The organism is Erythrobacter sp., from assembly GCF_036351135.1.
GTDB lineage: Bacteria > Pseudomonadota > Alphaproteobacteria > Sphingomonadales > Sphingomonadaceae > Erythrobacter.
This window is the reverse complement of the sequence record NZ_JAZBON010000030.1, coordinates 1-57329: the sequence shown is the minus strand read 5'-3', so window position 1 is coordinate 57329 and position 57329 is coordinate 1. Positions and strand designations below refer to the sequence as shown.

Below are 57329 nucleotides of genomic sequence, written 5' to 3'. Positions count from 1 at the left end.
GATGCCCGCGATCCGGCAGGCGATGCCCCCGTAAATGATGGGCTTTTGCGTATATGCGACCACCGCGTCGGGTCTCTCCGTTCGAAGCAACGAGACAAGCGCATGAATTGTGCCGATATCCGCGAACACGTTGATGCCCGTCCGTGCCATGGACACCGTTCGAAAGCGCACGCCGATCTCGGCAAGCTTTGCCCGCACGCGCGGATCGTCATCGGGTGCGACCGCAACGACTTCGTGGCCGGCGAGCCGCATTTCTTCGAGCAGTCTGCCGCGAAAATTGACAAGGGAAAAGGCCAAGCTGGAAAGTACGACAACTTTCAAACCTTGTCCCTCCTCACGCTCTGCCCGCTCTTACCGGTAATCCCCGGGCAAGTTCCGCGTTTCGTCTTGCCCGCATATGGGACGCAATGAAAATTGTATTTGGTCGATCAGGCAAAAGTCGGACCGGTTCAAACTTGGAGAAGAACGGGCCGGTGCGCCGGGTTAGGGGGGCACCCTTCTGAGAGCGCGAACCCTATCCCTTTGGTGAAATTGCGATGTCCCGATGGAGCGCGAAGCTCTCGGCACAGGCCCTTATGGCTGATGCTACGATGCGCAAGTGCGCCAAGTGTGGCGAGCCGATATCCAGACGATGCTGGGTCCATGGTTTCGGCTTTGCAAGGGGGAAAGCTCCGGAATGGTGCAATCGAACACAGGCGATGGTGATTTGACTGCGGACCGCGCGGGCGAGGCAGGTCGGGGAAATTCGAATGCCGGCGAAGAGATCGGCCCCGAAACACCCGGCATCGCGGCTCGGGGCAGTATGGCGGGAAGCATGTCCGGTCGCCTCACCAGGCTATCGCGCTTCATGGCTGCCCGCTTCGGTTTCGCTTCGGCATTCGCGTGGCGAAAGGTCCTTCGCCTCACAGGCGTGATGATCCTTGATTTCGCTGCGATCGCTGGCTCGATCCTGTGGCTGCTGCCATTTCTGCGAGACGACATTGCGGGGCAAACGAGCTTCATCACCGTGCCGTTATTCGCCGTCGGCGCCAGCGTGATCGGCGTGTTCGTCCTCTTGATGACCGGACTTTACAAGCGCAATTGGCGGTTCACTTCGATTACCGATTGTTTCGTCCTGGGATTGAATATCGGCGCCGTCATCGCCCTGATCTGGACGGCGATCTGGGTGACGTTCGAGCCAACCGACGCCGCCGAATTCTGGTCGCTCTGCGTCCTTCACTTCTGCCTGTCTCTGCTAATCATGCAGGTGATGCGCCTGGCGCGGCGGGCGCTCGCGCATATGCCCCACGTCCTTCTTTCGCGCGATAAGGCGGCGGCCAGCTTGGCCGATCGCGAGAAGGTGGTGCTGGTCGGACGCGCCGACTGGGTCGAATCGGTCATCAGGATCGCGCGGGCCGATCACAATTCGCCGATTGCAGTGGTCGGAATCCTGCTGCCGGAGGCGGACGGTCCCATCCTGCAACTTCGCGGCGTTCCCGTGCTTGGTTTTCCCGAAAATCTCCTTTCGGCAGTGGTCGCGCTGGAGGAACGCGATCGGCGGCCTGACACTGTCATCTTTTGCGACGACGCGGTCAATCTCAGCCCCCGCGACGTTGCCTCCATCACTCGCCGAGCCCGCGATCTCGGGATCGATATCAAACGGGTCGGCGATGATTGGGGGCATTTGCTGGGACATTCGAACAGCTCGAAGGCCGATCGCCTGACCCCTGCGGAGCTGCTCGGCAGGAGAGAATTCGAGCTGCGCGACGCCGCAATCTCGAAGCAGGTTGCGGGCGAGACGATCCTCGTCACAGGGGCGGGCGGCACCATCGGCTCCGAACTGGCCCGGCAGCTTGCGGCGTTCGCTCCGGGCAGGCTCGTCCTGCTCGATCACTGCGAGTTCAACCTGTACACGATCGAGCGCCAGGTGCGCGAGGCATTTCCCAATCTGTCGATCGCGATCTCGCTGTGCGATGTTAGGAATTTCGCAGAAGTGAGGCGCGTCTTCGAACGTCACGAGCCGCAGATCGTCTTTCACGCCGCAGCGATCAAACACGTGCCCATCGCCGAGGCCAACCCGTGCGCCGGGGCGCACACCAACATCATCGGGACGAAGAATATCGCCGATGCCGTGTGCGAATTCGGCGCGCGGGCGATGGTGCAGGTCAGCACGGACAAGGCGGTGAACCCGGTCGGCATCATGGGCGCGAGCAAGCGCGTCGGAGAATTGTACGCGCAGTCGCTCGATCTATGCGGGATCGACGATCCGGATGCACCGCGGTTCATGACCACCCGGTTCGGCAATGTGTTGGGGTCGTCGGGTTCGGTCGTGCCGCTCTTCAAAAGCCAAATTCTCGCCGGCGGGCCGCTGACGGTGACCCACCCGGAAATCAAGCGCTTCTTCATGACCGTTCGCGAAGCCGTGCAGCTGATCCTTCAAAGCAGCTCGCGCGCCCTGCAGGACGGCACGCCGCGTGGGCGAATCATGGTTTTGGACATGGGCGAGCCGGTCAAAATCGTCGAGCTGGCCAAGCGTATGATCCAACTTCACGGGCTCGAACCCGACGTCGATATCGACATCAAGTTCACCGGTCTACGGCCCGGCGAAAAGCTGTTCGAGGAATTGTTCGACGGATGCGAGCGCCAGCAGGAATCCTCGATACCCGGCATCTTCGAGGCGCAGTCGCATCCCGTGCCGTTGCCGCTGATCAACCGCGCGATCGAGCAGATCGGGCGCGAGATCGAGAAGGGGAACGACGACGAGGTCTGCCGCATTACGCATCACCTCACCACGCTCCCGAGCAGTTCGCCCACCCTCGCGGGCTTCGTCGCCAATTCGAGAACCTTCTGGGGACGCAAGTTCCTATCGGTCGAGGAGGGCTGAACCGATGGGACAGATCGATAGCGCCGAGACCCTTGCCCGGGTCAGGGAAGTCCGGCCCCTCGCGGCCACCAAGTCGCTATGGCCCCGGCACGATGACGACGAGATCGAAGCGGCGGCGAAAGTGCTTCGGTCCGGTAAGGTGAACGCGCTTGTGCACGGACGGGAAAACCGCGCCTTCGAGGCGGAGTTCGCTCACTATATCGGCGTACCCCACGCTATAGCTGTCAGCAACGGTACCGTGGCGATAGAGCTGGCCCTGCGTGCGCTCGGCATCGGCCCGGGTGACGAAGTGATCGTGCCTGCGCGCAGTTTCTTCGCCACCACGAGCGCGGTCGTCGCGGTGGGCGCCAGGCCGGTCTTCGCCGATGTCGAGCTCGACACGCAGAATATCGATCCGGTGTCTGTCGAAAGGCTCGCGGGAAACGCCACGCGCGGCATAATCTGCGTCCATCTAGCCGGGCAGCCATGCGACATGGACCGACTTTGCAAGATCGCATCGGACCGCAATCTGCACCTGATCGAGGATTGCGCACAGGCACATGGGGCGTCCTGGAACGGGCGCACGGTCGGCTCGTTCGGCGATGCCGCCGCCTTCTCGTTCTGCACCGACAAGATCATGTCGACCGGCGGCGAAGGCGGCATGGTGACGATTAAGGAGGAAGCGGTCTGGCGCGCCGCCTGGGCCTACAAGGATCATGGCAAGGATCCGCTGCGCCTGCGAGAGCCTTCCGGCGCGCAGGCAGGTGAATTTCGTTATCTGCATGACGGGTTCGGCAGCAATTTCCGGATGACGGAGATGCAGGCCGCGATCGGTCGCAAGCAGTTGTCCAAGCTCGACGAATGGCTGGCGCAACGACGCAGCAACGCCGAAGCCTTTCTCGCGGAAGCCTGCAACAGCCCGGTCGTCCTGCCTCTGGTGCTCCCGGACGGTGCGAACCACGCATATTACAAGGTCTATGTACGTCTCGACCTTTCCCGCCTTCCGGCAGACATGTCTCGTTCGGACGTCGTCACCGCCCTGATGTTCGAAGGCATCATGTGCGGCAGCGGCTCCTGCCCGGACATGAGCAAGGAGGCCGCGTTCGAGAATATGGACCTCAAGCAGGACGCAGACCTGCCCAACGCCCGTCGGCTTGGCTGCGAAACGATGATGTTTCAGGTCGATCACACCCTTACGCCTGATCAAACCGCTTATTTCGGGCGTCGTCTCGCCGAGATAGCCGACGCGTACGCAGTGCCGTAACAACAGGCAGCAGCAGGCGGCGATGGTTAGGAAAAGGTAGCGTTCGGCCAGTCCGGCGACCGGCGGACCTTCATCGGACCTGGATCGCGGTGCGTCGACGGTTCGAAGTGGAACAGAATGCGAAGGAGGGAATGCCCATCATGAGGCTCAAAGGAAAAGTGGCTGCTTTGACGGCAGCAATCTGCCTCGCCGCGACGGGCGGTTGCACCACCGGGATTGAAGATCTCCCACCGCTCGAGAACGTGGGAGTGGCCGAGATCAGACTTGCCCCGGGCGACAGGATCGCGATCGCCGTACAGGAAGTCGAACCGATGTCGGGCGAGTATATCGTCGACGAAACCGGCGTGATTTCGCTGCCGCTCATCAATCAGCTCCGGGTCTCGGGTCAATCCTATGTCGAAGTGCAAAACGCCATTGCCGCGCAATTGATTGCGGCAGATGTCGTAAAGGCTCCCAATGTGACGGTTCAGCCGCTCGAGCTTCGACCGATCTACATTCTTGGCGAAGTCCGCCAGCCGGGCGAATATGCCTTTCGTCAGGGCATGACCGTGTTTGCAGCGGTATCGATGGCGGGGGGCTACACATACCGCGCCAAGACCGGCGAAGTTGCCGTCACCAGGATGGTCGGCGATCGCTCAATGACGGCGGTCGCGAGCGAAGACAGCGTGGTTATGCCCGGCGATCGCATCCGTGTGTATGAGCGCTGGTTCTGATGCGCGTGAAAGATGTTCGCCGGTCCATCCTCGCCGGTACGGCCTGCGGTATGCTGGCGCTTTCGCCGGTCGGTGCCGATGCCCAGACCACCATCGCGCCGTTGGTCGCCGGCGACGATCCGGAATACCGTATCGATCCCCTGACCATCGGTGCCGTTCGCCTCTCCCCCCAAGTCCTCGCCACGGCGACTTACGACGACAATGTAATCGCGAGCCCGGACGGTTCGGAAGTGGAAGACCTCGAATTCATCGTGCGACCGGAGATGGCGGCGCGCATCGGAGATGACACCCTGTTGTTCGAACTGGAGGGCTTCGGCGAGTTTTCGCGCTTTGCCGACTTTATCACGGAAGATTCCGATACCTACGGCGTGAGGGGGGTGGCCGCCTACAGCCCCAATGTCGGCACCCGTCTTACAGGCGATGTGGGATATGCACGCCAGAAGGAAAATCGCGGTGATCCCGAAGCGCGCGATCTTGCAGGTCCCGGCCCCCGGTTGTTCGACAATATTTATGCAAACGCGGATTTCAGCCGCACCGGGGGCCGCGTTCTACTGGCGTTGGAAGGGGCATTCAGCGATATCGACGCGATCTCGCCGCTGGACGACGATCGTGATTTCAAAACTTATGCCGGCAGCGCGACGATCGGATATCGCGTGAGCGGACCGGTTTATGCGACGTTGACGGGCTTTACGAATTATCGCGACTTCCGCCTCGAGCGGACCCTGCTCGAACCCGATCGCGATGCGACGACCTATGGCGCGCAGCTCGGCCTCAGCTTCGCCGAGAGCGAACGTCTGCGCGGCCGGGCTCGGTTCGGGTTCTTCCGCTTCGACCCATCCGATCCAGGCCTCGATCCGCGCACCGGATTTTCCGCCAATGTGTCGCTCATATACCTCCCCACTCGCCGCACCGCCCTGATCCTGGAAGCATTTAACGGCGATGTCGCAACCTTCCGCAGCGGAGCTCAGGCGCGTACGGATACGAGCGTTTCGCTGACCGGTCAGGTCGAGATGAGGCACAATTTCTATGGCCGCGCCGGAGTGAGCTATACGCGAAATCGCTTTATCGGGACCGGCATCGAAGAGCGGATCCTTCGTGCAGATGCCGCGCTCGAATATCTCGTCAACCGGCGACTGTCCTTTATCGCGCAGGCGCTGGTCGCCGATCGCAGCAGCGACGATCCGACACAGGTGTTCGACCGGCTTTCGGTGAGTGTCGGCGCGCGGCTGCGTCTCTAGACGAGCGCTGGCTGACGGCCGAGCAATTCGTCATAGACCCGCATGACCGATACGGCGTGCCGCTTTCTCCCGAACCGCTGGCGCGCCGAGATCCGCGCGCGCTTCACCATTTCCTGCGCCGCGCGCGGCTCTGCCACAAGACGTTCGACCCCGTCGGCCAGCGCCGCCGCGCTTTTCGGTTCGACCAGCACCCCGGTATCGCCGGCAAGCGCCTCGCCATTTCCACCGGATCGTGTCGCGATGACGGGGGTGCCGACCAGCATGGCTTCGACCAAGGTGCGACCGAGCGGTTCTCCCACCGCCGGCACGATGAGCTGATCGCAGCCCGCGATCCATTCATGGCCGGGTGAGCGAAAACCCATCAGCCTGACCGCATCCTGCATTTCCCTGTGCGCGATATGGTCGCGCAGCCGGCGATCCATTTCGGGGACATTGGCCTTCCCGAACATCAAGCCAAAAATCGGGCGATCTAGGCGCGAACGAAGCTCGGCAATCATGTCGACGAACAAGAGCGGTCGCTTGCGCGGCACGAAATTGCCGAAGATGCCGAGAAGCAGCGCCTCGTCGGGGACTCCTGCGCTTTCCAGGATTTTGCGCCGGGCGGCGGTCCGGTCGACTTCGATATCCGTGTCGAACGGACTGAACACCACCTCGGCCTTGTTCGCAGCGCTCCAGAACCGCGCCTTGGGAAGGGAAAAGGTGGAGACGGTCAGCACCTTGCTGGCGACAAGTGGCGCCAGCAGATTGAGCCCTAGTGCATCGGGATCGGCGCGGTGATGCCAGACCAACCGAGCCCCTGCGAGACGAGCGGCCAACGACCAGGTCGCATGGGTTCGCCCGTCGTTCGAATGAACGATATCGACGTCGTGCCGACGCAAGAAGCGCGCCCGCTTGCTCAGTCCGGCAAGGGCGCTGACGAACTTCGAGGGATTGAACTTCTCGCCGGGAACGAAGGGAACGGTCGCGCCGGCGGGATCGGTAAGAAGCTCGAAGTCTGCGAAATGCTCGGCGATTTTCCCGCCGGGAACTTCGGGCACGACGAGCACGCGGTATCGCTCCGGATCGAGATCGCTCAGCAGTCCGCGGACGGAGAAGTGGCTTCCTCCAATGGCGTCGCCGGCAAACGGATAGCAGACCGTGACCCGCTGCCTGAGCGTCAGGGCTTCATCCGGTCGCCTGCCCGGCAGAGCAAAACCCGCAGCGTTCATCCCGGTCGCCTACGGTGCAATTCGACCAACCATCGCATTAGGTTACCTCTTCGACGATTTTTCGATCGCTGCTGCGCCCGCGCGAGGGCTGATGAGGCGGTGACCTCAGATAGCCGTATCTTAGCAGCAGCGGCGCGGTCAGCGCGCCGAACATCGATTGAGCGGCACGCGGCATGTTCGCCGTCCATCCGATGTCCTTGCTAATGACGATCTCCTCGTCCATCCGGCGGCGATTGCCGGCGATCTGATGTTGCGGCTTGATTACATCCGCACCATGGCGAGGCGCGGTGTAATCGATACCGACAAGCTGCATGATGGATTTGACCGTCGCTGCCGGATCGACGACGAAATCTTCGTAGCGAACCCGCATGCTGCGCTTTCGCGGGAGCCGCAGACGCACGATTTCCGCCCCAAGATTAACCGTGAACCATCGAAATGCAGTCTGCCACAGGGACTTCGGCCGTGTTTCCTTCTGAAGCCCCGCCTCGACGGAACGCTTGTAGGGTTTCATCATCGACCAGCAGACGCCGCGTCCGTCGCGCACGACGTGGACGACATAAAGCTCGATGTTCCCGATCGACATGAGCACCGAAGCGCGTCCCGGCAGTTTGGAGGAATCGACGATGGTCGAGGCGCCGGAAGTTTCTGCGATCTTTCCGAAGAGGTCGGAGGTTTCCTCGCGATAGGCGCGTGCGTTGCGGCTCAGCCCGAAGCGCCAGAACCATCGCCGCGGATCGACGAGCCATTCCGAACGGGCCAACCGCCTGCCGTAACCCTCCATCGCCCCTGCCGGCCTGTCCTTCAGCCACGACCGGACCATCGGGCCCCAGAAGGCGCAGGCATCGGCTCGCTGGTGGCAGGCACAGAACTCGCGGTTCTTCCAGACATGACGGGGGAGAGCGGTGACTTCGCCGGCGGCAAACACACCAGGCTGTTGGCCGAGCGCTATGTCCAGCAGGGTCGTTCCACTCCGACCATAGCCCGCAATGTATATGACCTTCAATTTCCTTTGCGGCACTGCAACACTCCGCTTCGCGCAAGGTCGAAATCTCCCATCGGGGGCCGTGTCCGGCAAGGTCTCATTGGTATATCCGCACCGCCCATTCCTGTGAGGTTCGCATAGCCCGAATGCGCTGCGTGCTGGACGGATAGCCGATTGTGGGATGGTATTGCTGCTGGCACACATCGGATCATGAGCGAACCGCGGCCTTTGCTGATGGGATCCGATCGCGATTTTCCCGGCCGGTCGATGCTGGACACTCGCGAGCGAAGCGATCGCTTGTTCGAGACGATCCCGATGGCCGAAGCGGCCTTCCCTGCGAGCCCGCTCCATCGTCTCTTAAGGATTACTCTTTTCCTCGCGGCCTTCCTCTGCGGCTGGTCGCTGCTGCGCTTCGGCGATCTCAATTTCACATTGAACGACACCCTGCTCGCAACCGTCATGATCGCGATGTTCTACCGCGGCGAGGTCGACAAGGAGCCGTTCGGCGAGCTGACAGTCTACTGGATACTCGGGTTGGGATTGATGCTTCTGGGCCTGCTGATCGGCAGCCTCGCCAATGGCAGCGTCGATCGCTGGCTCGTGGTCGGGGCTCAATATCTCTTCGCGTTCCTGCTCTTACCGATGATACTGATGGGGCAACGGGCGTCGCTCACCCGCATGCTTCCCGCCCTCTTCGTCCTTGGCATCGCGATATCCCAGCTCATCGGCATAACGGCCAGCCTGTTGTTCGACTATTCCGACACGAAGGACTTGCTGGGGCCCGGTTTTTTGACCGGAAATGGTCGGCTAGGTGCGATGACGGGCGAACCGAACCCGAACGGAGCGATGATCGCCTATGCGATTCCCATGCTCCTATACTGTGTCCGCGAGCGGATCATTCCGTTGGGCATCGGCCTTCTGTGCGGGATACTCCTGATTTGGGGCCTGCTGGCGAGCGGTTCGTTTACCGGGTTTTCCGCGGCCGTGATCGCACTCGGCATCTACCTCGCGGTCTCGGGTATCGGCTTGTTCGTTCGCGCAGCGTTTCTGGCTGGGATCGTCTCGGCCCTGTTTCTTGCCTCCGGCCTTCCTCTTCCGGTGGCTTTCGAAAACCGAGTAGCTGGCGCATTGACGAGCGGCGACCTCGACAGTGCGGGGACTTTCACCGGTCGTTCGGCATTGGTTGAAGAGGCGTGGGCCATGGCCGATGACAACATTTTCGTCGGGCTGGGGGTCGATCAATTTCGCGAGGTCAGCCTGCACGGTGCGCCCGTTCACGAATTCCATCTTCTGATCTGGAACGAGGGCGGTATCCTCGCTTTCACAGGCGCCGTCATACTGCTGCTGACGATGGTCGTCGCCGCATTCGTGGCGGTATCGCGAAGTCGCAGCGAAGGCGCGATGATCCTTGCCGTCGTCGTGGTGTTCAACATCTACACACTATCGGTCCCGCACATGTATTCGCGCATGTGGATATTGCCGGTCCTGATCGCTCTTGCCGTCACATTCGCACGGCGCCCGATATCCGATCAACGCTGGCGCCGGCCAGCGTATGCGTCGTGACCCTCGACGATCTGGCGACAGCTGCACCGCTGCGCGGCAATCGCGGCGTCATCATGTCGAGGCTCGGCAGCATCGCTCATCTCATGACCGGCAGTTTCGCGGTTGCAGCGGTGATGGCCCTGAGCACGGTTGTCGCTGCAAGAGCGCTTGGCCCCGAAGCCTACGGAATTCTCGCCATCGTGCTGACCATCGGCAGGATCTGCGAGCGCCTCATCCGCTTCGAAAGCTGGCAACCGCTTATCCGGTTCGGCACGCAGAGGGATATCGAAGAAAATCCCGAGGCGATGGCGCAGCTGTTCCTCCTCGGCCTCATCCTCGATATCTGCTGCGCTCTTCTCGCCGCAGCGGTGATGCTGGTTGGAGGCTTCTTCGTCCTGCCGCTGGTCGGCCTCGAACAAACCGATTTCTATCTTCTCGCCATCTTCGCGCCGGCCATCGCTCTCAATATCAGCGGCGTTCCCACCGCAGCGTTGCGGCTCGCGAACCAATTCAGGGCGCTGGCCTATTTTCAGCTGTTTTCCGCGGTTCTACGGCTCATGATGGCGGGCGCAGCCTGGGCCTTAGGCGCACCGCTGGAAATCTTTCTAGCCGCCTGGACGATTGCGCAGGTGTTCAATACCGGCGTGTTCGCGGTGCTCGCCGCCCGGGCGCTCAAGACTCTGGGCGTTGCCAATCCGTTGCAGGCGGGCACCAAGGGACTGCTTTTGCGCTTTCCGGGTTTCATGGGGTTCGCCTGGTCCACCAATGCGTCGAGCGCGCTACGCACGCTAACCCATGAGATGGATACGCTTCTCGTCGGCGCCTTTGCGGGCCCCGCGGCGGCCGGTTTCTACCACATCGCCAAGCGTTTCGCGAAAGTCGCCCAGCAGGTCGCCGCGCATGTCCAGGCGGTCATCTATCCGGATCTGTCGCGAATGTGGGCCCGAGACCGGTTTCAAGACGTCCGCTCGGTTAAGGCCAAGGTCCAGTTTGCATTGGGTGCGATCGGGCTGAGCATCATCATGGTCGTTGCTTTCCTGGGTCCCAAAGGGGTCGAATGGCTGTTCGGAAGCGGCTTCGAACTCGTATATCCGCTTCTCCTCAGCCAGCTGGTTGCCGTCCTGCTGATCATGATAGGCGCGCCTGCCCGTTCGACCCTGCTTGCGATGAACCATCCCCAACTGGTGCTCAAGATCGCCGTAGTGGCCACCGGGGCGTTCTTCGCCACTGCCTTGGTACTGATCCCGGATGTGGGAGCGATCGGTGCAAATTACGCCCATATCGCTTTCGCTGCGATTACCGTCGTCTGTCTCGAGCTTGCTTTCCGCCTGTCCTACAGGTGCGGCACAATGGGCGAGGCGGGATCGGCGTGAAAGAGGCTCAGCCGACCACGAGCATGCCGCGAGACGCCGCGCCCTGCGTCAAGCCGGGTCTACGGGCGGGAAGTGTAGCGGGCGCGCGGCAGAAAGACACGCTCATTCACGTAATTACCGATTTCACGTCGGCCGAAGGGGCGCAAACGATGCTTGCCCGGCTCCTTCGTTCATCCACGTGTCGGCGTGTCGTCGTTATCTCCCTGATCGGGGTGTCCTCGCAGATGCGCAGGCTCGTCGACAATCCGAAGGTCGAATTTAACGAACTCGACATGCATTCGGCATTCGCCATCCCAGCGGCACTTTCCAGATTGATCGCGATTGTCCGGGCCGAGCAACCGCGCGCGATGCTGTGCTGGATGTATCACGCGATGGCTGCGGGAGCGATTGCCGGGCGGCTTACAGCTACACCCTTCTACTGGACGGTCCGGCAGGCGCTGGAAGACCCGGCAGCGTTCACGCGAGGCACACGAATGGCGCTATCCGCCTGCCGTCTGATGGCGCGCTCGCCCGCCGGCATCATCTACAATTCGGCCCGCTCGAAAACCCAGCATGAGCGCTGTGGCTACGCCAACTCCAATTCGGTCGTCATCCCCAACGGGTTCGAGCTGCCCTCCCGTGCGCGGCAAATGTCCGCCGGTCCGGCGCGCATCTTCGGCATCGCCGGTCGCTTCCATCCGCAAAAGGACTATCCGGTCTTTTTCAAGGCTGCGGCGCTTGCCACGCGCGAACGGCCGGAGTTGCGCTTTCACGTGGCAGGCAAGGGCATGACGCCGGACAATCCGGAGGTTCGGGGGTTGATGGCTGCCGCGGGTGTGGGAGCGGACCGGGTCGAACTGATGGGACAACTTGACGACATGGCGCGGTTCTACCGCGAGATCGATGTGCTCGTCCTGTCTTCGCGCACCGAGGGGTTCCCGAATGTCGTCGCCGAGGCGATGAGCTATGGCAAGCCGGTCGTCGCGACGGATGTCGGCGACGCTGCGGATATCGTCGGAGAAACCGGAGTGGTTTGCGCCCCAGGGGATGCGACGGCGTTGGCCAAAGGGATCGTCGATTTCGCCAATGCCTCCCCGCGAACGTATCGCGGCAAGGCCGAAGCCGCGCGGCGGCGGATCGAAGAGAATTACTCGCTGCCGCGTATTTTCGACGCCTATCATCGCTTCCTGGACGCGTGACTGCATGTGCGGGATCGCCGGTTTCGTCAGCTATCGTCCGCCGGGCAAGGCGTCGTCACATAGGGCTCTGGGTCCGATGGTGGACAGTCTGGTCCATCGCGGCCCGGACGCGCAGGGTGCCTGGGTGGACGAGGATGGGCGCGTGGCTCTGGGTCACAGGCGGCTGGCGGTCATCGATGTCTCCGAAGCCGGAGCGCAGCCCATGCACTCTGCAAGCGGGCGTTACACCATTGTCTTCAATGGGGAAATCTACGGTTTCCTCGATGCTCGCAAGCGGCTCGAACAGGTCGGCGTTTGTTTTAGAGGGCATTCCGACACCGAAGTTCTGCTCGCCCTGATCGAACGCGGCGGGATCGGGCAGGCGATCGCGCAATTTGCCGGCATGTTTGCCATAGCCATCTTCGATCGACAAACGCGCGAGATCACTTTCGTTCGCGACCGGCTGGGCAAGAAGCCGCTCTATATCGGTCTTGCAAAGGACACGCTCGTCTTCGGTTCGGAACTCAAGGCGCTGCTCGCCAATCCGCATTTCGATACGCCTCCGCTCGATCTCGAAGCGCTCGGCCTCTACATGCGTTACGGTTACGTCCCCTCGCCGCGCTCCATATTCGAGGGCGTCGTTAAGCTTCCGCCCGGTTCTTCGCTCACCCTGCCGGTGGACCAGCCGCCCGCTTCCACGGCGGAGTTGCTGAAACGCGTGCATTCCTATTGGAGCGCCTACGACATCGTCGCCAATGGTATCGAAACCCGCATCGAAGACGAAACCGAAGCGCTGGAGCAATTCGAGCGAACGCTGGAAACGGCAATCGAGGAGCGGCTCGTCGCGGACGTTCCGCTGGGCGTGTTCCTGTCCGGGGGGATCGATTCCTCGCTGATCGCAGCGAAAACGGCGGCGCTCACCCGCCAAAAGCCCCGAACGCTCACAATCCGTTTTGGCGAAGAGCGTTTCAACGAAGCGGATTTCGCCGCCGAAATTGCACGCCACCTCGGCACCGAGCATCTCGAACTGACGCTGACCCCTCAGGCGGCGCTCGATGCGGTGCAGGAACTTCCACGCGTTTTCGACGAGCCGCTAGCCGACCCTTCGCAGCTGCCGACACTGCTGGTCTCGCGCTTGGCGCGCGAGCACGTGACGGTCGTCCTTTCCGGCGATGGAGGCGACGAAATCCTGGGGGGATACTCGCGCTACGCGATGATGTTGCAAATGGAGAAGCTCGCCCGGAAGGTCCCGTCCTTTCTACCGGAACTGGTCAGCGCAGTGCCGACCGGTCTGTTCGATCGCGGGTTGGGGTTCGCAGGGCAACTTCTGCCGAAGAGGATGCGCGAAGAGCTCACCGCCGATCGGATTGGCAAGCTCGCTGAGGTCCTGCGGCAGGGGACCTTTCGCGATCGGTACCGCGAATTCATCTCGCAATGGCACCCAGGGGAACTGTTCTTGATGGCGCGCAGGAATACGCCGTGCGCCTATGGCAGTGCCGTCGTTCCGGAGGGTCTCGATCACCTGGCGACGCTCATGTATCTCGATACGATCGCGTACATGCCGGACGATGTGCTGGTAAAGGTCGACCGCGCATCCATGGCGGAAAGTCTCGAGGTCCGATCGCCGCTGCTCGATCATCGGGTCTTCGCGATGGCGTGGCGAATGCCCGACGCTTTACGGGTCTCGAGCGAGGGCGCCGGCAAGATCGCGCTCCGCCGTATCCTCGAAAAGCACGTACCTCGCGAGCTATTCGATCGCCCGAAGCAGGGGTTTTCCGTCCCGTTGAACGACTGGCTCAGGGGCCCCCTTCGCCAATTCGCGGGCGACATGTTGTCGCCGGATCGGATCGCGAGAGGGGGACTGTTCGATCACCGTCTGATCGAACGACGCTGGTCGGAACATCTGTCCGGCAAACGCAATTGGGGGCAGCATTTGTGGACGCTCATAATGTTCGAGGTCTGGAAGGATCGCTGGGGCATCGAGGCTGCCGCTGCGAACATCCACCAAAAGGGTTAGTCGAAAGAGAGGCCTATTGCCCTCAATAGCCTTTGAAGCACCCTGCCGCTCTCCCCTAAACTTCGACGGTTGAGAATTGTGAGACGCAGACCGGCTGCGCCGCTGACAAGGGAGAGAACGGTGAATGAAGTCGCCCTCAATCAGCCGGGAGAGGGCTTTCCGACGCAGCGCCGCACCTATCTTACGCCGCAACCGGCCCCTACACCCGCCGACGATCCGTCCGAACGCTTCGGCCTGCATGATTTGATCCGCACGTTCGAGCGGCACCGGACGCTCGTGCTTTCGATAATCGCCGCCGTGACGCTTGGCACGTTGCTGTGGCAATTGCTCTCGCCCAACCTCTATCGCTCGACCGTGAACATTCAGGTCGAGCTCATCGATGCGACCGGCACCAACCAGGCGGACGTGCTCGCGCGAAACACGCAGCGTATCGCCAATGAGAGCAAGCTCTACCGTTCACGCGGTGCCGCGCAGAAGGTGGTGCAGAACCTGGGACTTTTAGACGATCCCGTTTTCTTGCGCGAGATGGGCGGCTCGCCACCGAAGGACGAGGGCCGCCGCATGGGAGCGGCCATATCGACCCTGCTAGGAATGACGAGCGTTCAGTCGGAGGATGGCTCGGACTTGATCGAACTCTCCGCCGTAGCGCGATCGCCCCAACTTGCCGCGCGGATCGCGAATTCGTTTCCCGAGGCGGTGCGCGACAGCAAGCGTGCGCGCAGCTCGGAGCGTCGACAGCAACTGCTCGACGAACTTGGTGCCGAGCGCGATCAGCGTATGACCCGTGCGGTGGCGGCAGCCGAAGAACTCGCAGACTTTCGGGTGAACAATCGGATGCTCGTCGGCGCCGGCGGGGCCGAGGATCTGGCTCAGATCAATCGGATTGCCGGGGAAGCCGCTTCGGCCGCGGCCATGGGTTCAGGCTCGGCCGCACGCAGCGCCGGGGTTGCCCGCGCAGCGACGATCAGCTCGACGGCGGGCGCGACCTCGGCCGCAGTACAGCAATTGCAGCGGCAGGAAGCGCAGTTGAGCGCCGAGCTTGGACGGCTTTCGCAAACCTACGGCTCGGGTTATCCCGAACTCGCGCGGGTGCAGACCGAGTTGCAGACCGTTCGCGCCGACCTCGCCCGCGCTGAGCGGGCAGCACAGCAGGCCGCGCAGGCGCAGTCCGATGCGGAATCGGCACGAATGCGCGAAATGGCACGCGCCGAAGCTTCGCGAGATGCCGCGCGCGCCGGCCAGTTGCAGGCGGTCGTCTCGTCGCTAACGTCGCGCGCCTACGAGAACGCCGCGAATACGCCGCTTCTCGAGCAACTCGAGAGAGAGGCAACGACCTCGGCGGCTGCAGTCGCGGAAATCGCCGACCAGATCACTAGCGTGCAATCGGAGAAACTGGTCGAGGGCGTGTCTTCCAACATCATCTCCCCCGCCATTCCCAGCGGCGAACGCATCTCGCCTTCGCCGATCAAGGTCACCGCGGTGGCGTTGATTGGTGCGAGCATTCTGGCGATGATGCTGGCCTTCACGATCGACGTGCTCGACGATCGTCTGCGCACCGTGGCCCAGATCAGGAAATATTTCGGCCTGCGGGTCTTCGGTATGCTGCCCTCGCTGGAAAGCGGCATTTCCCCCGAGCTGCGCCAGCAACCCGTCTTCACCCAGCCGCAATCGTTGTTCTCGGAGGTCGCGCGTTCCATTTATGCCGAGATACGTTCCCTGACGCCGCTCGATCGGTCGCAAAGCGTTCTGGTAACCTCGCCTTTGCCCGGCGACGGAAAGTCGGTGGTCGCCCTAACCGTTGCCGCCGCCGCGGTCGCCATGGGCAAGCGTGCAGTGATCCTAGATCTCGATCTGCGGCGTTCGGGGATATTGCAGGACATCCAGTCCAATATCGAGGCGCCCGAGCTCATGGATGTGGTCCGCGGAAAAGTCGACCTGCACGCCTTGGCGGCGCCGGACGCCGAAGCGGAAGACACCGGCAGCGACCTCATCATCTCCGACGATATCGACGATATGGTAAGCCGCTTCATGTTGCTCAGCGCCTCTCAACCTGTAGCGGAGCCCGCCGCCATTCTCGGTTCGTCGCGCTTCAGCCAGCTCGTGCTCGAGCTGAAGTCGCGCTTCGATCTCGTGATCGTCAACGCTCCTGCGGTTCTCGCCGTGCGCGATGCCCGCTCGATGTGCGATTACACCGACGATACTCTGCTCGTCGCCAAATGGGGCACGACCACGACCGAGCAGCTGCGCGCTACCGTCGAGATGTTAGGCAGCGGCAATGTTGCCGGCTGCATCTACAACCAGGTCGACTACGCCGAGCATGCGCGGCGCAAGTATGGAGATTCCATCCAGTTCTACTATGATACGGCCGACTATTTCAGCGGTAACGTGCCGGGTAAGCTCTCGGTGCGCGAGCGGATCGCGAGAATGTTCGGCGCTGTGCCGCCCTTTGCGAAAAGCGATGCAGCGAATTAGCGGTAGCACCGGGCGATTGCGGGCGATGGGCGGGAGCTGGGCATGTGTGGAGCGACAGTCGTGATCGACCTGGTGTCGCGTATAGCCGCGCTTCTTCTCCTGATAGCGCTCGTGCCCCTCCTCCTCGTACTATGGTCGGTATGTCTCGCCGTACATGGCCGACCGGTGATGTTCAGCCAGTATCGCGCGGGCAAAGCGACGGTTCCGTTCGAGCTGCTCAAGTTTCGTTCCATGCGCGACCTGCGCGACCCGGGTGGCCAACCGCTCCCCGACGCGCAGCGCATCACCGCTTTGGGCAAGTTCCTGCGCCGCACGCGCCTCGATGAGTTGCCTGGTCTTTTGAACATCGTTCGAGGCGAGATGACTTGGGTCGGGCCGCGACCGCTGCTGCCTTCGACCATCTCGGATCTCGGTCTCCGGGGCCGCAGGAGATGCGCCGTCAAGCCGGGCCTTACCGGCTGGTCTCAGGTCAATGGCAACACTCTCCTCTCGCTCGACCAGAAGGTCGAACTCGATCTATGGTATATCGACAATCGCGGCCCGCTGCTTGATTTGAAAATACTCGCACTAACGCTTCTGGTCGTTGTTGCCGGTGAGAAAGTCCGTGTCGGCGCAGCATAATTTTTCCGCGCGCGTCTGGGCCAGGGCCTGCATTGCGACGACCCTTGGCCGGGTTCGCGCTATAGACGAGGGGCGCGCGCTGCGATGAATGCCAGACCCCTGTCGATTCTCTTCACCTCGGCGGGCCGTCGCGTCGAGCTGATCGAGTGCTTTGCAAGAGCGGGTCGGCAACTCGGTCGCGGTATGACGACCCACGCCTGCGATCTTTACCCGGACCTCAGCGCAGCATGTCACTATGCCGACCACTCCGCCCGCGTTCCGCGCTGCGATGCGCCGGAATATGTCGACATCCTTCTCGATTACTGCACGCAATACGATATCGATCTTCTGATCCCGACGATCGATCCCGAGCTCTACCCCCTCGCCTTTGCCAAAGAGCGTTTTGCAGCTGCCGGAACAAAGGTGCATGTCAGCGAACCGGAAACGATCGAGATCGTGCGCGACAAGGCGAGAACCATTGAGGTTCTACAACGAGGGGGCGTGCCGGTTCCCCGGACCGGAAAGGTGCGGGAGGTTAAACGCACTCCGCATGACTGGGAATGGCCCGCCTTCATCAAGCCATCAGGTGGAAGCGCCAGCCGGGGCATTGCCGTCCTTGAAGACGCCAACGCGATCGCGGAGCATTACGACGAACCGATGATCGTTCAGCAATTGCTCGACGGCGATGAATACACGGTCAACATCTTCGTCGATGAGCAAGGAAAGCTGCGAACCGCAATTCCGCATAAACGGCTTTCGGTGCGTGCCGGCGAAGTCGAGAAAGGCATCACCGTTCGCCGGGCGGATATCCAGGAGATTGCCGAAAAGCTCGTCGATGCGTTGCCCGGGGGCGAGGGGGCGATGTGTTTCCAGTTGATCGACGACAAGCGGCACGGCCCGCGCGTCTTCGAGATCAACGCGCGGTTCGGCGGTGGCTATCCCCTGGCAGACAAGGCCGGCGGACGCTTCGCCGAACGGCTGCTGGTAGGGATCGATCAGCCGGGATTGGCGGAACCGCCTTCCTGGCAGGAAAGCGACTGGAAAGAGGGCGTCACCATGTTGCGCTACGACGCGGCGGTGTTTTTGTGATCGAGATCGCGGCCAGGGTTTTCGTTTTCGACCTCGACGATACGCTTTACCTAGAGAAGGACTTCGCCAGGAGTGCGTTCCGCTCGCTTTCGCGCGACTTCGGCGAACGGGTCGGCGGGGCTCGCTTTGCCGAGGAATGCGGCGCCCTGCTCGATTGGGGCAACAGGGGCAACATCTTCAACCTTGCGCTTGCGAAATGCGGTGTTGTCACCACCCCGGGACTGATCGACGAACTGGTCGCCGCGTACCGCGCGCATACGCCAGAGATTGCGGTATGCGCCGACGCCGCGCGCTTCCTGTCGAGAATGGACGGGAGGATGACCGGCTTAATCACGGATGGGCCGAGAGTGACGCAATCCGCCAAGATCGGTGCGCTGGGCCTCAGCGACACGATCGATCAAATCGTCGTGACGGGAGAATGGGGCAAGGAGTTTTCAAAGCCGCATTCGCGCGCCTTCGAATACATTGAGAGCCGGACGTCGTTTCGCGGGTGCGACCTCGTCTATATCGCCGACAACGCGGCCAAGGATTTCATCGCGCCGCGACTGATGGGTTGGCAAACGGTGCAGATCCTGCGCCCCGGACGTGTTCATCCGGGAACCGCTAATATGCCCGGTTACGAAGCGCAGCACCGCATCTCGTCCTTCGACGAAATGGCGGTGGCCCCGATCGTCTGAACATGGCACAAAGAGCCGTCGCGGTTCAGTCCGCGACTATTGGCGCATTGTATTCGCGCATGACGTCGAGCGGGCGCTTCTGTGAATAGGCGACCATTGCCCCCGCGTCGGGATATCCTACCCCCATGAAGAAAATCGGGCGCTCATAGCCTTTAAGGCCCAGAACCCTTTCGGCTCGCTTTTCATGCGCTTCGATATCGGGCCAGTTGAAGATGCAGGCGCCGAGACCTAGCGTCTCGAGCGCGTAGGAGAAGGACATCGCGGCAAGCGAGCCGTCGATATAGGGCACGTGTCGATCCTTCTCGCTGTAGAACGCGTCCCACATACCCAGGATCACGACCACGACCGGGATATTGTGCCGAAAGCCGATCGTGCCGCCCGGTAGCGAGGCCACCGTGTCGACGATTGCGGGATCGTCATAGACCAGGAACCTGTAGGGTTGCCGGTTGCAGGCGCTGGGCGACAATCCGGCCAGCGTGAAGGCTTTGTCGAGCAATTCACGGGGCACGGGTTTCCGGTCGAAGAAACGCACCGATCGCCGCTTGATCGCCAATTGCTCGAGCTGTTCGAAACTGACCGGATCTTCAGCGAGGTTGCGCAGATATGGGATCCGATCTCGGTTGGCAGCGCAAGCTTCGGCGGGCGGAGGACATTTCTCGAAGACTGCGCGAGCACGGTCGACCACCGGATCGGCTGCGACCGCGTCGAAATATTCGGAGAGAACGTCGTAGCCCCAGCGCAGCGAATCCAGCGAGTTCTCAGCAGACCGCCAGGGCTCGGCCACGATCTTGCGATACACATTCACGGTCTCCAGGATGTAATCCTTCGCGAATACCGGGCGGCGCGGCTTCATCAATAGCCCTTTTTCGAGGCGATGGACGTTCCGGCGCATGAGGAACACGTTGGCGTCGTTTTCCTGAAGCTCCTGATGGTATTTCGCTCGTCCCAACAGCACCGCGCGCTCCTCGCGCTGAAATTTGCTCGAAACCAGCGCATAATAAGCCGATGCCAGCGGTTTGACCTGCGAGGCGAACTTCATGCCGGCCGTCTGCGCGGACGTGACGAACCGGCTCGCCCCCGACTCCCTCAGGAAAAGGCGCGCGTCGCGAAGTCGGTCAACCTGCTGTTCGGGCAGAATCTTCTTGACTATCGAATTCATTCCCCATCACCTCCAACCCCAATCTTCCGCTTTCCGGTAGCGGAACAAACCGCCCGGACTTCCAAAGGCGCATCCACGGCGAACCCGATTGCGCGAGCTGTCATGAATTCAGTGCGTCCAAAGCATCCTCGACCACCGAGCTCGAGTGCATCTTCGCCAGGTTCTCTCTAATTTTCTGGGACTCCTCCGCGTGGGTCCGTCCCATCACTTCGATCTTTTCGACGATCCGATCGAAGTCCGCATTCTTCACATCGAAAACGAAGTCCTGTTGTCCGAAATGCGCCGCGAGATCGTTGTACTTCGCAGCCCAGCCGAAGATTATAGCGGGAACGCCGCTGCGATAGCCGAAGACGATGGAGTGGTAGCGCGAGGCGACGGTGTATTTGAACCGACCGATCATCTCGATCAGATCGGGGCTAGAATAGTCTCCGGTTATCACGCGGACTTGCGAGCTGTTTCTCGCTTCGCTCAGTATCAATTCGGTTAGCGCCAGATCCGCCGTCGACGTATTCAAGAAATAGACCGTTTCCCCGCGATCGACCAGTCGATCCAGGATCCGTGCATAGAGGCTGCGGACCTTGTCCGGTTCGCCGATCCTGAAAAGATTCTCGTTGACGATGAACCCGACCGAACCTTCCTCGGGATAGTCGATCGGATCGCCGCTGCCGTTCTCGAAGATGTCGCTGCTCTTTGGAAAGAACTCCTCCCGAATCACCATGTCCGCCGACAGTTCGACATTCTCGAGGCCTAAGGCTCTCAGGCATTCGTAGCCCTCGGTCTCGCGCGCATAAATTTTGGAGCAATAGCGCAGCTCCTCCTTAACCCGCTCGAGATATTGCGCATCGTTGTCCTCTCCCCAGTTGAAGGGGCCGAAGCTCTGGGGCATGAGGACGATCTTCGTAGCGTTACGCCGCGCCATCTTGATTGTTTCGAGCAGGCGTTCCCCGCCGCCTTTGCTCCATCCGGAGCCGAGAGTGTAGCCGCTGGCATCGAATATCGCGTCGGCTTCCTGCAGCGCCTTGTTCATCTCGGCAAGCTTGCCGTTCCACTTGTCGGTCTTGCGCACCAGGGCGGCAAGACGGGTCAGGAAGAAGGTCACGAACGAGGCACGGTTGAGCCGGTACTTGAAAACGAGCCGGGTATAATCATCATGCGGCAGCAGCTTGAACGCGTATTGTTCGGGCTCATCGGTCTTGAAGGCGAAGCCGACAACTTCGCAATTCGCATCATACGATTTCAGCGCATAATAGAGCGAGAGAAACATGGCCTGAGAGCCCTTGTTTCGCATCTGAATGCCGGTGATGATGAACTTCTTCATGCAGCGCTATCGTCTCTTGCGTCACTCGGTCGATAAGGCTTTGCGCTGGCGCCGACGCGTTATCCGAAGCGCGGCCAATAAGCGATCAGCGACGCAGCGACGGCTACCGCTGCATGCCTCTACCGGAGCAGACTTACCAGCGGGTCCAACTCGTCGCATTTGCTATAAGGGACTACCCCATTTTGGATGTGGCGAGGCTTTTGGCGGAGCGCGGCTTACGCGGATGCTCACGAAGCCGCCGAGGGGCGGCGTCAGGACACGGGATCGCCCGCCAGGTGGCTCAGATATTCCTCGATATTGGACCAGCCATCGCCGTCGCGGTCGTGCCACGTGTCGGAAGGGTCCGTCGCATCTAGCCCGGCACGCGCCTGCTCCCACGCATCGGGCATGCCATCCCGGTCGGTATCGAGCGGACCGTTCACCCGCGGCATATCTGGCCACCCGCCGGCTTCGCCAGGACGATCGATCCTGCGTCCGCGACAGCTTCGCACATTGGCGATCACGGCGGCATCGAGATCGTCCAGCCGCTTGTCCGACCCGTGACGCGCACCGGCTTCGGCGAGTACGAGCTCAAGTGTCTGCGCGGAGGTTATGGGCTTTACGGAAAGCGGCGAGCGCGGAGCGGAGACGAGGTAGGGTGCCGCGTCCTCATCGGCGATCCGGCGGTCGATCGTGCGATCGCAATCGTCGTGGCTCTTGTTGGCGCGATGGATGTTGTCCCGTTCGAAAACCTCGATGACGAAGCCTTCGTCCGCGCCGAAGGGCAGCACCTCGAAAGCGGCAGGAGGAGAGCTTTCCCGCGTGCTGCGCCCGGGCAGGACCACGTTGCCCACGTAATTGATCCAGGTGTCGCCGTAGAGATTCCTGAATTCTCCGAATTGCGAGGTCGCATCGTAGAAGACATTGTTCACGATATCGATCGAACCCGACGGTGACGAGGCGATGTCCGGGTTCCTGTCGCGGTTGTGCGCGAACAGGTTGGCATAGAGAGTGACGCGGCCGCACTGGCTGCTCGTTCCGTCGTCGGCGCAGAGTAAAGCTCCCTTCGAGTGGCGCCCCTTGGGATGGTTCGACTTGTCCAGCGCGAAGGCGGTGATGCTGCGCGCGATGGTGATATCTTCGCTCGGTCGATCCTCCGTTCCGAGACTGAGATTCTCGTCGGTTGCGAACTGCACGGAAACCCGGTCGACATAAATGTTGGAACTGCTTTCGATCGCGAGGCCATCGACGTTCGAAGACGGGGTGCGGCTGGGACCGGGACGGAACTTGAGGTTGCGCACGAGGACGTCGCGGGCCTCTAAGATCATCAGCGGCGAATTGCGTCCGGCGCCCAACTTGATCTGGACGCCGCGGCCCGGAGCGGTCTGTCCGGCTATGTAGGTGTTCGATGCTGGCCTGATCTGATCGTCGATGGTGATGGTGCCCGACACGCCGAAAACGCAGATGCGGCCCCGTCCGTCATGTTCAGCGCATTCGCGCAATGTGCCCGGACCATCATTGGCAAGCGAGGTGACATAGACGACATCGCCGCCTCGCCATCCCGACGCGAAGCGCCCATAACCCACCGCGCCAGGAAATGCGATTTTCCGCGGGTCGTTATCGTCGGCGATGGGGCTGACGGGGATCGCACCGCCGGGGGAGACCGGGTTGTCGATCGCAGTCCTGTCGACTTCGTCGCCGCCACAGGCTTCGAAAGCGAAGATGAGGCAGACCCCCGTCGCTGCAGATCGTAATATTTGATACATCTGTCCATGCCCATGTGACCGGCGTCGCATCACTGCTTCTGTTCCGATCGCTTGCGCGGCGATCTCCGGCTCTTACCCCGCGCGCCGATAGACGAATTCATCGCAGCCCGATCCGAACAGCCCCAAGGCCTTGCGCCGCGAAAACTCCCGCTCCAGCATGAAACCCTCGGGTGCGATAATCCTCTCGAGCCCTCGCGGGGACATCGATTCGTACGGGTATCCGCCAAGCCAGTCGTGCACGTCGTGCCAGTAATCCATCCCACGTCGACGATCGGACTGCTTCGTGCGTCCGGTGGCGAGGCAGGCGAGGCGAAATCCCGCGTCGAAAACCTGTTGCGCGCGCTTTTGCGCTGGTCTCGAGGCCGATTTGTACCAGCGTTTTTCGGCCTTCCAGAACCCGTCCAGATAGGTCGGCCGATAAAGCGCCAGGACCAGCGTTCCCCCTCGCTCCACGAGCGATGCAGCCGTTCGTATCGCCCTTTCCTGATCGCCGGTATGGTGAAGAACGCCCCACGAATAGACGATGTCGAATGTCCCCGACTTTTGGGGCGACATGTCGAACACGCTCCTTTCATGCACCTCCCAGGTCTGAGGCGGCAGAAATCTCGACAGGACGTCCCGCGTCGTTCGCACGCTTGCGGGATCGACATCCACAGCGGTTACGTATTTGGCGCCGAGCAGTCCGGCAGCGCAGCTGTGCAACCCCGAGCCGCTGCCGATATCGAGAAAGGTGGATCGCTCGATCCGGGCCGCGCTCACGAGCTTGAGCAGTCCGTCCTTGGCCGAAGCGATGCGTGTGTCGTCAATCAGCCTGGAATAATCGTTCCAGTTTTCACCGAAGTCGAAATGCTCTTCAACCGCTGTGAGATCACGGCTCATATCCACTTCCCCCAATAAAACGCAAAAGGGTCCGCTCGTTTTTCCCGGGCCAAAGCCGATCCCGGCGCAGCCCTATGCAGTTTCGCTCATGCGATCATACCAGTGATCGAGCGATTCGCCGCTCAGTTCCTGCAATTCCTCTATAGAAGGCGCGTAATGGTCGTTCAGCTTCTGGCGAAGCTTGTCGCCGAGCGAAGGATATTGGATTTCGCGCGCGATCGAATTGCGAACGGCTTCGAAGGGCGGCGTGCCGCGCAAAGGTCGCACCATCGGCTTCATCCATGAGAGGCGCTGTCCAATATTCGCCGGTACGTGACGCGCCGTCTTGTCCTTTACCTTTTTGGCTCCGCTGGCTGCGAGTGGACGCGCCGGCAAACCCAGGTGAGCGCGGGCGCGGGCCATTTGCGCTTCGGGATCGACGGCGACATTCTCGTAGAGCAGGACCAGCAGCTTCTCTCTTCCGAAAAGCTCGACGAAACGACGCAGATGCGCAGCGTAATTGCCGATGCTCAGCAGCCGGTCGTCCGCGCATTTCGCCGGATCGAGATAGTTCTCGATGTCCGGTCCGACTTCGCCGCGACCAAATTGCATGCAGTAATGCGAATAGGCCCGGTCCGCCGGATTGCGTAGCTGCGCGATCAGTTTGACGTGGGGCAGAGCGGCATGAATTCTGGCTGCGGCTTCGGGACGGTCGAGATAGGAATTGGATTTCTCGCCCACTAGCTTCCCGATACCTTGTTCGCTGAATTGCGACAGGTACCAATCGTCTCCCCGTTCATATTCGCGCGAGAAGTAATGCAGTTCGGGATCGACCATATAGACTGCGGGATCCGCCTGTAACTGCATCTGCAGCCAGGTCGTCGCCGATTTGCCGGCTCCGATGATCAGAAAATCGATATCGCTGTACTGCAAGGTCAATTTGCACCTTCCATTCGTATCAGCGCACGATTGCGGTTTTGGGCGGCGCGCCCTTCGACAAGGCTTTGAATTTGAAACAGACCCTGCTCGTGCGAGATGATTGGAAGATGACTTGGAGAATTGGCCTTGGCAATCACTCCAATGGGTAGTGAGGCTGGCCATCTCGGGCGATGACCGTTTGCGGAATAGCATTCCTCGTCGCCGCGCCTTCGCGCCAGATCGAGGGCGCGTCCCGTTCTTTGACCGCGATATTCGCGAGACTTTCGCCGTCCAGAAAGGATTAGTCCGTTTGCTTGAATGCGCCCCCTCGCATCGACTGTTATTCAAAAGCGCAATGTCGACCCGAGCGATTGCCTTGTTCCGATGACATCCGACCATCCGGACGCCTCGAGCGGGCATCCCCGCATCTTGTTCGTTCTGCCATCGCTTGGGGCGGGAGGCAGCGAGCGGGTTGTCACGACGCTCACGAACCACTGGGCAGGCGAAGGCCGCGATGTGGGGATAGCCACCTTCGATGCGCGCGATTTTTCCCCGTTCTACCCGCTAGCTCGGCAGGTCCGCTTCTTCCCGCTGAACCTGCCCGCACCAAAAAATGGACTGCCAGCTCAGATATCGCAGACTGTGCGGCGCATAAGGGCGATTGAGGGCGCATATCGCGCGTACGGGCCCGATGCAGTAATAAGTTTCCTGACCAAAACGAATATCATGGCGATCCTCGCCGCGCGGCGCTCGCGGCTTCCGGTCATTGTGTCGGAGCGTAACAACCCGACCCTGCAACGCTTCAACGCCATGTGGCGCGCGGCGCGCGCTTATACCTATCCCAAGGCCTTTGCCTTCGTCACCATGACCGACGGTGCCGCCTCCTACTATCCGGCGAACCAGCGCCCGCGAACGACGATAATTCCCAACCCCGTCCAGCTCCCCAAAGGTTGGAGCAACCGCCGGGAGGGCAACACCATCACCGCCGTCGGCAGATTGACGGGGCAAAAGCAGTTCCACCTTCTGATCGAGGCTTTCGCTTCAATCGCCGCGCAATTTCCCAAATGGAACCTCACCATATGGGGCGAGGGGGAAGCGCGCGCCGAGCTCGAAGCCTTGCGCGCTTCGCATGGGCTCGATGATCGCGTCAGCCTGCCCGGTCTGACCACGACGCCGGGGCAATGGGTCGAGACAGCAGATATCCTCGTGCTCTCATCAGCTTATGAAGGCTGGCCCAACGTCATCGTCGAGGCGATGGCCGCCGAACTGCCGGTGGTCGCCTTCGATTGCGAGCACGGCGTCTCGGACATGATCGATAGCGGCGTATCGGGCCAACTCGTTTCACAGGGCGATGTCGCTGGTCTCGCAGGGGCGATGGCGAGCCTCATGGCAAATCCGGCCCTTCGACGCAGCCTAGCCGCGAATGCGCTGGCGGCTTCCGCGCGCTACAATACCGCCTCGATCGCCGACGAATGGATGCGGCTTGTGCAGCGAGCGCTTGGATCGAAATCCACATAAGCCCGATCAAGGTCCGAGCGCAGCGGACGAACGCTGGCGAACCGGGGCAAATGGTGGGCGCGGCAAGGATTGAACTTGCGACCCCACCCGTGTGAAGGGTGTGCTCTACCACTGAGCTACGCGCCCGCCCGTGTCGGGGCACAGCGCGGCCCCGGGCAGGGGCGCGCACTTACTGCGCGCGTGGCCGGTTGGCAAGCCTCGGCGTCGCCTTAGCGCAGCGCCCAATCGGCGACCAGCTGCGCGAAACCGCTTGCTTCGCCGGGCGTCGCAGGGCGCGGTTCGCCGGGGCATTCGAGGCAATAGGCCTGAACCCCGCGCGCATTCAGCAGCAGGTCGAAGTCGCGCATCGCCTGGCCGAGCAGCACCTCGCGCTGGCGTGCTGCGAGGCTGAAGAGGTCTACCGCGGCCGACGAGGGGACAGGCGCCGCGCCAGCTACGAGCAACTGGCGAATGAGCGAATCGTAGCTGTTCTCCTGCGCACCCAGGAACCGCGCGCTCCAGTCGTCATCATCGAGCCCGGCCTCGCCCGCGACCCATTGCAGCGCGTCGGCAAGCCCGCCGAACTGGTCGACGAGCTCGAGCTGACGCGCGGTGCCGCCGTCCCAGACGCGGCCCTGGGCGATCTGGTCGACCCGCGCCGGCGACATGCCGCGCGCCTCGGCCACCCGCGCAAGGAAATCGGCATAGGTGTCGCTGACGCCTGCCTGCAGGATCGAGTCGATCTCAGGCGTGAATCCTTCGACGAGGTCTGGCTGGCCGGAAAGCGGCGTGGTGCGATAGCCGGCGGCGTTGACGCCGATCTCGGCGGCGGCATCCTCAAAAGTTGGGATGACCGCGAAAACGCCGATCGAACCGGTGATGGTTTCGGGCTGGGCGAAGATACGATCGGCGGAGGTCGCGACCCAATAGCCGCCGCTGGCAGCGACATTGGCGAAGGAGACCGCGACGGGGACATCCTTGTCTTCCTTGTAACGGGCGATCGCGCGGCGGATCTGTTCCGATGCGAGAACCGATCCGCCGGGCGAATCGACCCGCACGACCAGCCCCTTGATCGCCTCCTCGGCGAGCGCATCGTCCAGCAGTTTCGCGATCCGCTCGCCGCCCGCCGCACCAGGCCCTGCCTCGCCGTCAAGGATGGTGCCGGCAACGGTCACGACCGCGATCTGGTTGGAGGACGAACCGGTGCCGGGGCCAACGTCCGCTAGATAGGGCGCGAGTTCGCTCTTCGGATAGGCGCCCGGGCTCTCGCTCCACGTGTCTTCGCCGGTGATCTCGGCAACGCGCTTGCCGAATTCGACCGGGCTGCCGAGCTTGTCAACCAGTCCGGCCTCGAGCGCAGCCGTGGCAAGATCGCCCGAGGAGGCTTCGATCCAGGCGACGGGATCGCCGGTGACCCGATCGAGCTCGATCGCAGGGCGCGCGGCTTTGACGTTGGCCTGATATTCTTCCCACAACGCGCCGTAGAGGCTTGCGCGATTCTCCTGCGCGGCTTCGGAAGGTCCATCGAGAATATAGGGCTCGACCGCGGACTTGAATTCGCCGACGCGGTAGACCCTGGCCTTGATCCGCAGATTTTCCAGCAGGCCCGCATAGTAAAGGCTGCTGCCGCCCGGCCCGGCGATGACCGCGCCGCCGAGCGGATCGGCCCAGACTTCGCTAGCGTGGCTGGCGAGGTGCATGTGATCGTCGCCATAAGCGATGGCGTAGGTCAGTACGGGCTTGTCCGCCGCGCGTACGCGGGCCATCGCTTCGGCGATTTCCTGCATGTGAACCTGACCGCCGCCGACAAAGGCGCTCATATCCAGCACCACTGCGCTGATCCGGTCATCGCCCGCCGCGGCATCCAGAGCGCGCACGAGATCGCGCGCCTGCAATTCGACCGGTGGGGCGCTGCCCGAAAGCAGGGTGGCGAACGGATCGACCGCGCTGCGTTCCTCGACGACGTAGCCCGCCATGTCGATGTAAAGCGCGCCGTCGCGTACCTGCCCCGGATTGGGGGCCGCCGAAAGGATGGCGAACAGCGCGAGGAAGAACAGCAGCATGAAGACAAGGACGAGCGCGTCCTTGATGCCGACGAGGACTTTCCATGCTTTGCCGATGAAGCTCATGCCTGCGAGTGTTCCTGTATTCGAGCTGGGGAAATTCAGTGCCTGTCAACATAGGTGTCCGCCCGACAAAGTTCCATGGGAGGAACAGAGGCCTTTGCGAAGAGTGGTTGAGCGTGCGGCCTCGCGCCGTTAAGGGCGTGGCTTTGATGGTCACAGCGCCCCACGATCCGAGCGACGATCGCTTCCCTGCTGGGCGCCTCGCCTTTCCGCACCGCGATCTTACCGGCATCGGCCAGCTCGAGCGGCACGAGATCCTCTATCTCCTCCATTCGGCGAAGGCTTGGGTCGAGCTCAACCGTCAGCGGTCCAAGCGCAGCGATCTTCTCGCCGGCATGACCATCATCAATGCGTTTTTCGAAAATTCGACCCGCACGCTGCTCTCCTTCGAGATCGCGGGCAAGCGGCTGGGCGCGGATGTGGTCAACATGCACGCCGCGCAGTCGAGCGTGAAGAAGGGCGAAACCCTGATCGACACGGCGATCACGCTAAATGCCATGCGCGCCGATGCGATCGTCATCCGCCACGGATCGAGCGGCGCGACCCAGCTGATCGCGGACAAGGTCGATTGCCCCGTATTGAATGCGGGCGATGGCGCGCACGAACATCCGACGCAAGGCTTGCTCGATGCGCTGGCCCTGCGCGAAGCGCTGGCGCGGCGCGGGGAGGAGGGGGAGGACTTCACGGGTCGCACGGTGCTGATCTGCGGCGACATTCTTCATAGCCGGGTCGCGCGCTCGAACATATTGTGCCTGCAAGCGCTCGGCGCGAGCGTGCGGCTGTGTTCGCCGCCAGCGCTGATGCCGCGCGGGGTCGAGGCGATGGGGGCCGAGCCGTTCCACGATTTCGACGCCGCGCTCGAAGGTAGCGACGTTGTGATGATGCTGCGCCTGCAATCGGAGCGGATGGCGGGCCAGTTCATCCCCTCGGCGCGCGAATATCATCACCTTTACGGGCTGACCAAGGCGCGGCTGGAACGCGCCGCGCCCGATGCGCTCGTCATGCATCCCGGCCCGATGAACCGCGGGGTGGAGATCGACAGCGAGGTCGCCGACCTGCTCGACCGCTCGATCATCACCAGCCAGGTGGAGATGGGCGTCGCGATCCGCATGGCTTGTCTCGATGTCCTGACCCGCGCGGCACGCGGTGTGGAGGGCTGGACGTGAAACAGGGGCGGCCCCTGACCATGACCGGCGGCCAGCTGGTCACCCCGGATGGTGTTCGGGAAGGCACGCTGCGCGCGGTCGATGGCCGGATCGTCGCTGCAGGCAGCGAGGTCTCTGCGCAGGACGGCGACGAGGTCATCGCGGCGGAGGGAAAGCTGGTGCTGCCCGGCCTCGTCGATTTCGGCGTCTTCGCGATCGACAAGCCCGCCTTTCATTTCGGCGGGATTACCCGCGCCGCGCTGATGCCCGACCAGTCGCCGCCGCTCGATTACCCCTCGCGGGTGAATTACATCGCGAAGAGCGGCAAGCCCGATCTGTGGGTTCATCCGCTCGCCGCCGCGACGCGCGGGCTGGAGGGGCGCGAGCTGGCGGAAATGGCGCTGATGCGCGAGGCGGGCGCGCGCGGCATCGCCACCGGGCGGCGCTGGATCGCCGATAGCGGCGTGATGCTGCGCCTGCTCGAATATGCCGCGATGCTCGATCTGGTGGTGGTCGCCCATGCCGAGGACGGCGCGCTGGCGGGCGATGCGGCGGCTACGGCGGGCGAGATGGCGACGCGGCTGGGTCTTGCTAGCGCGCCAGCCGAAGCCGAGACGCTGGCGCTGGCGCGCGATATCGCTCTCGCCGAACTCAGCGGCGCGCGCGTCCATTTTCGGCAGGTGACGACGTCCGCCGGGTTCGAGTTGGTGCGCGGGGCCAAGGCGCGCGGGGTGCGCGTCACTTGCGGGATTACGCCTGCGCATTTCATGCTTTCGGACCTTGCCATCGCCGAATATCCGACCTTCGCCCGCCTCTCGCCGCCTCTGCGCAGCGAAGCGGATCGACAGGCGGCACGCGAAGCGATCGGCGACGGGACGGTGGATGTCGTCTCCAGCGGACACGATCCGCGGGGGCCCGAGGACAAGCGCCTGCCCTTCGGCGACGCTGCGTCCGGCATGGCGGGGGCGGAAACCCTGCTCGCGATGACCTTGTCGCTGGTGCGCGAGGAAGTGATCGACCTGCCGCGCGCCGCCGCGCTTCTGGCGGGCATTCCGGCGCAGCTGCTCGGGGTCGAGGCGGGGTCGCTTAACATGGGGGCGGAAGCGGACGTCGCCATCGTCGATCCCGATGCGCCCTGGATCGTCGACCGCCGCAAGATGGCGGCGACCGCGGACAACACGCCGTTCGACAGGCTGGGCGTTCAGGGCAGGGTGCGCCGGCTCATCAAGGGCGGGGTCGAAATTCCCCTTTGACGACACTCCCACAACGACAAAGCCCCCGCCGGTGAGGGCGAGGGCTCTGCTGATCCGATAGGTTTTGCGCTTAGCGCGAGGCGGCGGCCACCCGCACACCGCGCTTTACCGCGCCCGCGGGCGGGTTGGTTGCTGCATAGGCGAAGCAACCACGCCCGGCCGACTTGACGCTCGAGCACATGGCGCGGGCCGAGCGCGCTCCAAAACCGGCGGCGGCGAGGCGGAAGAAGGTGCGCCCGTTCACTTCGGCCTCGGTGATAACGATGTCATGCGCGGCGAGCGCGGGAATGCGGCGTTTGAAGTCGTTCCACTTCGCCTGCGCGACCTCGGGGCTGTCGAAGCTGCCGAGCTGAACGAGGTGCGTGGCCGCGGAGCCGGTGGCGACCGCCATGCGCTGCTGCGAGGCTGCGGCAACGCGGGTCGGCGCGGGCTTTGCCGCAGCCGTGGGAGCGGCTTTGGATTTTGCGCGCTCGGGCACGGTCTGAACCACGGCGTTGGAGACGAAGCGTGGCCCTGAAGATTTGGCTTTGGGAGCTGGTGCGGCTGCCGTGGCTGGAGAGCTGGCTGCGACCGAGGTCGGATCGACGCTTTCGACCGCGTTGTCGCGCGTATCTTCGGCGCCGATCGCAAAGACCATAACCTCACTTTCGCGCGGGGCGGCGGCAATTAGCACCTCGGCCTCGCTCGCCTGCTGCTCGGCTTCGGCGACGAGGGTCGGCTGGCTCGGGAAATTACCGAGTGCGAGATGCTGCGGCTGACCCATATCCGCTGTCGGCTGAACCGCCAGCAGCTGCGCCACGCGCTGAAGGTGATCTTCGGGGCGGACATTCTCCGCCCACTGCGTCAGGCGGGCGTTGAGCTGATCGACCGGCACGTCTTCTGCGGCCATCACGCGCGCTGCGCGCCAATTGCCGTCGAGCGCATAGGCATAAGCAAGGTTCTGACGCGTCTTCGCATCCGCCCCGCCATTGCGGATGGCCCTGATCAGGGTGCGCACGCCTTCGGACGGCTGACCGGCAAGCGCCAGCGCGAGGCCGAGATCGGCACTGGGAATGACGTTCTGATTGGCCTTCAGCACAGTGACCGCTTCGGCATTGTCGCCCACGGCGGCCAGCGCCAAGGCGTAGCTCAGGAGCGTGCGCGGCTGGCTGTCGCCGAGCTCGATCGCATCGCCGAAAGTCGTCGCCGCGGACTGGAACCGACCCGCCTCGAGATAGGCCGCGCCGAGCACCGCGCGGTAGCTCGCATCGCGCGGCTCGGCGAGCACGGCAGCTTCGCCATGCGCGATCGCCTTGTCGACCTTGCCGTCCTCGAGCGCGGATTGCGCCTTGGAAATGGAAACCTGCGCGGGCGGCGCCGAAGCGGTGCAGCCGGCAAGTGCGAGGCCTGCGATCGCCGTGCCCAGCAGCAAGCCGAACCTCGACGTGCGGACAGCGCGTGCGGTGATGCCTTCATCCTGGCGGGCCATATTGTCGCGGACCATCTGCTTTTCCCCTAAATTAACCACGTTTGAGTGTGTCCTGGTCGATCGTTCGTGTTCGAATGTGTCGTTTGGCTAGGCGGCGCGCTTCAGCCGCGTTTCATCTGTTCGGCGAGCGCGTCGAGATCGGCGATGTCGGCGAGCAGATCGTCGAGCGCCTGCGTCACCAGCGCCTGCGCGCTGACATCGCGCATGGTCGCGGCGAGCCGCAATTTGAGGTGGCGGTCGGCATCGAGCCGCAGCGTGAAAGCGGCGCGGCGCGCGTTCTTGCTCGCCGCCGCCTTGCGCTTGGCTGTGGGGGGCTGGGTCACGGGCGGGGTAACGGGTTGGGGCGATTTGGCTGCAAGCCGCGACGCACCGTGTTCGCGCAGGATACGGTCGGCGAGATCCTGTTGCCGGCAATGTATGAGGGGGCCGGATGACGCGGTGTCGTTGGCCCCGCCATGCGGCAGCCGGTCCTCGATCAGACCGCCCTCGGCCGCGTTCGCAGCGGTTCCGAAGGTCCGCGACGAATGAGCGGGCTTGATCGCGACGATATTGTCGCGTGATTCCGAATCGTCGCCAGCATCGCTATCGACGCCCGGTTCGCCGCCCATGTCGTTCCAGCCGAGATCTTCGAGCTCGTCCGCTTCGGGAGCGACGACGCCGGGGAGCGGGGCAAGCTGCGGACGCATGGCAGGTTTCGCGCCGCCCTTGCGGGCGAGCAACGTAGGTCCGAGCGAGGCAAAGCTGGCTTCCGACATTGGCCGCGGCGCCCCTTACTGTGCGACCCGGCGACCGAAGCCGCCCGCGGGACGGTGAACGCCGTTCGCCTGCGACTGATTGTAGCCGGCGGGCGGGCTTGCAAAAACGGTGCGGCGGAAATTCTTCTCCAACCGGTCCGAAATGTATTTCCACAAAGCGGTGATCTCGGCGGCGGAGCGACCCTCGGGTTCGACTTCCATGACAGTGCGCCCGTCGATCATCGAGGCGGCGAAATCGGTGCGGTGGTGCAGCGTGATCGGCGCGACCGTGCCGTGCTGCGAGAGCGCGACCGCGGCTTCCGAAGTGATCTTGGCCTTGGGCGTCGCGGCGTTAACCACAAAGACCAGCGGCTTGCCCGCGCGCTCGCACAGATCGACCGTGGCGCCGACGGCGCGCAGATCGTGCGGCGAGGGACGGGTCGGCACGACGATCAGCTCGGCGACCGAGATGACCGACTGGATCGCCATCGTGATGGCCGGCGGCGTGTCGATCACCGCAAGCTTGAAGCCCTGCTGGCGCAGCACCGCGAGATCGTTGGCCAGCCGCGAGACGGTGGTCTGCGCGAAAGCGGGATATTCTGCCTCGCGCTCGTTCCACCAATCGGCGAGCGAGCCTTGCGGATCGATGTCGATAAGTACCACCGGGCCCGCGCCTGCGCGCTGAGCCTGGACGGCCAAGTGGCCGGAAAGGGTGGTTTTCCCCGATCCGCCCTTCTGCGATGCCAAAGCGAGTACACGCAACGCCGGTCCCCCTGATTTCGTGACCTTGGTTTGCCGCCCGATTGCGACTGTTCGATCACCGGGATCGCAGACTACCCCTAATTTTGGGTTAATCGGGTCGCCGTCCGTTTGCGGTTCGAAAAGCGCGGGAAAGCGCGACGCGGCGAAGGGTGGGAGAGGTGTATGCTAAACGCTTTGCTAACCATTTTCGGGCTAGGGCGCGGGGGCGGGGAGAGGTCTCTCCGCCCGATTTGAAGATTGCTCGCTGAACCGGAGGGAGCCGCGCCGTCATGCCAATGCCCTTCTCGTATCCTTCGACCATCGCCGCGCGCACCGGAGAGGTTTTTGCCGGATGTGCCGCTCTGGCGCTCGCCGTGCTCGCCAGCCCGGCCGTTGCGGACGTCAAGCGCGGCGTCGATGCCTGGAGCGCCGGGGATTTCGCCGCGGCGGTGGGCGAATGGCGTCTGCCCGCACAAAGCGGCGATGCCGATGCGCTCTACAATCTCGCGCAGGCCTATCGTCTGGGCCGCGGCGTCGAGGCCGACATCACCCGCGCGCGTGAACTATACGAGGATGCTGCAAGCCGCGGCCATGTCAAGGCGGCGGACAATCTCGGTCTGCTCCTGTTTCAGCAGGGCGAACAAGCGCGTGCCATGCCGCTGATCCGCGACGCCGCCGCGCGCGGCGATCCGCGCGCGCGCTATGTGCTGGGGCTGTCCCATTTCAACGCCGATCATGCCGAAAAGGACTGGGTGCGCGCCTATGCGTTGCTGACTCTGGCGAGTTCGGCAGGTCTGCCGCAGGCCGCGCCGGCATTGGCGCAGATGGACGAATATGTACCGTTGTCTGAGAGGCGCGAGGCGCAGGTTCTCGCGCGCAAGCTGGAGGCGGAAGCGGCGCAGGCCCGGGCGACGCAGTTCGCCGGCGTCGCGCTCGATGCGCCACCATTGGCGCAGGCCAAACCTGCGCCTGTGATCGTTCCGGCCCGGGCCCGCTCGAACGTCGCGCCTTCGCCCGAAAAGGCGTCCGAAACCTCGCCTGCGGGGCGTTGGCGCGTCCAGCTCGGCTCGTTCGGCGTTGCCGGCAATGCGGAGCGGATGTGGGCGCAGCTTTCCAGTAATCCGGCATTGTCGGGCGCCCGCAAGGCAATCGTCCCGGGGCGCAAATATACGACGCTGCAGGCGGTCGGCTTTGCCAGTCGCCGCGATGCGCAGGCGGCCTGCAGCTCGCTCAAGCGTCAGGGGAAGGACTGCCTGGTCGTCGCCGCCTGATCGCCGCTACTCCTCCGTTCCCGCTAACATGCTTTGATACTGCGCTCGCGTTCCACGCCCGTGCGGCTATGATGTATCGTGGATAGCAACACGCGAGGGGTGGATTCGCAGATGACCAATGCGACGGCGACGAGCGCGGGCGCTCCGCCCCACGCGCCGACTGGGGAAGCACGCGGGACAACCCCCGACCAGTTCGAACCCTCATCTCAAGCCGCCGCCCCGGTGCGCGCGGCGGATCGGATCAACAGCCTCGATTTTATCCGCGGCATCGCTGTCATGGGCATTCTCGTCGCCAACATCGTCGCGTTCGGCCAGCCCTTCAACGCCTACACCTATCCCGAAGCCTTCATGGTCGACGATGGGGACCCTGGCGGCTGGCTGTGGATCGGGCAGTTTGTCCTTGTCGATGGCAAGATGCGCGGGCTTTTCACTATTCTGTTCGGCGCGGGCATGTATCTTTTCATGGAGCGCACCTGGGCGCGGGGCGGCACGCGAGGGTTGCAAGCCTGGCGCCTGTTCGTCTTGCTGCTGTTCGGGCTCGCGCATTTCTTCCTGCTTTGGCTGGGCGATATCCTTGCCATGTACGCGATCATCGGCTTTCTCGCGCTTGCATGCCTGCGATGGACCGCACGGGCGCAATTCGTCGTCGGCTTGGGTGCCTATTTCTTCGGCGCGCTCGTCTACACGCTCTTTTCCTTCCCCTATTTCCTCACCCAGACCTCGCTCGGCGAGGGCGAGGGCATGGCCGAAACGCGCGCCGAAATGGCGGCCGGGATCGATACCGCGCTTGCCGATGATCTTGTCGATGCGGACCTAATCATATCGGGCAATTATGCAGGGTGGCTCGCCCACCGCGTTAGCGAGGACTGGTATTTTCCGCTCTTCAACAGCGGCATGTTCTTCCTTGAGACGCTGCCGCTCATGCTGATTGGCATGTCACTCTACCGTTTCGGCTTCTTCAGCAGCGCCTTCGATCGCACGCGCATGGTGCGTTGGGGCTGGGCAGGTGTCATCGTAGGCGGCGTGCTAAGCCTGCTGATCGGGCTCATCGTAAAGGACGCCGATTTCGGATATTGGGCGGCCAATGCGGCGTTTTTGTCCTGGTCGCCGCTGCCTCGTTTGGCGATGGCTCTGGGGCTGGCCGCTCTGCTCGTCGTCTATTCGCCGGCATGGACCGGATGGCTGGCAGAGCGCGTGCGCGCTGCGGGACGGGCGGCGTTCACCAATTATATCGGCACGTCTGTCGTCATGCTTTTCGTGATGCATGGCTGGGCGCTCGGACTGTTCGGCGAGCTCAACCGCCCGCAGCTCTATCTGCTCACCGCGCTGACCATCGGGCTGATGCTGCTATGGTCGAAGCCCTGGCTCGATCGCTATCGCTATGGCCCGCTCGAATGGCTGTGGCGCTGCCTGACCTATCGCAAGCTCTTTCCGCTGCGGCGCTAGGGCGCGCCTGCAACAAAATGCACCGCACCACCATTTTCTGACTTGCTATTGCGATTAGTTCGCATATCTTGGCTTCTGCAAACGCTTCGCAGGAGTGATACCCGGACCGATGTATATCTGCATTTGCAACGCAATCCGCGAAACGGATCTTCGCGCCGCCGCGCTGACCTCAGGTGGCGATGCCGAGGCAACCTATGCCACGCTCGGCAAGCGGCCCAATTGCGGTCAATGCCTTGGCGAAGCGGGGAAAATCATCGATCAGGAACGCGCGCTGTTTTCCTGCGAGAAAGTCGCAATATAAAGCGCCGTCAGGCTATTGCGAGAGGATCGCAAATAGCTGATTCCAAACAAAAAATTCTGTCCGCACCCTTGCGGTAAGCCGTATCCCGGCGCTATAGACGCCCGTGCACGCGCCAGCATTGATCTGGCGCAAACGAAACATCGAGCAAGGGAACCCTGCGATGAAGGGCGACGACAAGGTCCTCGAATATCTGAACAAGGCGCTCACGAACGAGCTGACCGCGATCAACCAGTACTGGCTGCATTACCGCGTGCTCGCCGATTGGGGGGTGACGAAGCTCGCCGCCTATGAGCGCAAGGAATCGATCGAGGAGATGGAGCATGCCGACCGCATTGCGGAGCGCATCCTGTTTCTCGAAGGGTTGCCCAACTTCCAGGCGATCCACAAGCTCAAGGTCGGCGAAAGCGTCAAGGAAATTCTCGAAGCCGATCTCGCGCTCGAGATGGAAGCGATCCCGCTTCTCAAGGATGCGTCGCAATACGCCAACAGTATAAAGGACTACACCTCGCAACAGATCTTCGAAGACATCCTCGCTGCCGAGGAAGAGCATGTCGATTTCCTCGAGACGCAATTCGACATGATCAAGCGCATGGGTCTGGAAAATTACGTCCAGCTGCAGAGCGCCCCTGCGGGTGAAGACGAAACCAAGGCCGGCAACGGTTAGGCCGAACCAGACCTGAAAAGCGAGGGGCGGGGCGGCGATGCGCCGCCCTTTTCGTATGCGGCACTATCGCAGGGCTCGGTTCAGGGCCTGCGATCGTGTGTCGGCCCGTCGGCGGCGAGCAGGGTTTCGCGCAGGAAGAACACCAGCCCGCTAATCAGCAGCGCGACCGTGACCACCCACAGCACGGCGACGAGAGTTCCAATGCGCGGCTGGATATAGGCGGAGACGAACAGGATCGCGATGACAACGCTGATCGTCACCGCCGCCGCCATCGAAAAGGTGATCGCGACCCGCACGAAGCGACGCCGCTTGCGCAGCCATTCGATTTCGCTGGCGTGGGCGATGTCGCAGGTGCCCTTCTCGTTGTCGGCCAGCCGTTCGATCCGCCCGGCGATCCAGATGATGCGCGTCATCATCACGTTCATAATGGAGCCGATGCCGACCAGCAGGAAAGCGGGCGCGAGACTCAGTTCGACCGCGCGCAGCACCCGGGGCGTATCCGACGTGCGTGCGATGATTTCGCTAGCAAGAATGCCGCCGAGAAGGTCGAGCATCACGACTTGTCCGATCCGCTCGAATAATTGCCGCCGCCGCCGCGATTGGCGTTGTAGGGATTTTTCGCCGATTTGAGTGTTACGCGCACCGGCACCGCTTCGAAGCCGAGCTTGGCGCGAATGCCGTTGACCAGATAGCGCTCGTAGCTCTTGGGCAGATCGTCCAGCCGGCTGCCGAAGATGACGAAGCGCGGCGGGCGGGTGCCGGCCTGGGTGATGTAGCGCAGCTTGATCCGGCGTCCTCCGGGGGCGGGCGGCGGATTGGCCTCGAGCGCGTCGTCGAACCAGCGGTTGAGCGCTCCGGTCGGCACGCGCTTCGACCAGCGTTCGCGCAGGGTGAAGGCGGCGGCGAGCATCGCGTCGAGCCCCTTGCCGGTCTTCGCGCTTACTGAGAAGACCGGGAGCCCGCGCACCTGCGCCAACCCGTCATGCAGCGCCTGTTTGATGCCGTTGAAGAGGGCCGAGGGCTCCTCCGCCACGTCCCACTTGTTGATCGCGATCATTAATGCGCGGCCCTCTTCCAATGCCAGGCTCGCGATCTTAAGATCCTGATGTTCGAGGCCCTGCGTGGCGTCGAGCAGCAGGACGACGACTTCGGCGAAGTCGACTGCGCGGCGCGCATCGGCGACGCTGAGCTTTTCAAGTTTTTCGATGACGTTGCGCTTCTTGCGCATGCCGGCGGTGTCGATCAGACGGATTTCGCGGGTCTCGCCGGATTTGGGATCGGTCCATTCCCAGTCGATGGCGATCGAATCGCGCGTGATGCCGGCTTCCGGCCCGGTCAGCAGGCGGTCTTCGCCCAGCAGCCGGTTGATGAGCGTGGATTTGCCGGCATTGGGTCGCCCGACGATCGCGAGCTTGAGCGGGCCGAGCGGCGCGTCTTCGTCGTCTTCATCCGGAGCGGCGATATCCGCCTCGGCGGCCTCGGCCTGCGCGCCGATTAAGGGCCAAAGCGCGCCGAACAGGTCGGCGACGCCTTCGCCATGTTCCGCGGACAGCGGCACGGGATCGCCCAATCCCAGCGAATAGGCTTCGAATACGCCGCTTTCGCCCGCGGACCCCTCCGCCTTGTTGGCGACCAGCACGATCGGCACGTCGTGCTCGCGTAGATAGCGCGCGATTTCATTGTCGAGCGGGGTCAGCCCGGCGCGCGCATCGACCACGAACAGGGCGACATCAGCGCCTTCAAGGCTCGCTTCGGTCTGTTTGCGCATGCGGCCGGGCAAAGTGAGGTCATCCTCGTCCTCCCATCCGGCGGTGTCGACAATGGTGAAATGAAGTCCCGCAATCTCGGCATCGCCCATGCGGCGATCTCGGGTGACGCCAGGCTGATCGTCGACCAGCGCGAGCTTTTTGCCCACTAACCGGTTGAACAGGGTCGACTTGCCGACATTGGGCCGTCCGATGATGATGACCTGTGGTTTTGTGGGCATCACATTGCCTTGAGAACGCGGCTCCGCTCCTGTGCGCTAGGCACGAGCCGGCGCCGCATTCTCAGCCCTTCCTTGCCACCGGTGGGTTGTCGCCCAGATCCTCGAACCACGCTTCGACGGGGCCGGTCAGCTTGATCGTCAGCGGCTGCCCCTTGCGATCGACCGTCTTGCCGGCCTGGACCCGCACCCAGCCTTCGGAAATGCAATATTCCTCGATGTCAGTGCGGGTGCGGTCCTTGAAGCGGATGCCGACACCGCGGCCGAGCGCCTCGCCGTCGAAGGCGGGGCTGCGCGGGTTGACGCTGAGGTGATCGGGGGGCGTATCGCTCGTGCCGGCGTTCGCAGGAGATGCGGCGGACGCGGTTTCGGGGTTGGTGTCGTCGCTCATGGCTCGCGCCTTTACGCGTGGGCACAGGGAGTGACAAGAACTGTCGCGAAAGACCCGCCGCGACCCGGCCAGTCGTCAATCGGGCGGCAGCAGCGTCTCTGGAGTAGCGGCATCATGCGCCTGTTCGCCGGCGCCCTCGCGCGCTTGCTGCGTTTTGAGCGTTTGCAAAAGTTCGACGTCGATCTCGGCCGGATCGGCGCGCTCGCCTTTGGCAGTGCCCTGGATGTCGCCGGTCCGGTCGCCGTCCTTCGCCAGCTCTTCCGGCGGAACCGGTTTTGCGTCGGGATCGATGACCGGCGGAGTGGCCGGGGGCGTGCGCGGTGTGTCGTAATCTTTGTCTCGGGCCATGAATTCGGCGCTCCTTCCTATCGCAATTGTGTGCCGGGACCGGACGACCTTTCGCCCGGGACGCCGGAGGGTTCAGGGCCGAGTTCGCCGCAGCGCTCGAGCTCTTCTTCCGCCTCGTCGAAGACGGCAAGGGCTGCGGGCGAGGCCACGGGGGAGGGATCGTAGGCGGCGACATCGATCGTGGGTTCCTCGAAGCCTGTGTTCGTACGGGCAGGCGGGCGACGTCGGGAAATACGTGTCATGGCGATATATCTCCTCGGATTAACTCTCTTCTATCAGAGGATTAACCTTTGGGAGCGTCTGCGCGTTCCCTCCGTTGGGCGATGTTTTGCCACCACCAGCCTTGCCCTTTGGTCGAAGCGGCGATAGAGGGCTGCCACGTGCGCGCGGGGGCCTTCATGGGTCACCCGCGCGGCTTCGTTCGGGCATTCGCGGGCGTGGCGGAATTGGTAGACGCGCTGGTTTTAGGTACCAGTATCGAAAGATGTGGGGGTTCGAGTCCCTTCGCCCGCACCACTTCCCCCGAGCGCCGGCCCGATCAGGCATCAGATTTCTCGCTCCAGAAGGGCTTCAGACACTTTCCCATGGCTATCAAGCAGACCACCAATGAGGGGCTCAAGCGCGCCTATCTCATCACGCTGACGAAGGAAGAGATCGCCGGCAAGATCGATGCCGAGATCAAGAAGATCGCCCCGCAGGTAAAGATGCCGGGCTTCCGTCCGGGCAAGGTGCCGGCGAACCTCGTCAAGAAGATGCACGGCGAGCAGATCCACGGTCAGACCGTCAACGACATGATCCGCGACAGCGTCGACGCGATGATCCGCGACGAAAATCTGCGCCCGGCGATGCAGCCCTCGATCGCGCTCAGCGACGGCTACGAAGAAGGCAAGGACGCCGAGATCACCGTCGAGCTCGAAGTGCTGCCGCAGATCGAAGCGCCGAGCGTCGAGGGGCTGAAGCTAGAAAAGCTGGTCGTGCCGGTGACGGACGAACAAATCCGCGAGGCGATCGAGAATGTCGCAGGCCAGAACAAGAGCTACAAGGACGCCGCCAAGACCAAGAAGGCGGCCGAGCGCAATCAACTGATTATCGACTTCCTCGGCAAGATCGATGGCGAACCGTTCGAAGGCGGCAAGGCTGAAGATGCGCCGCTTGTGATCGGATCGGGCGCCTTCATTCCCGGCTTCGAGGAACAGCTGGTCGGCGCCAAGGCCGGCGATGAGAAGACCATCACCGTCACCTTCCCCGAGGATTACCAGGCCGAGCATCTCGCCGGCAAGGAAGCGGAATTTGACGTGACGGTGAAGGCTGTGAAGGTCGAAACCGACACCAAGATCGACGACGAGTTCGCCAAGCAGCTCGGCCTCGACAGCCTCGAAAAGCTCGAGGAGATCATGAAGGGCCAGCTCGAGCAGCAGACCGCCGGGCTGACGCGCACGCAGATGAAGCGCGCGCTGCTCGATCAGCTTGCCGCGGGCCACGATTTTGAAGTGCCCGCGACGATGGTCGAGGCAGAGTTCCAGCAGATCTGGGCGCAGCTTCAGCAGGAAGCCGCCAAGGAAGAAAATCCCGAGGATGCGCTCAAACAGATCGAAGAGGAAAAGGACGATTATCGCGCCATCGCCGAACGCCGGGTGCGGCTCGGCCTGTTGCTGTCGGAGATAGGCCAGGCGAACGACGTCCAGGTCTCGGGTCAGGAAATGAACATGCTGATCCAGCAGGCGGCGCAGCAATATCGCGAGGAAGATCGCGAGCGCTTCGTGCAGTACATTCAGCAAGAGCCGATGGCCGCCGCCCAACTGCGCGCGCCGCTCTACGAGGACAAGGTGGTCGACTTCCTGTTCGACAAGGCCGAGGTCACCGAACGCGAAGTGACGACCGAGGAATTGCAGGCGGCGATCGAGGCGGACGAGGAAGCCGAGGCTGAAAAAGCCAAGGAAACGAAGGCTCCCGCGAAGAAGAGCGCGGCGAAGAAGGCGCCTGCCAAGAAGCCAGCCGTCAAGAAAGCCCCGGCCAAGAAGGCGCCGACAAAGAAGCCCGCTGCCAAAACGACCCCCGCAAAGGACGGCGACATTGGTGACGCCAAGCCTGCGGCGAAGAAAGCTCCGGCGAAAAAGGCTCCGGCGAAGAAAGCTCCCGCCAAGAAAACCGACACCGCCGCCAAGGCCGATGTGGACAAGAGCACGGCCAAAAAGGCGCCCGCCAGGAAACCCGCGGCGAAAAAGGCTCCTGCCAAGAAGGCCTCAGCCAAGAAGACCGCCGGCAGTTAGTCGGGTGCTTCGGCGCTAGGAAATAAGAGAGGGTCGGGATGCCAGCGCATTCCGGCCCTTCTTCGCACTCGGGCGCGACCTGTCGCGTGGCGCGGCTATTCCTTCGCGCGCGAGTGACCGGGAGAAAGCGCCGGCAGGCTCGCATCGCTTCCGCGGTGAATATGGCTGCCCCGCCGCTCCACCAGCAAGATAAGCGGTCCGGAGACCACCCCGTGAACCACGACCGAAACAAGGATCGCAAAGCTGACGATCGCCCATAGAATACCCAGCTGCGCGAAATCGCCCTGGTTCTGGCCGTAGGCGAGGTAGTAGATCGAGCCCATCCCGCGCACTCCGAGAAACGCGATCGCTGCTTTTCCCGATAGCGGCAGCCTGGTGAAACCTTCGGCGACGATGCCTGCCAGCGGGCGGATGACAAAGATCAGCAGCAAGGCAATTCCCGCCCCGGCCCAGGTCAGGTTGTAAAGCACCCCGCTCGCCAGCATCGCGCCGAACCCCAGCAGCACCGCGACCAGCACGATCTGTTCGATCTGGTCGATAAAATGGTGGCTGATGCGATGATAGCGGCTCGCATTCTCGCGTTGCCGCGCGGTCAGCGCGCCGACGAACACTGCGAGGAAACCGTAGCCTTCGACCAGTTCCGCCGCGCCATAGGCGAGCAACAGCGTGCCGAGCACGATCAGGCCCTCGCTCGTCGAATAGACCGGTTCGTCGCCCTCCATTTCTTCGCGCGAGGCATCGGCCTCGCGCTCGAACACGTACCAAGCGCCCGCCCGGCCTACGGCAAACCCCATCGCGCAGCCGGCGACGATGCGATAGACGAAGTCGAAAGCGAACCATTCGAGCGTCCAGGTGCCGAGCGCCGTCATTCCGGCGGCGGCAATGGCGAGATAGGTGAAGGGGAAGGCGAGCCCGTCGTTCAGCCCGGCTTCCGCGGTCAGGCTGAAGCGAACGTCGTGACGCTCGCCCTCGCCGGGCGGTCCGACCTGGACGCTGCGCGCGAGCACCGGATCGGTCGGCGCCAAAGCAGCTCCCAGCAGGATCGCGCTTGCCGGTGCAAGGCCTAGCGCCCACCAACCCAAGAGCGCCACCGCCGCGATCGTGGCCGGCATGGCCAGAACCAGCAACGGCACGACCTGCCTCCAGTTCGGCCAGCTGACCGGCCGATCGATCGACAGGCCCGCTGCCATGAGCGAGGCGATGACGATGAATTCGGTGACATATTCGAGGGTCAGCGCATCGAAGCCGTCGCGCGCCGGATTGAATTGCGGCAGATCGAGCGGCAGCGAGAAGAGCAGGAAGCCTGCCGCGACATAGACGATCGGCAGCGAGAGGTAATAGCGCGACAGGTGGCGTTCGAGCGGGACAGCGGCGATCAGGCCGAGGCCGAAGATGACGAACAGGAGGATGCGCGGGTCCATCTACCCGTTCCCGCAAGGCGCTGGCATGGCAGGGTTGGGCGGGGGAGTTATGAGGGACATGATCGAAAGGCCGAACGGGTGCCGCTGCGCCGCGGTTCCCATTCCTATTCCGGCGACCAGCGCTCGAAGCTCGGTTCCGGAAGCTTTGCCGTACGGGCACGCTCATAGGCGGCACCCAGCTTCAGCACCTTGTGATCGGCCCATTTGGCGCCGAAGAAGCTGATGCCGACCGGCAGCCCTTCGACATCCCCCATCGGCACGGTAAGATGCGGATAGCCGGCGATCGCGGCGGGTGAACCAAAACCGATCGAACCGTCGAACTGGTCGCCCAGCACGAGATCACTCATCCAGGCGGGACCACGGGTGGGCGCAGTCAGGAAGGCAATATCGTGCTCCGCCATCAGCGCATCGAGCGTCTCCTCGCCCGCGATCCGCACCGCCCGCTCGCGCGCTTCCTCGTAGGTCGCACGGTCGGTGGTTTCCTCGGCATCGACAAAGATGCTTTGACCAAACCAACGCATTTCCTCATCCGCATTGGCCTCGTTGAAGGCGATCAGGTCTGCGAGGCTGCGCGGCGTCTCGCCATCCGCGAATGCGGGGATCGAGCGCAGATATGTTCCCATTTCCTCGCGCAGTTCGTATTTCAGCACCGTGAAGCTGTCCGAATACATGCGTTCGTCGGGTTCGAAGGATATGTCGACCAGCACCGCGCCCGCCCGCTCCAGATCGCTCAGCGCGCTTTCGAACACGCTTCGCACCTGCTCGTTTCCGCCGATCTGCCCGCGCATCACCCCGATTCGCACGCCTTCCAGCGAATAATCCGATAACCCATGCGCATAGTCCGGCACGCGCTCGGCGGTGAGCGTCACCGGGTCCGCTGCATCGGGGCCGGCAATCGCGGTCAGCAACATCGCGGCATCTGCGACCGTGCGCGCCATCGGTCCGGCGGTGTCCTGCGTGCTCGAAATCGGCACGACATGGGTGCGGCTGACGACGCCGACGCTTGGCTTGAAACCGACAACGCCGTTGATCGAGGCCGGGCAGGTGATCGAGCCGTTCGTCTCGGTCCCGATCGCGGCCCAGGCAAAGCCCGCCGCGACTGCCGCCCCGCTGCCCGACGAAGAGCCGCAGGCATTACGGTCGATTGCATGCGGATTGCGGGTAAGCCCGCCCACCGCGCTCCAGCCGCTGGTGGAGTTGCCATCGCGGATATTCGCCCATTCGGAAAGATTGGTCTTGCCCAGCACGACACCGCCGTTGCTGCGCAGATAGGCGATGAGCGGCGCATCGCGGCGTGTGTGATTGGCGGCGAGCGCGAGGCTGCCCGCGGTGGTGGCGAATTCTGTCGTCTCGATATTGTCCTTCACCAGCACGGTGCGCCCACGCAGAGAGCCGATGTCCGCCATCTCGCGCACCTTGAAGCCGGCGGTATGCGAATAGGCGATAATCGCGTTCAGACCCTCCGGACCGTCTTCGTGTTCGCGGATACGTTCGATCTGCGCGGCGACTTCGGCAGCGGCGTCGTAGGTTGGCTCAGCGTCGCGCGCATCGGCGGAGTGGGTGGCACCCAGCACCAGGGAAGCGGCGAGGGCGAAGAGAGCGTGGCAGGGATTGCGGCGGTTCATGCTCGCTCTGCTCGCACTTTCGCGCCCTTTCCCCAAGCGCAAAATCATGCCCCTTGAAGATTGCACGGGCCCGTCCGACATAGGCGGTCGATTAAACGGACGAGGACAGTTTTCACATGATCGACCTGCTTGGCACTTCCGGCGAAACCTATGGACATCAGGGCCGGTTCGAACGCGACCCGGTGACCGGGGCGCTGGTGCCCACCGTGGTCGAGCAGTCGAGCCGGGGCGAGCGCGCCTTCGATATTTTCAGCCGCCTGCTGCGCGAACGCATCGTGTTCGTCACCGGACAGGTCGAGGACACGATGGCCTCGCTGATCGTCGCTCAGCTGCTTTTCCTGGAAAGCGAGAACCCTTCGAAGCCAATCAGCATGTATATCAATTCGCCCGGCGGCGTGGTGACCGCCGGCATGGCGATCCACGATACGATGCAGTACATCAAGCCGCGGGTTTCGACCGTGTGCATCGGTCAGGCCGCTTCGATGGGCAGCTTCCTGCTGGCCGCGGGCGAGCCGGGTATGCGGGTTGCGCTGCCCAATGCGCGGATCATGGTGCACCAGCCTTCGGGCGGCGCGCGCGGCATGGCCTCGGACATCGAGATCCAGGCGCGCGAAATCCTGCGCATCCGTGAGCGGATGAACGATCTCTATGTCAAATATACCGGCCAGAGCCTGAGCGATATCGAGAAGGCGCTGGACCGCGACACCTTCCTCGAGGCGGAAGAGGCGAAGAAGTTCGGCATCGTCGACAAGGTCTTCGAAACGCGCCCCGAATCGGGCGACGAAGACGACGAGGGGGCCGAGAAGGACAAGGGCTCAGGCGGCGCGCCTGAATGACGATGAATCGCGGCGCGTCGCAATAGGCTTAATCGGCCGGCCAAAACGCTTCTCCCTAAGGGCGGCGAAGGGCTAGACTTAATCGCATGTCCACGTTTGCGGGCCTATTGCCGCAGCTATGGAGGCGAAAAGCTGCGCCATGTGTTGATTCATAGCGGCGCCGAGATAAACTCATGCGAATCCCCTGGGCGGATATCAGCGCTGCGGCGCGCGCCCACCGTCCGGGTTCGAGGATAAACAGGAATGACCAAATTGAGCGGATCTGACAGCAAGAGCACTCTCTATTGCAGCTTCTGCGGGAAGTCGCAGCACGAGGTGCGCAAGCTTATTGCAGGACCCACCGTGTTCATCTGCGACGAATGCGTCGAGCTGTGCAACGACATCATCCGTGAGGAAACAAAGGCCGGGATCGCCGGCAAGAAGGAAGGCGAGGTCCCAACCCCGTCCGAAATCTTCGCGACGCTCAACGACTACGTGATCGGCCAGAACTCGGCCAAGCGGAACCTCTCGGTCGCGGTCCACAATCATTACAAGCGGCTCAAGCACTCGGCCAAGGCGGGCGATGTTGAACTGGCGAAGTCGAACATCCTGCTCGTCGGCCCGACCGGTACGGGCAAGACCCTGCTCGCTCAAACGCTGGCGCGCACCTTCGACGTGCCCTTCACGATGGCCGACGCCACCACGCTCACCGAGGCGGGCTATGTCGGCGAGGATGTCGAGAACATCATCCTGAAGCTGCTCCAGTCCTCCGACTATAATGTCGAGAAGGCGCAGCACGGCATCGTCTATATCGACGAGATCGACAAGATCACGCGCAAGGCCGAAAACCCCTCGATCACGCGCGATGTGTCGGGTGAGGGCGTACAGCAGGCGCTGCTGAAGCTAATGGAAGGCACCACCGCCAGCGTCCCGCCGCAGGGTGGTCGGAAGCATCCGCAGCAGGAATTCCTGCAGGTCGACACGACCAACATCCTGTTCATCTGCGGCGGCGCCTTCGCCGGCCTCGACAAGATCATCGCTGACCGCCTGCAAAAGCGCTCGATCGGTTTCGGAGCGCATGTCGCCGACCCGGACAAGCGCCGCGTGGGTGAGCTGCTCGAAAAGAGCGAGCCGGAAGACCTTCTGAAGTTCGGCCTCATCCCCGAATTCGTCGGCCGCCTGCCGGTGATCGCGACCTTGCACGACCTCGATGTCGACGCGCTAGTGACGATCCTGCAGGAGCCGAAGAACGCGCTGGTCAAACAGTACCGCAAGCTGTTCGAGCTCGAGGACGTCGAGCTGAGCTTCACCGACGAAGCGCTCAAGGCGATCGCCGAGCGCGCGATCAAGCGCAAGACGGGCGCGCGCGGCCTGCGTTCGATCGTCGAAGGCATCCTGCTCGATACGATGTTCGACCTGCCCGACATGGAGGGCGTGAGCGAGATCGTGATCGATCAGGACGTGGTAGAGGGCAAGAAGGATCCGATCCGTGTCCATGGCGGTGAGGAAGCGAAGGAAGAAGCGGCCTGATGAATGTCGATGTCGGCACCCTAGCCGGTGTCGGCCTCGCCATTGTCCTGCTGATGCTGTCGGGGTTTTGGACCGACCGGACCTATCGCCGCTTCGACATGCTGCCCGGGCATTACGACATAGCCGGACGCGCCACACGCATGGCTCCGCGGCGCATGATGGCGTTCCTGCTTCCGGTGCTCTTCTCGGCAATGATGGCGACGTTCGTTATCCTCGCAGGCGTCCTGCCCCGCGACATGCAGAACGGGGATCCCGAAACCGGGCTCTGGGTCATGATTGTCGCGTTTCTCGGAGCGCAAGCATTGGTGCTCTGGCTGCTTGGCCGCTGGGCGAGCCGACAGGGTTGACCTTCGGCTTGTGAAAACCATCGGCATTCTCGGCGGGATGAGCTGGGAAAGCTCGGCGCAATATTACGCGCTCATCAACCGCGAAGTCCGCGCACGGCGCGGCGGGATCGCCTCGGCGCCGCTGCTGCTGCACAGCTTCGACTTCGAGGAAATCGCGGCGTTGCAACGCGCCGCCGAATGGGATCGGCTTGGGAACATGCTGGGCGAAGCCGCGTCCGGCCTCGAGCGCGCCGGGGCCGAGGTCATCCTCCTCGCGACCAACACCATGCATCTCGTCGCGCCGCAGGTCGAAGAACGCATCGCCTGCCCGCTCCTACACATTGCCGATCCGCTCGCCGCCGCTTTCACGGCAGGCGGTCACGACACGCTCGGCCTCCTCGCGACGCGCTTCACCATGGAGCAGCCCTTCTATGCCGAGCGCTTGCGCGTATCGGGCGTGGGTGTTGTCGTTCCGGAAGAAAGCCAGCGCGCCGAACTGCACCGCATCATTTTCGATGAATTGTGCGCCGGGATCGTTCGCGAGGATTCGCGCGAGAGGGTGCGCGCGATGATCGCCAGGCTTGCGGCGCGCGGGGCGCAGGGAATTGCGCTCGCCTGCACCGAAATCATGCTGCTGATCGAACAGGAGCACAGCGCGCTGCCGCTGTTCGATACGACCCGGTTGCACGCGCGCGCTGCGGTCGATTTCGCGCTTTCCGACTGAAGCCCACCATTATGACAAAAGCCCCGTCCGGCCGGAGGAAGGGCCGAACGGGGCCGAGAAACGCCGCCCCGGATGGGAGGGGAACGGTGAGGCGGCGTGTCCGTGCTGAAGTGCGGGATCAGGCGGGGAGGAACACTCCATCGGTCACGTGGATGACGCCGTTCGATGTTTCGACGTCGGCATTGGTGACGGCGGTGGCGCGGCCCATCGCATCGGTGATGACGATCGTGTCACCCGAAAGGCGTGCAGTGAGTTGTTCGCCTGCAATCGTGTCGATAATGGCCTGGCCGCGATGCGCGTTGATGAGCTCGACGAGGTCGCTCGAAGTCACCGAACCGGCCACAGCGTGATAGGTCAGAATCTTGGTAAGCGTGCCCTTGTTCTCAGGCTTCACCAGCGTTGACACGGTGCCGTCGGGCAACTTGGCGAAGGCGGTGTCGGTCGGCGCGAAGACCGTGAAGGGGCCGGGCGAGGACAGAGTGCCGGCAAGGTCGGCTGCCTGAACCGCTGCGACGAGCGTGTTGTGAACGCCGGTCGACTGCGCGGTTTGGACGATGTTCGCGGCCTCCTGCTGGCTCGCGCTCTTGTGATGATTTGCAGAAAGCGGTGCTGCGCCGAGGCCGAGCGCGGTGCTGGCGGCAAGGGCAGCGATAAGGGCGGTCCGGAAAGTCGTGCGGGGCTTGGACATGATAGTCTCCAGTTTGTGCAAGCCCTCCCGATCTTGCGCAAAAAGCTACGCCACCTTTTGCGAAGCGGATGCAACCGGTGTCGAACTTTCTCGAAAATGTCGGGAATGCAGAGCCCTGTCGCGCTGCAGCCGCCAGCTCAGATCGCGGAGAATGCACCCTCGGCAACGACGGGGCCGGCATCCTCGCCTTCCGGCTTGCCGCCGATCGGCTCGCGCGTAAGTACGAGGCCGACGCCCGCGCCGAGGTTTTGCGCAATTTCATCGGGAATTGCGACACTGCGCACCTCGCCCGGCGCGACGACCCCGAGCGACTGAAGCGCGCTGCCATCGCCGGGCACGAGCCACAATTCGTGATCGTGCACCCCGTCGGCTGTCAGGCCGACCGCGCCGACCAGGATTTCCTCGCTCTGCGGAATATAGGTGACGTCGAGCCGCAGGCCGGTCTCGCCGATTGGCACCTGCGCGACCAGCGGATCGGCGGCGGCGATGGCAGGGCCCGGCGTGGCTCCGGGCGCGGGCTCTGTCCCCGGGCTGAAAAGCAGAAGCGCGAGCAAAACGGCGGCCGCCGCTGAGGTAATCCCGGCGGTCCACTGCCAACCTCGCAGCCGCGCGGTGAGATCGACCACATTGTCGCGCGGCGCCGGTCTAACCACCGCGTGCTGCGCTGCTGGCGCGGCGAGGAGCTCGGACTCGGCTTCCATTTCGCGCATCTCGCGCTCGATCCTGCGCCAGACCTCGCCGTCCGGCTCCGCTGCCGCAATTTCATCGGTCCAAGGTGCGAACCAGCCGTCCCACCAATCCTTGCGCCAGGCGTAATCGCCATCGGCCTCGATCTTCGCCTTCGACGCGCGCAGCTCCTCGTTCTCGAGCAGGCCAAGTGCGTGTTCGGCTGCCATCAGGGGATCGTCGCGCTCGATATCGCGAGGGGTGGTGTCGTCGCCGCTCATACCGCCTCGCTCGCCTCGAGACAGGCGCGCAATTTCTTCAGGCCGCGCCGGATCCAGCTCTTCATGGTGCCGAGCGGTACGTCGGCACGCTCGGCCAACTGCGCATAGGTTAGCCCGTCGAAGAACGCGCTGCGGATATGGCTCGCGGTACGCTCGTCGATCGTCTTCAGACAGGCGTGGATCTGCGCGTTGCGCTCGGCATCGACCAGCAGTGCATCGGCCAGCGGCGCTTCGTCGGGAAGCGGCGCGGCCTCGTCCACAGGCACGGCCCCGCCGCGCACCTTACCCGTGCGCAGGCGATCCACCGCGCGATTGCGCGCGAAGGTCGCCAGCCACGAGATCGGGCTCGCGCGGTCCGGATCGTAGCGATCGGCCCGTTGCCACAAATTGATATATACGTCCTGCAAAGCGTCTTCTGCTTCTTTCCTGTCGCCCAAGATACGAAGGCAGATGCCGAACAGCTTCACCCGCGTTGCCTCGTATATTTCCTCGAGCGCGGCGCTGTCCCCCGCGGCCAACCGCGCCATCGCCGCCCGCAGCGCCTCACGCGCTTCCTGAGTTGATGGGGGAGGGCGATCGGCCATGCCCGTCAATTGCGCATGACGCATGTTCGCGTCAATCCTTGCACGCGGCGCAAGGCGCGCAGACGCGGCGTCGGCGGGTGTTCAATCGATGAGTCCGGGTCGACGGTACCTCACTCATAAACGCAATCGTCGAGCCCTTCGCCCTGGACCGTATTGATGCGCGCCTCGATGGTATTGCCGTGCCGTGCGAGCCAGCCGCCTGGGTTCACAACCGCGCGGCGCTTGGGCTGGGGGAGGGCGACGGCCATGCGGCTGGCCTCGTCGGGGGAAAGAGCGGCGGCGGAATGCCCGAAATAGCGCTGCGCCCCGGCTTCCGCGCCATAGGTCCCGATACCGGTTTCCGCGACGTTGAGATAAACCTCCATGATCCGCCTTTTGCCCCAGACGGCTTCGATCCAGAAGGTGAACCACGCCTCGAACCCCTTGCGGGCATAGCCGCCGCCCTGCCACAGAAAGACGTTCTTGGCGGTCTGCTGACTGATCGTCGAGGCACCGCGGATCCGGCCGCCGGTCTCGCGCGCGCGGGCATTCTCCTCGATCGCCTGTTCGATTGCCTCGGTGTCGAACCCCCAGTGCTCGCAGAACTTGGAGTCTTCCGCAGCGATGACCGCCGCGACGAGGTCCGGGTCGATATTGGCCAGGCTCTCCCAGTCTTTGGTGATGCCGTTCTCGTCCATCAGCATGGTCGCGGTCACCGGGACAGGTAGCCACTTGAATGCAATCACCAGCAACAGGCTCAACCCCACGAACCACAGGATTGCTATGGCAAGCCATTTCGCGAGAGTTCGGATCACGCCTGTCATCGCGGCGCAGATCTAGGCGCGGGCGAAGGGGAAGGCAATCGTGCCGGCACAGGTGAAATCGCGGGCGCGGCTTGCAGCGGCGCACCGGGCGTGCTTTGAAAGCCGAAAGAGACGTCCGAAGAGGCGTCCGCACGACAAGGGGACGATCATAATGCACCAGTTTCGCACCTTCGCCGCCGCGCTTGCGCTCGGTTTCGCCGCCGCGCCGGTCGCCGCGATTGTCGACGATCATGCGGCCGGAAGCGCCGTCGACCATGCGGCGGTCGAAACTGCGGTCGAAGCCGATTACGACAGCTATCTCGCCCCGCTTTTCGTGCATTTTCACCAGAACCCCGAACTGTCCTTCCTCGAGAACCAGACCGCCGCGCGCATGGCGAGCGAATTGCGCGAAGTCGGCGTCGAAGTCACCGAGAATGTCGGCGGCACCGGGGTCGTGGGCATGATGCGCAACGGCGAGGGGCCGCTCATCCTTGTGCGCGCGGACATGGACGGGCTGCCGGTGGAGGAGAAGTCGGGTCTCGACTATGCATCGACCGCGACGCAGGTCGGTCTCGACGGCGAGGAATATCCCGTCATGCATGCCTGCGGACACGACGTCCACATCACCTCGCTCGTTGGCACCGCGCGGCGGCTGGCGGCAATGAAGGACATGTGGTCGGGCACGATCATGTTCATCGTTCAGCCTGCCGAGGAACGCGTTGGCGGTGCGCGGGCAATGCTCGATGACGGGCTTTACGAACGCTTCGGCAAGCCCGATTACGCGCTCGCCTTTCACGTCGCCTCGGTTCTGCCGACGGGGATCGTCGCCGCCTCGGAAGGCATCCAATATTCGAGCGCCGACAGCGTGGATATCAAGGTGCCCGGGATCGGCGCGCATGGCGCCAGCCCCCATGCGGGCCGCGACCCGGTCTATATCGGCTCGCAGATCGTGACCGCGCTGCAATCGATCGTGGCGCGTGAAATCATGCCGCTTTCTCCCGCGGTCATCACCGTCGGCTCGTTCCATTCGGGTTCGAAGCACAACATCATCTCCGACATGGCGCATCTCCAACTGACAGTGCGTTCGAACGACGAGGATGTGCGCGCGCAGCTGCTGGAAGCGATAGAGCGGATCGCGATCAATACCGGCAAGGCGCATGGCCTGCCCGACGAATTGCCGGTCGAGGTCACCGTGAGCGAGGGCACGCCCGTCACGTATAACGACCCGGTGCTCGCCCGCCGATTGAACGACGTCATGCGCCGCGACCTTGGCGAAGATCACGTGCAGCCCTTCGAGCAGCAGGGCATGGGGGCAGAGGACTTCTCCTATTTCGTCGCCCGCGAGCTCGATGTGCCCGGCTATTATTTTGCGGTCGGCGGCACGCCCCAAGCGGCGCTGGATGCTGCGGAAGCGGGCGGGCCTGCCGTGCCCAGCCACCATTCGCCGCTGTTCAAGATCGCGGCCAAGGAAAGCGTTACTCTGGGTACGCGAGCCATGGTCGCAGCGGTGCTCGACTTGGCGCCCGCCAGCGGGGGATAGGACCTCCTTGCGCCTTATTGAATTGCGTTCGATGCAAGTTTTGGCGCCTTTCTTCTAGTATCTCATACGTATTTGGGCCTATCAGTGCCGGCGCGCGTCGGCAGAGTCCTGCGCGCTTAGGGGACCCGATCCCGTCGCGGTGAGCGTCCTCGAACAGGCCTGGATGTGATCGGGCGACGGTCCCACGGGGGGATGTATCGGACAGCTGCGAACAGATGGGCTCTCCATGCGGCAGGCACGCTGCGATGGGGTCCCATTCGCATGCCCGCTCCCCTCGGTGGTCCAAACGAGAGGAGATACATCATGAATTTACGGCACACACAGCAAGTCGCTCTGCTGATGATCGGCACTGCCAGCCTGGCGGTCGCGAGCGCTGCACAGGCGCAATCTTCAGACGATCCCGAATGCGAATTGGGCGATGAGGATTCCAGTCTTCAATGCGGCGACGACGCCGACACCGGCGATAGCGAAGGCGCACTTGCGGTCGGCAACGGCGCCAATGCCAACGGCACCGATGCGGTCGCGATCGGCGGCGACGATGCGGGCGCGGCGGCCTCGGCAACCGGGCCTTCGACGACGGCGGTAGGCGGCGAGGCTTTTGTGGGCGGGGTCGACGATGACACCGATTCGGACGATCTTAACTCGGGCGGGCTTACCGCGACCGGCGGTGTTCCCGGCGCTACTGCGATCGGCTGGCGCGCGACGGCGACGGCGGAGCGCGCGCAAGCCTTCGGGCACCTCGCCTCGGCCACCGGCCTGCGCTCCACCGCGGTCGGCGAAGACGCCTTTGCGGCCGGAAGCAATTCGGTCGCGATCGGGAATCAGGCGATCGCCGATGGCGGCGACGCGCTGGCGATTGGCGGCAATCGCGATGGCGATGACGGGCGTTCGACACAGGCGCTTGGCCCGTCGACCACGGCGGTCGGCGGTCAGGCGCTTGCCGAGGGACCGGGTGCGAGCGCCATAGGCTGGCGCGCGGAAGCCAATGCGGAACGCGCGCAGGCCTTCGGACACCTTGCGGTGGCCAATGGCGTGCGTTCGCTCGCCGTGGGTGAAGCCGCGACGGCCGAGGCCGACTTTTCGATCGCGCAGGGCGACAATGCCGTGGCCAATTCGGAAAGCTCCATCGCCATCGGCAATTCCTCGAGCGCAACCGGTATCGATGCTCTCGCCATCGGTGGCGACGATGCGGGAACCGGCGCCATCGCGCAGGGCAGCTCGACCGTGGTTGTCGGCGGCGAAGCCTTTGCCGGCACGGTCGACGACGATGTCGACACCGCCGCGCTCAATGCAGGTGGCCTTGCTGCGACGGGCGACACGCCGGGGGCCACCGCGGTCGGCTGGCGCGCCACGGCGACCGCCGAACGCGCGACCGCACTCGGGCACCTCGCCTCGGCCACCGGCCTGCGCTCGACCGCGGTGGGCGAAGACGCGCTCGCCTCGGACAGCAACTCGGTGGCGATCGGGAACCAGGCGATCGCCGATGGCGGCGATGCGGTGGCAATCGGCGGCAACCGCAGCGGCGCAGATGGCCGCTCGACACAGGCACTCGGCCCGTCCACCACGGCGGTCGGCGGTCAGGCGATTGCACAGGGGCCCGGCGCAACGGCGATCGGCTGGCGTTCGGAAGCCACCGCCGAGCGCGCGCAAGCCTTCGGCCACCTCGCGGTCGCCTCGGGCGTGCGTTCGCTCGCCGTGGGTGAAGCTGCGGTCGCAAGCGGCGATGCCGCAATCGCGATCGGCGACAATTCCTCCGCCGCCGGCGCCAACTCGATCGCCATCGGGCAGGGTGCAAGCGCCCCCAATGACGGCCAAGTCGTGATCGCCGGGCTGGGCACCAGCACCGCCAGCCAGGCGGGTTCGACCTTCCTGGTAACCACCGATGCGACCGGGACGCTGGGCCGTACGGCGGCCGACCTGTCGGGTCTTGCCAGCGCGGCTGACGTTGCGACAAACGCGACGGCGATTGCGGGGCTTCAGGCGCTGACCACGACGCAGACCGGCCAGATCAACGATCTGTTCGGCGAAACCGCTGCCAACCGCGATGCCATCGACCGCGCCAATGAGGGCGTCGCCATGGCGCTCGCGATGGAATCGCCGCAGCTTCCGGCGGGCACTTCGTTCGGCATTTCGGGCGGCGTCGGCTATTTCGACGATGAGGGCGCAGGCACGGTTGCCTTGTCGGCGCGCGTGGGCGAAAACGCGGCCGTATCGGCGGGCGTCGGTGTCGGCTTCGGCAGCGGCGAAGTCGGCGCGCGCGGCGGCTTCCAGTTCGCCTGGTAACGCAAAGGACTTCATGCGTAACTTGACCACAAGAACGGGATTGCCGGGGCTCCTCGCCTCGGCAATCCTCCTTTTTCCCACTGAGCCCGCAATGTCCCAGAATGCACCTGCCCCCGGCACGGCGCAGCCCAGCGTCCAGGTGCCGCCGTCGTTGCGCCCCACGCCGGGCCAGCTTGAGCTTTCCAAGATGATCTGGTCGACCATGGCGGCGGTCGATCATGCCAACCGTTCGGGCAATTATTCGGTGCTGCGCGATCTGTCGGCGCAGGGTTTCCAGATCAACAACAATGCCGCGCAATTGGCGCAGGTTTTCGCCGGCATCCGCAACCTCAATATCGATCTTGCGAATACGCTGCTGGTGCCGCCGACCTACGAAGTGGCGCCGCAATTCGTGCGCGAGGACATTTTCCGCGTGCAGGGCGTGTTCCAGATCCGGCCGATCTCGATCGGCTTCGACCTCTATTACCAGTGGGAATCGGGGCGCTGGAAGCTCTACGGGATCGACCTGCAACCGCTGGAGATGGTCCAAGCGCAGTAGAGCCGAAGTCAGTGCTGACACCACTCGGCAAAAGCAAAAGCCCCCGCCGCCAGGCGAGGGCTTTTCGCATTTCGGGGGTGCGGCGCGCTTAGGCGATACCGGGCAGCAGCCTCTCGCCAGCGATCCGCTGCATCGCTTTCTGCAGCTTCTCGAAGGCGCGCACCTCGATCTGACGGATGCGTTCGCGGCTGACGTCGTAGACCTGTGAAAGCTCTTCAAGAGTCTGCGGCTTTTCCGTCAGGCGGCGTTCGGTCAGAATGTGCTGTTCGCGCTCGTTCAAGGCGTCCATCGCCTCGGTCAGCATTTCGTGGCGCACTTCCTTTTCCTGCGCGTCGGCAACCAGCTCGTCCTGAAGCGGACCGTCATCGGTCAGCCAGTCCTGCCATTCGCCCGAGCCTTCCTCGCCATTGCGCATCGGCGTGTTGAGCGAGCCGTCGCCGCCCATCATCATCCGGCGGTTCATGTTGACGACTTCCTGCTCCGGCACACCCAGATCGGTCGCGATCTTGGCGACGTCGTCTGGATGCAAATCGCTGTCGTCATAGGCTTCGAGCTGCTTCTTCATCCGGCGAAGGTTGAAGAAAAGCTTCTTCTGAGCCGCGGTGGTGCCCATTTTCACGAGGCTCCACGAACGCAGGATATATTCCTGGATCGAGGCCTTGATCCACCACATCGCATAGGTCGCGAGGCGGAAGCCGCGATCGGGCTCGAACTT

Annotated in this window: 51 protein-coding genes and 2 tRNA genes (1 of these 53 running past the window's edge); 28 read left to right on the top strand and 25 right to left on the bottom strand. The window is 63.3% G+C overall.

Features of this window, described 5'->3' with window-relative positions:
- Positions 1–321, bottom strand: the start of a protein-coding gene (locus tag V2I30_RS12135; protein ID WP_330662437.1) for a glycosyltransferase family 4 protein. 885 nt of this gene lie to the left of the window's left edge; only the first 321 of its 1206 coding nucleotides appear in the window; the start codon lies at positions 319–321; its stop codon lies off the left edge, out of view.
- A gap of 592 nt (positions 322–913) precedes the next feature.
- On the opposite strand from V2I30_RS12135, the gene V2I30_RS12130 reads away from it, so the two are divergent.
- The 4 genes from V2I30_RS12130 (at position 914) to V2I30_RS12115 (ending at position 6057) form a co-directional block, all read left to right on the top strand.
- Positions 914–2863 (top strand): polysaccharide biosynthesis protein, encoded by a 1950-nt coding sequence (locus tag V2I30_RS12130; RefSeq protein ID WP_330662436.1) that lies wholly within the window; start codon positions 914–916, stop codon positions 2861–2863.
- 4 nt (positions 2864–2867) lie between these two features.
- Complete coding sequence (locus tag V2I30_RS12125; protein ID WP_330662435.1) at positions 2868–4106, top strand: DegT/DnrJ/EryC1/StrS family aminotransferase; 1239 nt, start codon at positions 2868–2870, stop codon at positions 4104–4106.
- A gap of 158 nt (positions 4107–4264) precedes the next feature.
- Positions 4265–4819 carry a polysaccharide biosynthesis/export family protein gene (locus V2I30_RS12120; RefSeq protein ID WP_330662434.1) on the top strand — a complete coding sequence of 185 codons (555 nt, stop codon included), beginning with the start codon at positions 4265–4267 and terminating at the stop codon, positions 4817–4819.
- Entirely contained in the window at positions 4819–6057 is a 1239-nt protein-coding gene (locus V2I30_RS12115) for an outer membrane beta-barrel protein (RefSeq protein ID WP_330662433.1), read from the top strand. The genes V2I30_RS12120 and V2I30_RS12115 overlap by 1 nt, the downstream gene beginning before the upstream one ends.
- Here V2I30_RS12115 and V2I30_RS12110 read toward each other — a convergent pair.
- Positions 6054–7265 (bottom strand): glycosyltransferase family 4 protein, encoded by a 1212-nt coding sequence (locus V2I30_RS12110; RefSeq protein ID WP_330662432.1) that lies wholly within the window; start codon positions 7263–7265, stop codon positions 6054–6056. The two genes, V2I30_RS12115 and V2I30_RS12110, sit on opposite strands and share 4 nt — an antisense overlap.
- Before the next feature lie 37 nt (positions 7266–7302).
- Positions 7303–8598: a sulfotransferase gene (locus V2I30_RS12105; RefSeq protein ID WP_330662431.1), complete on the bottom strand. Its 1296-nt coding sequence runs from the start codon at positions 8596–8598 to the stop codon at positions 7303–7305.
- Between V2I30_RS12105 and V2I30_RS12100 the strand changes: the two genes are divergently transcribed.
- From V2I30_RS12100 to V2I30_RS12065, 8 genes are all read left to right on the top strand, one after another.
- The gene (locus tag V2I30_RS12100) at positions 8545–9810 is read left to right on the top strand and encodes an O-antigen ligase family protein (RefSeq protein WP_330662430.1); all 1266 of its coding nucleotides are present in this window, start codon (positions 8545–8547) and stop codon (positions 9808–9810) included. The genes V2I30_RS12105 and V2I30_RS12100 overlap by 54 nt on opposite strands.
- On the top strand, positions 9807–11162 hold the full coding sequence (locus V2I30_RS12095; protein ID WP_330662429.1) for a lipopolysaccharide biosynthesis protein: 1356 nt from the start codon (positions 9807–9809) through the stop codon (positions 11160–11162). Before V2I30_RS12100 ends, V2I30_RS12095 begins: the two co-directional genes overlap by 4 nt.
- A gap of 23 nt (positions 11163–11185) precedes the next feature.
- The gene (locus V2I30_RS12090; protein ID WP_442896935.1) at positions 11186–12340 is read left to right on the top strand and encodes a glycosyltransferase; all 1155 of its coding nucleotides are present in this window, start codon (positions 11186–11188) and stop codon (positions 12338–12340) included.
- Positions 12228–14336, top strand: a complete 2109-nt coding sequence (gene asnB, locus V2I30_RS12085) for an asparagine synthase (glutamine-hydrolyzing) (RefSeq protein WP_330662427.1) — start codon at positions 12228–12230, stop codon at positions 14334–14336. The genes V2I30_RS12090 and asnB overlap by 113 nt, the downstream gene beginning before the upstream one ends.
- Before the next feature lie 120 nt (positions 14337–14456).
- Positions 14457–16808, top strand: a complete 2352-nt coding sequence (locus tag V2I30_RS12080; protein ID WP_330662426.1) for a GumC family protein — start codon at positions 14457–14459, stop codon at positions 16806–16808.
- A 60-nt stretch (positions 16809–16868) separates the two neighbouring features.
- Positions 16869–17429, top strand: coding sequence for a sugar transferase (locus V2I30_RS12075; protein ID WP_330662425.1), 561 nt, complete (start codon positions 16869–16871; stop codon positions 17427–17429).
- Positions 17430–17513: 84 nt separating this feature from the next.
- On the top strand, positions 17514–18497 hold the full coding sequence (locus tag V2I30_RS12070) for an ATP-grasp domain-containing protein (protein WP_330662424.1): 984 nt from the start codon (positions 17514–17516) through the stop codon (positions 18495–18497).
- A complete protein-coding gene (locus V2I30_RS12065) occupies positions 18494–19174 on the top strand; it encodes an HAD family hydrolase (RefSeq protein ID WP_330662423.1) in 681 nt (226 codons plus the stop codon). Before V2I30_RS12070 ends, V2I30_RS12065 begins: the two co-directional genes overlap by 4 nt.
- A 25-nt stretch (positions 19175–19199) precedes the next feature.
- Here the strand turns inward: V2I30_RS12065 and V2I30_RS12060 are convergent, their stop codons facing one another.
- From V2I30_RS12060 to V2I30_RS12040, 5 genes are all read right to left on the bottom strand, one after another.
- Positions 19200–20333, bottom strand: a complete 1134-nt coding sequence (locus V2I30_RS12060; protein ID WP_330662422.1) for a nitroreductase family protein — start codon at positions 20331–20333, stop codon at positions 19200–19202.
- A 100-nt stretch (positions 20334–20433) separates the two neighbouring features.
- Positions 20434–21651 (bottom strand): polysaccharide pyruvyl transferase family protein, encoded by a 1218-nt coding sequence (locus V2I30_RS12055; RefSeq protein WP_330662421.1) that lies wholly within the window; start codon positions 21649–21651, stop codon positions 20434–20436.
- Between the two features lie 251 nt (positions 21652–21902).
- The gene (locus V2I30_RS12050) at positions 21903–23396 is read right to left on the bottom strand and encodes a hypothetical protein (protein WP_330662420.1); all 1494 of its coding nucleotides are present in this window, start codon (positions 23394–23396) and stop codon (positions 21903–21905) included.
- A gap of 72 nt (positions 23397–23468) precedes the next feature.
- A complete protein-coding gene (locus V2I30_RS12045) occupies positions 23469–24275 on the bottom strand; it encodes a class I SAM-dependent methyltransferase (protein ID WP_330662419.1) in 807 nt (268 codons plus the stop codon).
- A gap of 72 nt (positions 24276–24347) precedes the next feature.
- Entirely contained in the window at positions 24348–25193 is an 846-nt protein-coding gene (locus tag V2I30_RS12040) for a sulfotransferase family protein (RefSeq protein WP_330662418.1), read from the bottom strand.
- Between the two features lie 297 nt (positions 25194–25490).
- On the opposite strand from V2I30_RS12040, the gene V2I30_RS12035 reads away from it, so the two are divergent.
- Positions 25491–26690, top strand: a complete 1200-nt coding sequence (locus V2I30_RS12035; RefSeq protein WP_330662417.1) for a glycosyltransferase family 4 protein — start codon at positions 25491–25493, stop codon at positions 26688–26690.
- A gap of 51 nt (positions 26691–26741) precedes the next feature.
- On the opposite strand, the gene V2I30_RS12030 is transcribed toward V2I30_RS12035, so the two are convergent.
- Positions 26742–26816: transfer RNA gene (locus tag V2I30_RS12030), tRNA-Val, on the bottom strand.
- Between the two features lie 83 nt (positions 26817–26899).
- A complete protein-coding gene (sppA, locus tag V2I30_RS12025) occupies positions 26900–28798 on the bottom strand; it encodes a signal peptide peptidase SppA (protein ID WP_330662416.1) in 1899 nt (632 codons plus the stop codon).
- Between the two features lie 146 nt (positions 28799–28944).
- Between sppA and V2I30_RS12020 the strand changes: the two genes are divergently transcribed.
- Together V2I30_RS12020 and V2I30_RS12015 are read left to right on the top strand one after the other, a co-directional pair.
- Positions 28945–29961 (top strand): aspartate carbamoyltransferase catalytic subunit, encoded by a 1017-nt coding sequence (locus V2I30_RS12020; RefSeq protein ID WP_330662415.1) that lies wholly within the window; start codon positions 28945–28947, stop codon positions 29959–29961.
- Complete coding sequence (locus tag V2I30_RS12015) at positions 29958–31193, top strand: dihydroorotase (RefSeq protein ID WP_330662414.1); 1236 nt, start codon at positions 29958–29960, stop codon at positions 31191–31193. Before V2I30_RS12020 ends, V2I30_RS12015 begins: the two co-directional genes overlap by 4 nt.
- Positions 31194–31263: 70 nt before the next feature.
- On the opposite strand, the gene V2I30_RS12010 is transcribed toward V2I30_RS12015, so the two are convergent.
- The 3 genes from V2I30_RS12010 to V2I30_RS12000 all read right to left on the bottom strand — a co-directional run bounded on the left by V2I30_RS12010 (position 31264) and on the right by V2I30_RS12000 (position 34157).
- On the bottom strand, positions 31264–32676 hold the full coding sequence (locus V2I30_RS12010; protein ID WP_330662413.1) for a tetratricopeptide repeat protein: 1413 nt from the start codon (positions 32674–32676) through the stop codon (positions 31264–31266).
- 86 nt (positions 32677–32762) lie between these two features.
- Entirely contained in the window at positions 32763–33416 is a 654-nt protein-coding gene (locus V2I30_RS12005; protein ID WP_330662412.1) for a hypothetical protein, read from the bottom strand.
- Between the two features lie 15 nt (positions 33417–33431).
- Complete coding sequence (locus V2I30_RS12000; protein ID WP_330662411.1) at positions 33432–34157, bottom strand: ParA family protein; 726 nt, start codon at positions 34155–34157, stop codon at positions 33432–33434.
- 269 nt (positions 34158–34426) lie between these two features.
- Here V2I30_RS12000 and V2I30_RS11995 point away from each other — a divergent pair, with 269 nt between their 5' ends.
- The 4 genes from V2I30_RS11995 (at position 34427) to bfr (ending at position 37818) form a co-directional block, all read left to right on the top strand.
- Positions 34427–35407 (top strand): SPOR domain-containing protein, encoded by a 981-nt coding sequence (locus tag V2I30_RS11995; RefSeq protein ID WP_330662410.1) that lies wholly within the window; start codon positions 34427–34429, stop codon positions 35405–35407.
- Positions 35408–35518: 111 nt separating this feature from the next.
- Positions 35519–36853 carry a DUF418 domain-containing protein gene (locus V2I30_RS11990; protein ID WP_330662409.1) on the top strand — a complete coding sequence of 445 codons (1335 nt, stop codon included), beginning with the start codon at positions 35519–35521 and terminating at the stop codon, positions 36851–36853.
- 109 nt (positions 36854–36962) lie between these two features.
- On the top strand, positions 36963–37154 hold the full coding sequence (locus V2I30_RS11985; protein ID WP_330662408.1) for a (2Fe-2S)-binding protein: 192 nt from the start codon (positions 36963–36965) through the stop codon (positions 37152–37154).
- Positions 37155–37314: 160 nt separating this feature from the next.
- Positions 37315–37818 (top strand): bacterioferritin, encoded by a 504-nt coding sequence (gene bfr, locus V2I30_RS11980; RefSeq protein ID WP_330662407.1) that lies wholly within the window; start codon positions 37315–37317, stop codon positions 37816–37818.
- A gap of 80 nt (positions 37819–37898) precedes the next feature.
- Here the strand turns inward: bfr and V2I30_RS11975 are convergent, their stop codons facing one another.
- The 5 genes from V2I30_RS11975 to V2I30_RS11955 form a co-directional block, all read right to left on the bottom strand.
- Positions 37899–38372 carry a DUF2721 domain-containing protein gene (locus V2I30_RS11975; protein WP_330662406.1) on the bottom strand — a complete coding sequence of 158 codons (474 nt, stop codon included), beginning with the start codon at positions 38370–38372 and terminating at the stop codon, positions 37899–37901.
- The gene (der, locus tag V2I30_RS11970) at positions 38372–39805 is read right to left on the bottom strand and encodes a ribosome biogenesis GTPase Der (RefSeq protein ID WP_330662405.1); all 1434 of its coding nucleotides are present in this window, start codon (positions 39803–39805) and stop codon (positions 38372–38374) included. The genes V2I30_RS11975 and der overlap by 1 nt, the downstream gene beginning before the upstream one ends.
- Before the next feature lie 61 nt (positions 39806–39866).
- Positions 39867–40193 carry a DUF3297 family protein gene (locus tag V2I30_RS11965; protein ID WP_330662404.1) on the bottom strand — a complete coding sequence of 109 codons (327 nt, stop codon included), beginning with the start codon at positions 40191–40193 and terminating at the stop codon, positions 39867–39869.
- 75 nt (positions 40194–40268) lie between these two features.
- A complete protein-coding gene (locus V2I30_RS11960) occupies positions 40269–40541 on the bottom strand; it encodes a hypothetical protein (RefSeq protein ID WP_330662403.1) in 273 nt (90 codons plus the stop codon).
- 17 nt (positions 40542–40558) lie between these two features.
- The gene (locus tag V2I30_RS11955; RefSeq protein WP_330662402.1) at positions 40559–40783 is read right to left on the bottom strand and encodes a hypothetical protein; all 225 of its coding nucleotides are present in this window, start codon (positions 40781–40783) and stop codon (positions 40559–40561) included.
- A 189-nt stretch (positions 40784–40972) separates the two neighbouring features.
- Between V2I30_RS11955 and V2I30_RS11950 the strand changes: the two genes are divergently transcribed.
- Together V2I30_RS11950 and tig are read left to right on the top strand one after the other, a co-directional pair.
- Positions 40973–41057 (top strand) — tRNA-Leu (locus V2I30_RS11950).
- A gap of 68 nt (positions 41058–41125) precedes the next feature.
- Positions 41126–42811 (top strand): trigger factor, encoded by a 1686-nt coding sequence (gene tig / locus V2I30_RS11945; protein ID WP_330662401.1) that lies wholly within the window; start codon positions 41126–41128, stop codon positions 42809–42811.
- A 95-nt stretch (positions 42812–42906) separates the two neighbouring features.
- On the opposite strand, the gene V2I30_RS11940 is transcribed toward tig, so the two are convergent.
- Both V2I30_RS11940 and V2I30_RS11935 read right to left on the bottom strand, forming a co-directional pair.
- Positions 42907–44232, bottom strand: coding sequence for a cation:proton antiporter (locus V2I30_RS11940; RefSeq protein ID WP_330662400.1), 1326 nt, complete (start codon positions 44230–44232; stop codon positions 42907–42909).
- A 104-nt stretch (positions 44233–44336) separates the two neighbouring features.
- Positions 44337–45857: an amidase gene (locus V2I30_RS11935; RefSeq protein WP_330662399.1), complete on the bottom strand. Its 1521-nt coding sequence runs from the start codon at positions 45855–45857 to the stop codon at positions 44337–44339.
- A gap of 116 nt (positions 45858–45973) precedes the next feature.
- On the opposite strand from V2I30_RS11935, the gene V2I30_RS11930 reads away from it, so the two are divergent.
- The 4 genes from V2I30_RS11930 to V2I30_RS11915 all read left to right on the top strand — a co-directional run bounded on the left by V2I30_RS11930 (position 45974) and on the right by V2I30_RS11915 (position 49252).
- Positions 45974–46693, top strand: coding sequence for an ATP-dependent Clp protease proteolytic subunit (locus tag V2I30_RS11930; RefSeq protein ID WP_330662398.1), 720 nt, complete (start codon positions 45974–45976; stop codon positions 46691–46693).
- 243 nt (positions 46694–46936) lie between these two features.
- Complete coding sequence (gene clpX / locus V2I30_RS11925) at positions 46937–48202, top strand: ATP-dependent Clp protease ATP-binding subunit ClpX (protein WP_330662397.1); 1266 nt, start codon at positions 46937–46939, stop codon at positions 48200–48202.
- Positions 48202–48549, top strand: coding sequence for a hypothetical protein (locus V2I30_RS11920; RefSeq protein WP_330662396.1), 348 nt, complete (start codon positions 48202–48204; stop codon positions 48547–48549). The genes clpX and V2I30_RS11920 overlap by 1 nt, the downstream gene beginning before the upstream one ends.
- Before the next feature lie 10 nt (positions 48550–48559).
- Positions 48560–49252: an aspartate/glutamate racemase family protein gene (locus tag V2I30_RS11915; RefSeq protein WP_330662395.1), complete on the top strand. Its 693-nt coding sequence runs from the start codon at positions 48560–48562 to the stop codon at positions 49250–49252.
- A 118-nt stretch (positions 49253–49370) separates the two neighbouring features.
- On the opposite strand, the gene V2I30_RS11910 is transcribed toward V2I30_RS11915, so the two are convergent.
- The 4 genes from V2I30_RS11910 to mtgA all read right to left on the bottom strand — a co-directional run bounded on the left by V2I30_RS11910 (position 49371) and on the right by mtgA (position 52274).
- On the bottom strand, positions 49371–49940 hold the full coding sequence (locus tag V2I30_RS11910; RefSeq protein WP_330662394.1) for a fasciclin domain-containing protein: 570 nt from the start codon (positions 49938–49940) through the stop codon (positions 49371–49373).
- Between the two features lie 137 nt (positions 49941–50077).
- Positions 50078–50887 carry an anti-sigma factor gene (locus tag V2I30_RS11905; protein ID WP_330662393.1) on the bottom strand — a complete coding sequence of 270 codons (810 nt, stop codon included), beginning with the start codon at positions 50885–50887 and terminating at the stop codon, positions 50078–50080.
- Positions 50884–51495, bottom strand: a complete 612-nt coding sequence (locus V2I30_RS11900) for a sigma-70 family RNA polymerase sigma factor (protein WP_330662392.1) — start codon at positions 51493–51495, stop codon at positions 50884–50886. The genes V2I30_RS11905 and V2I30_RS11900 overlap by 4 nt, the downstream gene beginning before the upstream one ends.
- Before the next feature lie 86 nt (positions 51496–51581).
- Positions 51582–52274, bottom strand: a complete 693-nt coding sequence (mtgA, locus tag V2I30_RS11895; RefSeq protein ID WP_330662391.1) for a monofunctional biosynthetic peptidoglycan transglycosylase — start codon at positions 52272–52274, stop codon at positions 51582–51584.
- Positions 52275–52425: 151 nt separating this feature from the next.
- On the opposite strand from mtgA, the gene V2I30_RS11890 reads away from it, so the two are divergent.
- The 3 genes from V2I30_RS11890 to V2I30_RS11880 all read left to right on the top strand — a co-directional run bounded on the left by V2I30_RS11890 (position 52426) and on the right by V2I30_RS11880 (position 56614).
- A complete protein-coding gene (locus tag V2I30_RS11890; RefSeq protein WP_330662390.1) occupies positions 52426–53793 on the top strand; it encodes a M20 metallopeptidase family protein in 1368 nt (455 codons plus the stop codon).
- Positions 53794–54096: 303 nt separating this feature from the next.
- A complete protein-coding gene (locus tag V2I30_RS11885; RefSeq protein ID WP_330662389.1) occupies positions 54097–56076 on the top strand; it encodes a YadA-like family protein in 1980 nt (659 codons plus the stop codon).
- A gap of 91 nt (positions 56077–56167) precedes the next feature.
- Positions 56168–56614, top strand: a complete 447-nt coding sequence (locus tag V2I30_RS11880; protein WP_330662388.1) for a hypothetical protein — start codon at positions 56168–56170, stop codon at positions 56612–56614.
- A gap of 88 nt (positions 56615–56702) precedes the next feature.
- Here the strand turns inward: V2I30_RS11880 and V2I30_RS11875 are convergent.
- The coding region (locus V2I30_RS11875; RefSeq protein WP_330662387.1) for an RNA polymerase factor sigma-32 at positions 56703–57329 on the bottom strand (627 nt) is incomplete at its 5' end.

Coding starts and splice junctions, on each gene's coding strand:
- V2I30_RS12110 (WP_330662432.1), bottom strand. CDS start 7,265: ATGAACGCTGCGGGTTTTGCTCTGCCGGGCAGGCGACCGGATGAAGCC.
- V2I30_RS11975 (WP_330662406.1), bottom strand. CDS start 38,372: ATGCTCGACCTTCTCGGCGGCATTCTTGCTAGCGAAATCATCGCACGC.
- tig (WP_330662401.1), top strand. CDS start 41,126: ATGGCTATCAAGCAGACCACCAATGAGGGGCTCAAGCGCGCCTATCTC.
- clpX (WP_330662397.1), top strand. CDS start 46,937: ATGACCAAATTGAGCGGATCTGACAGCAAGAGCACTCTCTATTGCAGC.
- V2I30_RS12055 (WP_330662421.1), bottom strand. CDS start 21,651: ATGAAGAAGTTCATCATCACCGGCATTCAGATGCGAAACAAGGGCTCT.
- V2I30_RS12045 (WP_330662419.1), bottom strand. CDS start 24,275: ATGAGCCGTGATCTCACAGCGGTTGAAGAGCATTTCGACTTCGGTGAA.
- V2I30_RS11900 (WP_330662392.1), bottom strand. CDS start 51,495: ATGCGTCATGCGCAATTGACGGGCATGGCCGATCGCCCTCCCCCATCA.
- V2I30_RS11960 (WP_330662403.1), bottom strand. CDS start 40,541: ATGGCCCGAGACAAAGATTACGACACACCGCGCACGCCCCCGGCCACT.
- V2I30_RS11985 (WP_330662408.1), top strand. CDS start 36,963: ATGTATATCTGCATTTGCAACGCAATCCGCGAAACGGATCTTCGCGCC.
- V2I30_RS12010 (WP_330662413.1), bottom strand. CDS start 32,676: ATGGTCCGCGACAATATGGCCCGCCAGGATGAAGGCATCACCGCACGC.
- V2I30_RS11965 (WP_330662404.1), bottom strand. CDS start 40,193: ATGAGCGACGACACCAACCCCGAAACCGCGTCCGCCGCATCTCCTGCG.
- V2I30_RS11990 (WP_330662409.1), top strand. CDS start 35,519: ATGACCAATGCGACGGCGACGAGCGCGGGCGCTCCGCCCCACGCGCCG.
- V2I30_RS12005 (WP_330662412.1), bottom strand. CDS start 33,416: ATGTCGGAAGCCAGCTTTGCCTCGCTCGGACCTACGTTGCTCGCCCGC.
- V2I30_RS11890 (WP_330662390.1), top strand. CDS start 52,426: ATGCACCAGTTTCGCACCTTCGCCGCCGCGCTTGCGCTCGGTTTCGCC.
- V2I30_RS11905 (WP_330662393.1), bottom strand. CDS start 50,887: ATGAGCGGCGACGACACCACCCCTCGCGATATCGAGCGCGACGATCCC.
- der (WP_330662405.1), bottom strand. CDS start 39,805: ATGCCCACAAAACCACAGGTCATCATCATCGGACGGCCCAATGTCGGC.
- V2I30_RS12090 (WP_442896935.1), top strand. CDS start 11,186: ATGCCGCGAGACGCCGCGCCCTGCGTCAAGCCGGGTCTACGGGCGGGA.
- V2I30_RS11885 (WP_330662389.1), top strand. CDS start 54,097: ATGAATTTACGGCACACACAGCAAGTCGCTCTGCTGATGATCGGCACT.
- mtgA (WP_330662391.1), bottom strand. CDS start 52,274: ATGACAGGCGTGATCCGAACTCTCGCGAAATGGCTTGCCATAGCAATC.
- V2I30_RS11935 (WP_330662399.1), bottom strand. CDS start 45,857: ATGAACCGCCGCAATCCCTGCCACGCTCTCTTCGCCCTCGCCGCTTCC.
- asnB (WP_330662427.1), top strand. CDS start 12,228: ATGCCTCCCCGCGAACGTATCGCGGCAAGGCCGAAGCCGCGCGGCGGC.
- V2I30_RS11940 (WP_330662400.1), bottom strand. CDS start 44,232: ATGGACCCGCGCATCCTCCTGTTCGTCATCTTCGGCCTCGGCCTGATC.
- V2I30_RS11910 (WP_330662394.1), bottom strand. CDS start 49,940: ATGTCCAAGCCCCGCACGACTTTCCGGACCGCCCTTATCGCTGCCCTT.
- V2I30_RS11880 (WP_330662388.1), top strand. CDS start 56,168: ATGTCCCAGAATGCACCTGCCCCCGGCACGGCGCAGCCCAGCGTCCAG.
- V2I30_RS11920 (WP_330662396.1), top strand. CDS start 48,202: ATGAATGTCGATGTCGGCACCCTAGCCGGTGTCGGCCTCGCCATTGTC.
- V2I30_RS12020 (WP_330662415.1), top strand. CDS start 28,945: ATGGTCACAGCGCCCCACGATCCGAGCGACGATCGCTTCCCTGCTGGG.
- V2I30_RS12035 (WP_330662417.1), top strand. CDS start 25,491: ATGCGCCCCCTCGCATCGACTGTTATTCAAAAGCGCAATGTCGACCCG.
- bfr (WP_330662407.1), top strand. CDS start 37,315: ATGAAGGGCGACGACAAGGTCCTCGAATATCTGAACAAGGCGCTCACG.
- V2I30_RS12070 (WP_330662424.1), top strand. CDS start 17,514: ATGAATGCCAGACCCCTGTCGATTCTCTTCACCTCGGCGGGCCGTCGC.
- V2I30_RS11955 (WP_330662402.1), bottom strand. CDS start 40,783: ATGACACGTATTTCCCGACGTCGCCCGCCTGCCCGTACGAACACAGGC.
- V2I30_RS12105 (WP_330662431.1), bottom strand. CDS start 8,598: ATGGAGCGGGCTCGCAGGGAAGGCCGCTTCGGCCATCGGGATCGTCTC.
- sppA (WP_330662416.1), bottom strand. CDS start 28,798: ATGAGCTTCATCGGCAAAGCATGGAAAGTCCTCGTCGGCATCAAGGAC.
- V2I30_RS11995 (WP_330662410.1), top strand. CDS start 34,427: ATGCCAATGCCCTTCTCGTATCCTTCGACCATCGCCGCGCGCACCGGA.
- V2I30_RS12130 (WP_330662436.1), top strand. CDS start 914: ATGATCCTTGATTTCGCTGCGATCGCTGGCTCGATCCTGTGGCTGCTG.
- V2I30_RS12115 (WP_330662433.1), top strand. CDS start 4,819: ATGCGCGTGAAAGATGTTCGCCGGTCCATCCTCGCCGGTACGGCCTGC.
- V2I30_RS12060 (WP_330662422.1), bottom strand. CDS start 20,333: ATGAATTCGATAGTCAAGAAGATTCTGCCCGAACAGCAGGTTGACCGA.
- V2I30_RS11930 (WP_330662398.1), top strand. CDS start 45,974: ATGATCGACCTGCTTGGCACTTCCGGCGAAACCTATGGACATCAGGGC.
- V2I30_RS12050 (WP_330662420.1), bottom strand. CDS start 23,396: ATGTATCAAATATTACGATCTGCAGCGACGGGGGTCTGCCTCATCTTC.
- V2I30_RS12125 (WP_330662435.1), top strand. CDS start 2,868: ATGGGACAGATCGATAGCGCCGAGACCCTTGCCCGGGTCAGGGAAGTC.